A 57,671-nucleotide genomic window follows, 5' to 3' on the forward strand; every position below is an offset into this window, starting at 1 on the left:
ATTCGCTTTTTTAGGATCTTTTAAAATCGTAAAACCAAGTCCAAATCCTCTTCCTGGCCAATTCTCTAATTCTATATCTCCCGTTTGAACTCTCCTCATTTCTGAAGACAATTCTGAAGACAGCAATTGTTTCCCTACTCGTAACTCTTCTAAAAACTGAAGAAAGTCACTTGCACTTCCAACCATACCTGAACCACCTGATGGGAATGCATCTTTATCGAATACACGATCTGGTTCAAATCGAATTCCTGCTGTTCCTTCAAATACTTGTGCAATTTCTATCTTACCCATTCTTCTCGTACCGAGTCTGTCATTCACGTAGGGTGTTACTAATCTTTTCTCATCTACTACATGAAAAGCAGTATCCTTCATGTTTAATGGTTTCGTTACTAATGATTGAACCGCTTTTTCCAATGGAGAGTTACTAACCTTGCTTATAATAGCACCGAGTACATCGGTAGCAATGGAATACCCCCAATTCGTTCCTGGTGTGTATAGCAAAGACACCGTGCTGAGGCGCTTTAAATTCTCTTCTAAGGAAAGGCCCGATCGATCCATCCCATCCGAAACACCAGCCCTATGATAAGCTCCTCCCTGTTCTTCTAAAAATCCATATGTTAAACCTGTTGTATGTGTTAACAAATGGCGAATCGTAATGAATGCTTCCTGTCCATTAGCTAATCTAGGTCTGAATTCTGGCAACCATTTTTTAATATCATCTTCTAAACTCATTTTCCCTTGAGAAACTAGGGCTAAAGCTGCCGCTGAAACAATTGGTTTTGTTACAGACGAAAGTCTAAATAATGCGTTTTCTTCTATCAATTTTCTTTTCTCACAATCTGAAAAACCAGCAGAACGTCGATAAATCAGCTCTCCATTTTCCGCTACTAACACAACTGTTCCTACAATTCTATCTTCCGTAATGGCACGCTCAATTACTTTGTCTAACCGTTTTTGTCTATCAAATGTATCCATTCCTACATGTAACATTTTCATATTTCTTCATCCCTTCTATTGTAAAATTGATAAAACGAAACTCTAATATATAGATTCAACGAATAGAAACATGCGATTTCATTTTTTGTAGAGCTATGTTCCTAGCTACAATGCAGACAAGAGCAAGTGCTGCAAAAAGAATCCCACTCCATAAAACTCCTTTAATTCCAGTTTGGATAATAAACCATCCCCCTACTGATGATCCTATAGTCACTCCAAAATTAATAAAAGAAATATACAGAGCTGTAGCAAAATCAGGTGCTTCTAACGCTTCAGATGTCACCCAAATTTGTGCTACAACGAGTCCACTTGTATGAGCTGCTCCCCATAATACAATGAGTATCGTCATTGTCATAAAAGAGTATCCAAAGATATATAAAAGAACATACATACTTACGAGGATGAGTGGATGAAAAAAAACGGTACGAACCTTATTTTTACCCATAAAGATTCCATAGACTATATTTCCAAACAAGCCACCTATTCCAAAAAGAATCAACATGATACTGAGTAATGTTCCATTTATTCCTGTTACTTCACCGAGAAATTTAGCACAGTAACTATACACAGAAAACATAGCTGCAAATATAAATGTAGCAGCGCCAATATTTAACCACAGGTTCCTTTTTTGTAGAATACGAAGCTGGGACATATATGATAATTTCTGCTGCTTTTGTGGATTTGGCAATATGATAGCTACTCCAAGTGCAGATAGAGCGTTGACAACTGCACAGAATACAAAAGAAGCCTCGTAAGAAATTTGCCCAGCTATCAATGTTGTCAAAGGAATTCCTAACACCATTCCCATACTTGTTCCGATCAATGCTTTTGTCGTGGCCTGAGCTGATTTCCCTTTAGGATACAATGAAGTGGCTGTAACAACAGCTAGTGAAAAGTAAACTGGATGAAAAAAAAGCAGGTACGATACGAGAAGATAATAGTAATTCGAATGTTGGTAGGTATGCTGACAACAAACTGCTTATCGAAAAAATAACGAGACATAAAACCAATACATATTTACGATTAAACTTTGAAAAGAAAAGGACCATCCAAGGACCAGAAAATGCAATAATTAAACCAAAAAGCCCGACTAACATTCCTGCTTTCGCTGCACTAATGTCAAAGCGCTCCATTATCATAGGTAGAATTCCTACAACCCCAAATTCAATGCAGTATACCCCAAATAACCCTAATGCTATAAAAAGAATTGGCAACTGTTTTTTCATAATATTCCCCCTTATAAAGCAATTCGCTTACTATAATTTAGTATAAGTGGTAAACTACATTTATTACATCGCTCAATAACGGAGTTTTTACTAAATTGCAAAGGAATTTAAAGTCTTTTTGTGGTATAACTTTGAATTCATAACTGGAGGGTTAATATGGATAAAGTTGATCAACATATTTTATTTCATTTGCAAAATGATGCACGTTTATCAATGACTTCGCTTGGTAAACTTATAGGATTATCACAACCTGCGGTAACGGAGAGAGTTAAACGGATGGAAGAACACGGCGTTATAAAGCAGTATCGAACTATTGTTTCTAATGACAAGATTGGTAAATCAACCGTAGCTTTTATGCTATTTCGTACTACTCAATGCAATAATTTCGTTGGATACTGTGAGGATGCCCCGCAGGTTGTAGAATGTCACCGGATAAGCGGGGAATACAATTACTTAATAAAAGTAATTGTTGCATCCACAAAAGAATTAGAGCAATTCGAAAACCAAAGTATGAAGTACGGTAGTTCAACAACTTTAATTTCCCTTTCTTCACCAGTTGAATACAAACCTTTAGTTCCGTCTGACACATTAATTAAAGAGTAATTTAAAGAACATGAGTGTAGACAAACAAAACCCGAATAATGGACTCTTTTCAGAGTGTTCACTATTCGGGTTATCCATTTATCCCGCTATTTGCGGACAGTAAGACTCCCACCTCAAAATTCAGTGACAGCAAAGAAGTTTGGTGGGAGATCAACTGCCCGTAAAAGCCCGATTGGTGAGGGCTAATAATCAGTGGGGGATGAAGAAAACCTCCACTGATTAAAGTTTCACTTTATAGTATTAAAAACGCTTCATTTATTATCGATTTGAATTTCATTCGAATGCGTGCATCTATTGGTTTAAATGATTTTTAATTGCTCTTATAACCAATTCATGGTCTTCTTCTGGGGGTAATCCTGAGACTGTTACGATTCCGATAGCCCCTACGTTTTTTATTTGAATGGGAAATGCTCCGCCAAATGCGGCATATTCCGAAGCATCTAAACGGTATTGTTCATGATATGGGATTCCACTTATTTCACTTTGTATCTGCATATAATACGAGCTATGATTATGCAGAGAAACGACCCGTTTTTTACGCTCAATCCATTTTGTATTTTCCTCAGTTGTCCCTGTCATCTTGAAATGAAATAATTGCACACCATTTTTTGTTATATCAACTGCAATCACTTTTCCCTCTCGCTTTGCTGTTTCAACGATGAATAAACCTAATTGAAAGGCATCTTCATTTGTAAAAGAGGAAAATTGAAGTGTTTCCTCCTCTATTAAAATTTTTTCTCTTATTTCACTCATACTTGAAGTACTCATATCTTTAACCTCCATAATCGTGTTATGACAAATTGGAATTTTTTGTAATTATCAGGTTCTATAGTACCAACTTCCAATCATTCTGAATCTAAATAAACTGCTGTAATATAGTTAGTAACTAGTACCGTAAAGCTTATTTTCTTATTACAGATGCTATTACGAATCATATTCAACACAATAAAAAGTACGTACTTTAAAGTGCTATAAGTACTTTCCTACTTCCCCCCTCTTACATAGGCTATTATGAAGTATATTTAACACATTAAAATTGTATGTACTTTAAAGTGCTATAGGTACTAAAAAGCAATTTTTACTTAGAGTAAGAAATTTGCGTTTTGCTGGGGGGACCTCATTGCTATCAAGCTAAGAAAAGAAAACCCCAGAAATCCAAAGATTTCTGGGGCTTTATTATATGTCTATCTCTTTTTGCTTTTTGATTTGTTTATGTCTATAAAGGAATTTACGACCTGTTAGAGAAATCAGTAATAAGATCAGTATTAGTACTAAAAATTGCATATATGATAAATTAAAATATTTAACACCTGTAACAATTAAAAGTGTAGAAATCGTACCTTTTACAATGAAAAAAATAATAATCCATAATCCGCCTTTTTTCCAGTTCATTATATTTTACCCCTTCCTACGTTTAAATTCATAAAAAAATCAGTGATAGTTCTTGAGAGTGACACCTTAATGAAAATCTATTACATGAATAAAATAGTAGAATTTTTTACAAAATCACGACCAATTAAATGTGCCGATTTCATAATAAGTGAAAATGATATTCATCGTCAATTTTATTCAACTTTTTTAATTCAAATCGTCTCCATAATGGGACGATTTGAATAACCATTCTTTTCATCTCAATCACTTTCCACTTTGTTTCTTCTGGGTAATGAACTCTTGTCTTCAAATGAAAAAAACGGTCTTCTTTCTATCTAAATGGAAATGAAATAACCTTAGCTCAGCGAATACCCGAACTAAGGTTACTTTAAAATCTCATAGGTATGAGAAGAAAACAGTCTTTGATATATTAGGTGTCGTTTACAATTGTACTATGTCTGATAATCAAGCGGCTTAATTCAAAAAAATGAAATCCGTTAGGGTTTATTTCGTATGCAAATCTTTAAAACACCTACATATAGACTTTCGAAAAAAAGAAACAATCTCGCTTATCATTGACGTTACATGAGCTTAGCTTGATAGCGATGTGCATCTATCCCTATTCTCTATTTCCTTATTTGTAAATAAGCGCGAATCATAAAGTAACTTACTTCATCTGGAAGTTGTTCTTTAATCGATTTTAACCCACCTTCTGCCTGTTGTACTGCTGTTTCAATAAGAGATTCGTATTCAGCCGAAACAAAACTTGGCCAATCTACCTCCATGCCTTCCTCGTAACAACGAATTAAGTGGTTTTCAACCGTTTGACGCGACAATGCTCTTTCTGTTGCAATCGTGCTTAGTTCAATGCCTTGCTTATACATTTCATATGTTTCTAAGTGTGAATTAGCAGAAGCCTTACCAGATTTCTTTCGCTCCGTAACAATTTCTGTTTTAATCGTTTCAGCGTAGTCTGGATTTTGTTCAATAAACTGAATGACTGCTTGTAAAAAGTGAGAACCATACTTTGCAAGCTTATGTTCTCCAATCCCTTTTACTTGTAAGAGTTCTGCATCACTTTGCGGCATTTTTACGCACATATCTTTTAACGTTTGGTCAGAGAAAATAACAAACGGTGGTACGCCTTCTCCTTGTGCAATTTCTTTTCGCACTTCACGTAATACTTCAAATAATGGGTGATCTTGTACAATTTGTCTTGTTTCCACTCTTTCTTTTCGTAACACATTTTCGTTTCCGAGTAATACGTCTTTCCCCTTTGTTGTTACTTTTAAAGTTGGATACGTCCCGTGTTCCACTGCAATTAACTCTTCTGAAATTAAAAACTCAATAAACTCACTTACCTCTTTTACGCTACGATTTGATAAAAGACCGTAAGTTGGTAATGTATGAAAATTGAATTCAATCACTTTTTTATTTTTTGATCCGGTTAACACTTGTGCAATCATTTGCTTTCCAAAGCGCTGGTTTGTTCGAATAATACAGGATAAGACCATTTGTGATTCTCGCGTAACATCGACGCTCTCACGTTCATCTGTACAATTCCCGCAGCGACCACAATCGTCTTTCGGCATTTCACCAAAATACTCTAAAATAAATGATTGTAAACATTGTTCCGTATGACAATAATCAGTCATATGCTGCAATTTTTCAAGTTCATTTGAAAAACGTGATTCTCCAGTAGACTGATCAATTAAAAAGCGTTGCACTTGTACATCCTGAGAGGAATATAACAAAATACATTCACTATCCAATCCGTCACGACCAGCACGTCCTGCTTCTTGATAATAACTTTCCATATTTTTCGGAAGTTGATAATGAATCACATAGCGAATGTTTGATTTATCGATCCCCATACCAAATGCCGATGTCGCTACCATCACACTCACTTCGTCACGTAAAAATCGTTCTTGCTGTTCATTGCGATCATGATCATTCATTCCAGCATGATAACGAGCAATGGAAACCCCAGCTCTATATAAATCTTCATACAACTGATCAACAACTTTTCTTGTCGCTGCATAAATAATTCCCGATTCCTTTTTATTTTGACGAATATAATCTGCTAAATATGCATTTCGATCCTGTCCTTTGATCACTGAAAATGATAAATTTTCTCGTCCAAAGGTTGTCATAATTGTATTTTTTTGATCAATCTCTAAAGTATTACAAATATCTTCACGCACTTGTGGCGTTGCTGTTGCAGTTAACGCGAGTACAAGCGGTTTTTCCGGAAGATAATCCAATATGCGATGTATATGTAAATAACTTGGCCGGAAGTCATGTCCCCACTGCGAAATACAGTGCGCTTCATCAATTGCAATCATCGGTATGTTCATATCAATTAATTGATCTACAAACTCCATTGAATCAAGACGCTCTGGCGCAACATATAACAGCTTATAATGTCCTTGCTTCGCTAATTGAATGCGTTGATTTGCTTCTGTTATTGAAATAGAACTATTAATATATGTAGCTGAGATTCCGTTTTGTACTAACGTATCTACTTGGTCCTTCATAAGTGAAATGAGCGGCGATATAACCAATGTCGTCCCCTCAAATACTAATGCTGGAATTTGGTAACAAATCGATTTACCACCGCCTGTTGGCATAATACAAACGGTATCTTTTCCATCCAATACATTTTTAATTGTCTCATCTTGCCCTCTGCGGAATGACGAGTAGCCAAAATAGGACGCTAAAAGTTCTTGTGCTTTTGTAAACAAAAAAGATTCACCTGCTTTTCTTAGTCTTTCATCTACTATTATTATATCATTACTTATAATTCATTGTCCCCTCTACTTCTCTCCATTTCTTCGCATGCTTACGTATAATCATTAACAGCTCCTGTAAAGCTGGAGAAAACCATTTATTTTTATGATACGCCAGTTGTGTTGCAAACTTTGTTTCATTTGAAATAACAGCGTGTAATCTCTTATCTTTCCATTCTTGTTGGATCGTAATAATCGGTAATAAAGAAATCCCTAATCCACACATAACGCATTGTTTTATCGCCTCAATGCTCCAAAATTCAAATGTACTTTCATGCTGGATTCCTTGCCTTTGTAAATAGTGCTCAAAAAATGATCGATAACTACAACCACGTTCCGTATACAAAAAGGTTTCCTCTTGAGAAAATAGGACGTCTTGCGAATCGGTCTGTATCGCAGTGTAATCTTTTGGAAAAACAAACGCCATTTTCTCTATGACAAGTTGCTCAATATGTAAATCCTCTTCATGACGCTCAGCATCTAAGAGAAAAGCAATATCTATATTCCCGCTCTTTAAATCATTTCGCAATTCCCAACACGTTGAAGCTTTTAATGTGATTTTTACTTTTGGATACTTCTTTTTATATTCATGAAGAATAGAAGGCAGTCGATAAATTGTTAATGATTCCGGGGCGCCAATTACAATTTTCCCAGTAATTTCATTATCCAAGCTTGGTATTTGTTTCGCTTTCTCAGACAAAGTAATCATTTCATTTGCATAAGGCAGTAAATGCTTCCCTACATCTGTTAACACCATTTTTTTCCCTAATCGATTGAATAAAGGCTGGCCCATTTCTTGTTCAATTGCTTGAATATGTCCCGTTATAGTAGATTGTGCGTATCCTAAATAGTCGGCTGCCCGTGTATATCCTCCCAACTCAACGATTGTTTTAAATGTTTTTAAATGCCGAATCTCCACTTCAACCTCTCCATTCTAACATCGAAATTCCCGATTAATAACTTCATATATATCTATTTTACTGATAGATAAACTCAAATTACAATAGAAGAAATAGAATTCTTCAAAAGGAGATGTATACATTATATGAGAAAGAAAAAATTAGGACCAGTACTGCTCAGCGGTTTAATGATTGGCCCCATTTTAGGATCAGGAATCATTTTACTCCCTCCGCTTATTTACAAAACAACTGGAGATTACGCTATTATTGCTTGGTTACTTATTATGGGAGTCGGCTTTCTATTTGCCTCCTTATTTGGTAAATTAAGCATTCATTTTCCTAGTGAATCTGGAGTTGCACATGCGGTAGATCAAGCTTTTGGACCTTCTATGAAACAATTAACTTCTATTTTCTTTATTATAGCAGGCTGCCTAGGTCCTACAGCTGTTCTCATGACAGCCAGTCAATATATCGCTGCTTTATTTCCAAACTTTCATGTTCCGTTAGAAGGAATTGGTTTTCTTTTACTGAGCGTTTGCGTATTCATTTTATTATTAGATATATCATCGATTGGAAAAATATCATTTGTATTTTCAACAGCTGCGACCGTTCTTTTACTAAGCGGAGGAATAAGTTCGATCCCTCATTTCCGATTAGAAAATCTATTTCAAACAGCTTTTTCTTTTGGAGATTTTGGATATAGTATTTTACTACTTTTTTGGGCTTTAGTAGGTTGGGAGGTTATCGGAAATTACAGTATGGAGGTCAAAAATCGTAAAAAAACCATCCCGCAAGCAATTGCGATAAGCACACTTACTGTAACCATTGTTTGTCTTGTCGTAGCAGGCGCCACACAGTGGATTGAAATTCCTAATTCACATCAAGAAAACTTACGGATAACAGCCATATTAGCTACTTTATTTGGAAAGTTTTCCGCTTCTCTCATCGCTTTTATTACTACTGTTCTTTGCATGAGTACATATTTATTAGTTGTTGGCGGAGTCTCACGTCTGATCGTTTCTGAAACGAAATATATAAAGAAAGTATCTAAACTTTCCTATCGTACGAAATCAAATGTACCAATCTTTTCTTTACTTTTATTAATCAGCATACATACGATTGTATTTATCTGTCTTTATATTGATTTCATTACAGTAGAACAAATCGTAGCTATTGCAAATGCTTTTTTTATCTGTAATGCAATTTGTGGCATTTTAGCAGCATATAAATTATTACCAGGTCTATTTAACAAAATTCTTTCTTTCAGTTTAATTGTCTGTTTCCTTATCATTCTATCGTTCTCTTCCATTTGGATTTTAATAAGTATTGGAATACTAGTTGTTTTCTATGAATTACAGTACTTCAAAAATAGACACAGTACTTATGAAAAGAAAGTTCCAATCAGATAATGAAGAGAAAAGTTTCTCAATCAAACGATTTCACACACATATTACACATTCATTTCCATCCTATATCCGTATTAAATTAAGGGAGGTTTATTATGAAGCACAACAAAAATCTAATTGTTTTTCGCTCTTCAAATAAACAGCTCAAGGATTCTAATCGTGATGCTTGGAAATATGAATCTCTTTATAAATATCGGCCCGTATTTTCTTATAGGAAGCTGTTCACATCTCTTTTCACTCTCTTTTTCAAAAGTACAAAACGTTAATATCGTTCATTGTTCACTATACATTTGAGATAATGAATAAAGATTTATCATCCAATATATAAATCTTTTCTAACAGATACACTATGGTTATGAAAAACAAACAGAGACCTTCGCGCATTTTCTCCTTCTGTTTTCACATGGAATGGGGCTAAAAAAGGCACTGACCGCTTCTATCCATGGCCGGATCCTCTCATCCATCTGAAAAGAATGGTTTGATGTTCGTTTTTTAATTTGAATTTATATATATTTAATAGGGGCTTGTATTGTTTCGCTGTAAATTTCTTCCATGCAAAGTTTCTCAACATGTAACCCATAGACTTCATACATAACAATTGATAACATGTAAGTAATCTGTTGAACTACACCCCCTTATTACGACCTGCTTTATACTTGCAGGTCTTTTTTCATTCTACTATTAAATAAGCTTGTAATACAAAGTATCATAATTCAGAAGTTTGATAGAAATAAAGTAACTTTCCATTACAGTTTCAATTTTTTCTCAATACACAAAAGGCATTTCATTTGTTACGATAAAAGTACTCCAGATGAGTTATTACTCATCAACATTATCTAGTTAAAGAGACCTACCGCGGGAAGTAGGTCTTTTTGACTTTATATTAACCTTTTTAAAACTTTTTGTACGTAGTAGTGCTCCATTCATTTGGACACATTTACCAGGTTTCTTTCCAAGAAATTCATGTTACGATTATATTGTCGAGCCCGACATTCTCGGCAATATACCCTTACGAATCCCTGCTACTTCCCTTGCAGGGATTCTTTTATTTTTTCATCCCTTTACATTTAACATATATCGATATATTTTATTAATATCTTTTTATTTGTAGGAGGAAGCACATTGATTAACGCAATAGGTCTCGCTTTTATTCTTTCTAATAAGCCTGAAAAGAAGAAAAAAGTGTATCTTAATGATAGATTCGCACTAATAGATATTATTGACTCTAAAGATGTATATGATTCTGAAGGTAACCCATTAATAGAGCTAACATGTAAATATAGTATTTATTTAGATGAAAAATACTATTGTAAGTCCCTTGATGACTACACAGGACAAGTATTTCCTTTCCTCAGCGCAAAAATCGGAAAAGGTCTCGTTCGAAATTTAAATTACTATTTTTCACGCATTGATATATATGATAAAAAGCCACCCGTTAAAGAGATTAGAAACCTCATGGAGCAAATGATAAATTATAAAGTGAAACTTTAATCAATGGGTTTTTTCTTCACCCCCCACTGATTATCAGCCCTCACCAATCGGGCTTTAACGGGCAGCCCCGCCCCCTAACTTCTTTGCATTCGCTGAACTTTGAGGTGGGGGGTCTTACTGCCTATTAATGCGGGGTAAATAACATTTTTCGTATTCTAAATTCAATAGAACCCACTCAATAATGATGATTGCTGAATGAATGCGTTCCATCGTATTTCCTAAGAACACTTTATTCAGCAAATCATCTAAATTAGAAGGCCGATTAGATAGTTTTTTCATATGTACCAAAACAGAGCTAGAAGGAGGTATTGGTTTATTGTTTATAGCCCATATCCCTTCTAGCATTACCCAAGTTGATGTGTTCAATATATATGAAGCCTTTAATACATCATTTACTTTCATCGCAGCATGAATCTTAATACGTGTACTATGTAACCAATGAGCAATGCCTTTTACTTGTTTATCAGAAATACAATAATCGTTATATTTTTGCCCGGCTATCTGCATGAGTTGCTTCAGGATTCCTTTATTATCAAACAAAATTTTTCCATCTAAAAAAGAGTATAATTCCATTGGATTGTTATCAAAATTTAATTGAATTTGGTTAAAGTCTGCACATTTATATTCAACTAAAATATCTCCTCTCATCTCAGAATAGAATTTTTGTTATATCCATCTTCTAAAAGAAGATATAAATCTAAATCTGAGTCAGGATTAGCATCTCCTCTTGCAACAGAACCTATAAGCATTAGCCCAATAATTTCATCTGTAGCCATACACTCATTTAAGATTGCTCGAACTAACTTTTTATGGTGTTCATAATTAATAAATGAAAGGTTTTCTATCATTTTGCCCTCCTTGTTTAATAAGACGTTCGAGATATAAAAAAAACTGCTATATGATATTCCTCTTCAAGTTCTATTACATATTATATCAGTTACCTACATTGCTGTACGATGAACCTCCACTAAAAACGTTAATTGCGTATATCCCTATAAAAAAAGCGGACATCGAACGATGAATCGCTCTTCATAGTTCGATGTCCGCTGATTCTTCCAGTAGGATGAAATATTTAATAATAAATCGGCATTCATAACGTTACTCTTTACTTTGTAATAGGGTATTAAAATATTGACGATTATATATCACTGCTGAATGATTAGGCATATATTTTGCTGCTAATTCATTATAATGAGACGCTTTTTCATAATCCCCTAAATGACTATAGCACAAACCTATTTGAAAATATGGAATCCAATTGTAACTTGCTGGATTATAAAGGATGGCCTCGTTCGGATACGGAATTTTTGTAGCTGCTACATACCAACGAATTGCTTCCTTATATTTTTTTTGTTCCATCATGACATGCCCGATACCAACACAAATTTCCCCTCTTGGCTTACCGTATTGAGAAGCCCTTGTAAAAGCTTCCAATGCTTTCTCCCATTGTTGAAGTTGTGTATAACAATAACCTAAATTTCCGCATACATAAATTTTTCCTTCTCCCGATTCCTTTTTGCTATCTAATACTTTTTTATAAAATTGTATTGCCTCATCATACTTTTGCTGAAACATACATTCATTCGCATAATTAAACCAATCTGTAAGTGTAGCTTCTTCTGTCTCAACTATAGATTGAAGGATGTTATAATTCTGATTCATTCGTGGTGTTTCTTTACAATGGTTAATAATGATATCCGTGTGCAACACGTTCCCTTCAACTCGTATATATTCATGCACCTTGTTAGTCCATTGGAAGTTTCTTGAGCGTTTCACAAGTCTATGACGAGTTGTAATATATAGCGGTTCCGCATCTAATCCAGTATTCAAATGATACGGCATGGAAACTGCATCAACATCAAGATCCAGTTCTTGTTTTAAATTTAACAATTTCTGCTGATCTTTTTCCAATAACACATCATCCGCATCCAACCATAAAATATAATCTTTTTTCGCTTTAGAAAATGAAAAATTTCTGGCCGCCGCAAAATTATCATTCCACTTGAAATCATAAACACAGGTTGTGTATTCCCGAACAATGTCTTTCGTCTTATCCTTGGACCCAGTATCAACAATAACGATTTCATCGACTATATGTTTTATTGAATCTAAACATCTTGCAATAACCTGCTCTTCATCTTTTACAATCATACATAAACTAATTGTTATTTCAGTCAAGATAACCCCTCCCTTTGATTTACTATATTCAGGATCCAAAGAGAACTTATCTTTACAAATGCATTTTATTTAGATATCAAATACCGTTTGACTAAATTATAGATTTTATTTTCTGATTATTGTAATATCTAATAGAGAAGTGTACTTAAAATATCACAATAAAGGATTGATTATATGAAAATCTCAAGAAACCCAAAAGAAATTCATTCACCAGTAGCACCCTACGTACACCAGATTGAAGTAACTGGCCCTAATAAATGGTTAACATTATCTGGACAATTAGGTATGAAATTTGATGGAACCGTACCTGAAGATCCCGCAGAGCAAATGCAATTAGCACTAGACAACATTCGAAAAAACCTCGAATCTGCTAACATGGATGTTCAAGATTTGACAAAGTTAGTTTTTTATTTAGTCGAAGAAATTTCCCCTGATAAAAGAAAGGCAATAATAAGTGATTTTCTTAACGATCATCTTCCATGTACGACAATGATTTATGTTGTCGCATTAGCTGCACCTGTTTTTAAAATAGAAATTGATGCTTGGGCATGTAAAGAAATAGAATAACTAAGCTTTTTAGATTACAAACGATATCAGTAAGGACATCTCTAACGGAACTGGTCTTTCTCCTGTTTGACTATGTCACTCTAGAGAGGGATCGGTTTTAATCCCTTACCATTACATTTCCTACAAACTACAAATTTATCAGTTTCCTTTTTTACAAAATTCAAATTTAATTACTACCCACTAATATAACTAAACAAATTCAGAATAACAATTAAATCTCATCACCTTTTTCAACCGCACACTTTAACCTCTGCAGCATATAACCGATTCCCTTGCACCCTTCTAATGGATACGAAATAATTTCTTCCGGATATAATTTTGTCACTACTTTTTTATGTTTCTTTCCTGCAAGCAGAACAATTTCATCAAATTCTACTAATTCCTTTTTAATCATTTGCTTTTTTAGTTGTTCTATACAAATAATCTCGTCGCTTTTCGAATCAAACGCAAGATCATAGTTTTCTTTCACGATATCAGTTGGAAGTAAAAATCCATGCTTTGCCGATAAAATAACCCATTTCTCAAAAAATTCCGATGCATATGCCTGACATGCCTTGCCAAATGGACTCATGTATACATCTTTCGCCTCTGTCGGCCCCTTATCGGGATACTTATCCCAAATTTTCTTTTTCCCGCATGGAATAATGCATAATCTATTCATCGTTACCTTTGTACCTCTTTTCTCTTTCAACTCTATCTATTTTTTATAATTACTTTCAAGTTATAAAATAGTCATTCATTATATATAAATGCAATGTGATTTTCTAACAGATGCATTATGGTTATGAAAAACAAACAGAGACTTCCACTCATTTTCTCCTTCTGTTTTCACATGGAATGGGGCTAAAAAAAGCACTGACCGCTTCTATCCATGGCCGGTTCCTCTCACCCATCTGAAAAGAATGGTTTGATGTTCGTTTTTTAATTTGTATTTATATAAAATCATAGCATGTTCCATTCGCATATATAAAACAGTGTTTTTAATTCTCGCTTTAAGCAAAAAAAGAACAAGCAGACCCGTGATCTGCTTGTTCTTTTCATTTCACCCAAACCTACTCTTATAGAGCTTGGAACGTTTCTGTTAATACAGGAACGATTTGTTTTTTACGAGATACAACACCTTTTAAAGTAGCTGTATTGTTTTCTAATGTTACATTGTACGCTTTTTCAACAGCATTCACTGCTTTACCGATCGCAAGACCGACAGAGTCGTTCGTTAAAATATCAGTTACAACGAATAAGAATAGGTCTAATCCTTTTTCTTCTACTACTGCAGCGATTACTTTTTCTAGTTCTGCTTGGTGTACAAGAACGTCGTTTGTATCAACAGCGTTTACTTGTGCGATTTCAACTTTTGCATCGCCCATTTGGAATTCTTTTGCGTCAAGGGAGATTAATTGCTCCATTGTTTTACCGCTTAAATCTGCGCCAGCTTTTAACATTTCTAGACCATAGCTATCTGCGTCAACACCAGCAATTTCTGCTAATTCACGAGCAGCAGCCACGTCTTGTTCTGTGCAAGTTGGAGATTTAAATAGTAAAGAATCTGAAATGATTGCAGATAACATTAAACCTGCAACCTCTTTACGAATCGCAACGCCATTTTCTTTGTACATTTTGTTTAAGATTGTAGCTGTACAACCAACTGGCTCACAACGATAGTATAAAGGATCGCTTGTCTCAAAGTTAGCAATACGGTGATGATCGATAACTTCTAAAACACGAACAGATTCGATATCGTTAGCACTTTGTTGACGTTCGTTATGGTCAACTAAGATTACGTTGTCCACTTCATTTGCTACTGTCTCAACAAAACGCGGTCCTTCTACTTTGAAATGATCTAACGCAAATTGAGTTTCACCGCTGATTTCACCTAAACGTACAGGCTCAGCATTCATTCCTAATTCTTTTTTCAGCTCTGCATAAGCAATTGCAGAACAAATTGCATCTGTATCTGGGTTTTTATGCCCGAAAACTAGTACTTTTTCCATGTTTTCCACCTCTTCATGAAAAGGATATCTTAAAGAAGCAAATATGACAATATTTTAAACGCATTTTTTTAGAAATAAAACCAAGTTTCTTTTATTTTTATATGAAAACACTACAATTTTTCTATATAAGATGAAAAAAGAAGCAAAAGTGTAATACAATTATAAAAAGATATGTATTCAAAGGAGGCTTTCTAAGATGCCCATTTTAAAACTTGAAAATAACGTAGAGTTATACTATGAAGATCAAGGAAAAGGTAAACCTATTCTCTTTATTCATGGTGTTTGGATGAGCAGCCGTTTTTTTCATAAGCAAATCCCTTATTTCAGTGAAAACTATCGTGCGATTTCGATTGATTTACGCGGACACGGACGTTCTTCACATGTTGAATCTGGTCATACAATTACAAATTATGCTCATGATCTACATATCTTTATAGAAGCTTTAGGTTTAAAAGATGTTACATTAGTAGGTTGGTCAATGGGAGCATTTGTTGTGTGGGAATATATAAAACAATTTGGAGAACACAATATACAAGGTTCCGTAATTATTGACGAACTGGCATCAGATTTTAAATGGTCAGATTTTCCTATTGGCGCTTTTGATTTTCCAACGCTCATTCATTTCATGAAAGAGATTCAAACAAATCAAACTAAATTTCTAACAGACTTTATCCCTCTTATGTTTAAAGAATCTCTTACTACAGAGGATTTAACTTGGATGCTTGAAGAAGTTACAAAAGTTCCAGCCTCCATTGCGAGTGCTATATTGTTTGATCAATCTGTTGTTGATTACCGTGAAGAACTAAAAAACATAACAAAACCAACATTACTTTGCTTCGGTAGAGAAGAAAAATTAATTCCAATTGCTGCGGGAGAACATTTACACGAGCATATTCATAATTCCAGGCTTATTATTTTCGAGGACAGCTGTCATTGCCCATTTTTAGAAGAAGCAGAGCGGTTTAATACTATACTAGACTCTTTTATGCAATCTCTTTCCTAGTTTTTTACCTTAGTATAAAAAGAAAGGCCATTCACTCTATACAACGAATGGCCTTTCTTCAACTTATTTACTGTTGATCTAGAAATAAGTGCGAAGAAGGAAAATCAAGATATGAAGGTTGATACGCCGAAGCAGCCATACCATTATTCACAAGATTTACATCTATAACTTGATAAAAAGCATTCCCTGTATCAGCGATTTCCCAAACAGCTAAAATAAGATGGTATCCATTTCGATCAGTAGGTACGTTAGCCTCATGAATAACTGTTGTCCCTGGTCTGATTCCTCCATCATTCTTTACATAAAAAGGTACTAAATCTAAATCAGAACGACTCAATGGTTTATTAGGATCCCAATCTTTTTTTGTAATATAGTATTTCCATTCTTTTGTGCTATGTGGCGCCGTTAATTTCCACTGAAATGTGTTTGTCCCGCCATTTAATGTTACTTTATTCCATCTATCAGCTGTTTGCACATCTAACTCCGGGAAATGCCCTGCCCCTGCGATTTGTCCGTCAGATGGACCAAGATGTGGAAAAAGTCCAGGTGCTTCTACACTTTGTGGCTCATATTGAACTGGGCCACAATTTATATTTACCTCTTGTTTACATAAATAAGAGCGACTCGCTGGCGATTCTACATAGCCATGTGCAGAAGCTTTGTCTACAAAACTAAATGTAGACAAACTAATCATACATGCGCCACATAATAGAGAAAATCGGATCGAATTTTTTAACTTCCTTCTTTGTTTATTCATATTTCTCCTCCTACCCATATCATAAAATAATGACACTCCAACTTGCATAGTCATCTTCTCAACATTATAAAAGAAAAAAATCAATTTATGTATCCGTTTTCATTTTCTCAACTTTGAAATATACTTTCTCAAATGAAAAAGCAAGCAAAGATATATTCGCCTTCGCTTGCTTTTTTCACACTTATACAGTTTCTTTGTAATTATTTACATTCTCTTTTCTATGGAACGCTTTAATGGTGTGGCTACGAAGTATATAGACAACTATTTGTTTTTGTTTCGTTTTTTAGAATTGCACAAGCAATTGGACAAGAATCTGCGAAGAAAAACAATGGTATTGGAAGCTTGTAAGCAAGTGAATTGTATGACAACAGCAACATTACAGGCATAAAAAACCAGTTGATTGAGAGCAACTGGTTCAATAAAGGGTTTTATATTGGATATTCATTCAACCAAATTAATGCTTGTTCATAATCATCAAAAAATTTTATAGATTCTTTTGTATTGGATTGTTGTAAATAATTCATTATCTCCCCTTCTTCAAGGAGAAACGCAATTGCCTTACTGTGATTCAAAATGGTTTCATTGAAGAACTTATCTTTCCATGCTTTTTGAACAGAAAAATGATCTGGCGTGTATCCTTTTCTATCCATCAACAATTTGTATTTCCGACCCTCGGAAATGAATTGCTGACAAACCTGCTCGAAGCCATTAAACCATTAAACCATTCATAAACATCATCTGTTTTAATCTTGCCAATTAGATGGGTAACAATCAAATCTCCTGAAACTGTTGTGCTGATATTCTGTTTACTCAACTTGGAATCATCTCCCTTAGTTACAATTATGCGTAAAAATCTCATAAAATCAATAAGGATAAAATTCTTAAGCAATAAAGCAACATTATTTAGGAAAAGAGCCTTCAAAAAGAACAATGTAATTCCAAATAATATTTTTACTGCCCCATCCGCAACTGCAACGTACATAAACGAAATGTCTGGCTTCATCATTCCAAACAATCCAATTATTGTTAGTGGAATAAATAGGTAAATCATACTCTTTCCGTGCACAACTGTACATACTAAAAAGAGCTACCGAGATTACTCTCAACAGCTCTTCTTCACTACTCATCCGAGTTATTTAAATTCGCTAATGCGAAAATACCTTCTTCATCATCTAATTCAAGCTGTAATCTTGCTGCAAACGGATTGACATTGTATTCCTGATCAAGCCATAAACGAAGTGCTTCAATTAAATTTGCCTGGATTAAAATTTGCTGGCGACCATTTACTTCTACTTCAGCAGAAAAACCGTAGTCATCATCATACATCAGTTCAACTAATACTGCTTCTGGACCAACTTGTCTTTTTTCTGCGATATAAACACAAAGTGCATTTATAAGCTCTTGTTCAGAAATTTTTATCGTCTCCATGCTGTTTCTTCCGCCTGTGTCTTACGTTTGTTTTTAAAATATTTAAATGCTCGAACCGCTAACATTGCGATACCAGCCACTAATAACATATTTACCATAAACGCTAATACAGAACCAAGTGCACCCATGTTTGCGAATAAGCTGCCCATCAGTAAACCACCAAGACCACCAAGTAATAAACCTTTCATAAAGCTTCCTTTATTACTCTTTGGCGCTGTGTTTGATGCTTTTGTTTTTGTATCAGGATTTGTTTTCTGTGCATTCACATTAGAATCTTTTTTATTTAAATCTACTTTTGAATTTTGTCCTGAACTTGGTGTAAATGATTTTTTACCAGATTTGTAACTTTTCGCTGCCGCATGGTCTACGAAAACAAAGCTGCTAGCCCCAAAAACAACCATTAATGCAGTCATTACTGTAACGATTTTCTTCAACATAGTATATCCATTCTCCTTTTACTATAGATATATGTGAAATCTACCTTTCTTTAAAATAAGAATAATAGATTTATTTTAAAGTTAAACAAAAGGTTCTTATGAACTTATTATATGACCTTTCCTTATAATAAGCAAGTATTATTTACTTAACTTTATTAACAAATTAAAAAAAGGAAAAATAAAGAAAAACAGAATTGACTTTACAAGCAACAAAACATATTATAAGTTCATAAGAACTTTTATAATTTTGGAGGTGAAAAGATGGAAACATTTCATCTCACACGAAACGAAATGTCAACGCTCCTTCTTTCTCTTAGAGGATGGAATACAAAAAAACCTCTCGTTATTTTACAAGAAGCTTGGGCGAAATCCCATAAAAAGGATATTGAGTGTGGACAAAGTGTTACGGCCTTTATTACAACCGCTCTTTCACCTATTTTTGAAAAGCTGATTAAAATTGAGGATACAGATATCGGTTTTTCTTTAAATGAGATCGTCGCGCTTGGTAATCAAATTGAAAATACCAGTTTTTCTGTAACAGCTATGCAAAACTGGGTAAAACGAGATATAAAAGAAATGATTGGTTCTCCGCAAAAAGGAAAAAAATATTCTATTGAACAAGCAGCTTTACTATTCATTGTAGAAGATTTAAAAACTGCGCTAGATTTTGAATCGATACGTAAGTTATTAAGACTCATTGTAAATGACCCAGCCGATCGAAGTGATGATTTAATCAATCCTGTTCACTTATACGTCGCTTATTCCTCTTTATTCGAAGAGTTAAATCAAGGTGGCTATTTGCAATTAAATGCGACTGATACGATTCGAACAATTGAAAATACGATAAAAGAAAAAGCAGATAGAATCGCAAGTAAATTTGATCAAATTAATAATGAACAACGAGAAGCCATTCGCAATGCAATTATTATTGCGACGCTTTCTGTACATACCGCATATGTACAAATGTTAGCAAAGCGCTATGTATCGGCAACATTATTCTTACAACATCTCGACATAAAATAGGAGCATACACGCTCCTATTTTTTATTATACGAAATTATAATTAGCAATCACAAACCACTATATACAACCAAAAGTTTGAACGAATAATCCCTCTCCTTCTAACTACTTTACTTCCAGCTACCTCCACACGAGCTTAAGGTGTGTGATAAAGCACGGAAATGATACATACGATATCTCTAAGTAAAATGGTAAAAAATACACCAAAGAATTCTACATACTATCCTCTTCCCAAGTAAATATTAATGGCAGTTTGATAAAAAGGAGGAGACATTCCATGAAAAGTAAAAAATACTTATTCGCCCTAATGGCTACAGTTTTATCGACAGGATTATTATTTGGTTGCAATAATGCTAAGGATGAACAAGAACCCGATCCAACTGAAGAACCTTCTGAACAAAAACAGCAAGATGAAAGAAAAAATGAAAATAACACTAATAATAATCAATAATTGATTATCGTAATATAAAGGCTACAGATAATTTTTTTGATACACTAAACATAGAATTATCAATATACACTATCTTCTAATATGAGGATGACATAGGTTAGAGAAATGTATTTGAATTTATCCATAATTGCCATTGCTAGTAACAGATCCTATCAATTTTTAGAATCTTTTTTCCATTTCTCTACGAAATCATAAAAAAATAGGAGCAATTTTGCCCCTATTTTTTTATGATTTCCCCATCTTTTTCCAAGAAATAAATATGTTCTTTTAACGGCAGGCTAGCTATTTCTCTAATATAATTTGAGCTGTGCATAATATCATATAGACCATCGTCTTTTTTTACATAGATACCACCTATATAAGAGCTATAATTTTTCTTTTCAGTGATAACGCCTACTATTGAATCATCTTCACTACCTAGTTTAGAGTTAAGCTTCTTACCTTCCACCCACTTTAAACTACCAAATGATGAAAGATATAAATAAGCTAACTCCGCTATTTCTGTCTCTTTATTCATTGAGAGCGTTTTTATCTCATTGCAAATGGTCTTGTCATTTAAAACTAAGAAATCTGTTACAAGTCGTTCTTCTTCCTGCTTATGAAAGAACACTTTTAATTCAGAAGTAACAAATGGAATTTTTTCTTCTTGCATCATGTGAAAAATCTTTTGTAATAACAAATCTTTCCCCACTACAAACGGATGGCCAAATCCACTGTGATAAAGGGAGTTTTTCACCTTTACAAGATGCTCTATATACGGTATCCCCGCTTCTTCAATGACAAGCTTTTGATTTACTATACGCATAGTAGAAATGAACTTTTCAATTGGGACTCTTTCTAATTTCAATGATGAATAATGCAAATCCCGATTCCAAAAATCTAATTGATCCATGCCTAATGATGAAAATAATAGTTCCTCTATAATCGGAAAAATACTTTCTTCTGACAAGGTTTTAGTTACATCTCCAAGTAAATCAGGTGTCCGTTCTAATATATTACGTATTTCTCTATCTTCTTGGATAATCCTTATCGTCCAATCACCATGATCTTGACCGGATATTTGTTGAAAACAATGTGAATATGGACCGTGACCAATATCATGGAGAAGGGCTACTACAGAAACAATTTTTCTTTCATAATTCGAAAAATACACATCTCCTATTGTAGTAAGATGATCTATCACCTTGTTTACAAGCGCATATACCCCGATAGAATGCTCTATTCTTGTATGTGTAGCGTTTGGATGTATATAGTATGTATGCCCTTGTTGTTTAATTTGAGAAAGCCTTTGAAATGCTTTTGTTTCTATTAATTCAATGATGTCTCTATCATAAATAGAAATCATTCCATAAATGGAATCTTTAATCTGCACTATTTCTCACTCCCCTAAAATTTATTCCCTAATCATTATAACGAATTTTCTGTTTGTTTAATATTTTAATAAAAAAAGGGTTACTTCCCCTCCCCTAACTTCTTTACTCTAACTGAACTTTTGGGTGGAGTTTTACCAGCCCGTTAATGCGTGATTACAATTTTCTCTCGTCTTATCTTGTTGAAGGTAAGAACAATCACGTTAAAAATAAAACCTTAATATAGCTATAAACGCAAAGATTATTGTATAATTTGCATATAGGAAAGTATTTACATTTTATTTCTAAATAGTAAGCAACATTTCTCCTCTTACTATTTAGAAAAATTTATTAACTAGAAGGTGCAACATGTTAGGTAGTTTGATTCAGTCCGCATTATCATTTTTAGAAGGCCTTGGTTATTGGGGCATTATGCTTGGACTCATGATTGAGATCATTCCAAGTGAAATCGTTCTTGCTTATGCAGGTTATTTAGTGTTCTCAGGAAACATCTCCTTTATAGGCGCTGTTTTCTTTGGTACTGTCGGTGGTGTTATTGCGCAAGTCTTCATTTATTGGATTGGGCGTTACGGCGGTAGACCTTTCCTAGAGCGTTATGGTAAATATATTTTCATCCATAAAAAACAAATTGATTCCGCAGAAGAATGGTTTAACCGTTATGGAGCTGGTGTCATTTTCACAGCACGTTTCATTCCACTTGTTCGTCACGCCATTTCAGTCCCTGCCGGAATTACTAAGATGCCCTTGATGCGTTTTATTACCCTTACAACACTTGCGGTTATCCCTTGGTCTGTCATCTTTATCTATTTAGGTAAAACGCTTGGAGCAAATTGGGAAAATATCGATGAGGTAGCAGGACCATATGTAACATCATTTGCGGTTGGTGGTGTCATACTGATTGTTTTATATTTCGCTTTAAAAATATGGCAAAAGAAACGAAAGCCTTCAAGATAGTAACTCAAAAACACACCGTCAATTAAATTGATGGTGTGTTTTTATCTCTATACTTTTATAAGTGAGTCTGACTATTAAAAAATAACAATCAAAAAATAATCACTTAACTTCATTTCTTATACTCATAATACGCTAACCGCCGTCCATCAAAATCCACATTATGTGTGTACTGGAATCCAGCCTTTTCTAAAACGTTTTTTGATTTATCGTTTGCACTTCTAATTCTTGCGATTAATTTTTCGACTTTCAAAGTCTGAAAAGCATATTGGATTGATGCATGAACTGCTTCTGTAGCATATCCATGTCCCCAAAACTTCGAATCCAGAAGGTACATAATTTCTACCTCTTTTGTTCCATCGATATACCTTAAACCACAATGCCCTATTAGTTCCCCTGTTGTTTTATGAAATAAGAACCACACACCAAAACCATTTTCAGTCCAATGTTCTATAACTTTTCCAACGTACTGCCTAGCCTCTTCCCTTAACATTCCTCTAGATATAGCAAGCCATTTTCCAACTTCATCATGTTTCACAATTTGATGGAATGCATCAATATTTTCTAAGGTAGGTTGTCTCATAAAAAGTCTTTCTGTATGAATTGATTTTTCATCGACGTGGATAAGCATATTCTCTTCCCCTTTGTAATATGTTTACTTCGGTACATTATATCATGAATTTTCTTTTATTTTACGTTTTAAATCGTAAAATAACGATATATATTCACAAAGAAACAGACTCCCGTTCAACCAAAGTCTGTTTTCTTATTTCATTTTATTTTTTTACATCCGCCCATTTCAAACTAGTCGCAGGTCCGAATTGGTGCACATATACATCTTTTACGTATGATTTTTGTAAATAAGATAATCCGCGCTGGAACACTGGCGCAATTACCGCATCATCAAGTAGCATTTTTTCTGCATCTTGCATCGCTTTCCAGCGGCCTGTTTCATCATTCCCAAGTTCCACTTTTATCTTTTTAATCAATGCATCGTATGCTGGATTTGCATAGCCAGTATTATTAACGCCATTTTCTGAAATAAAGACTTCTAAGTAAGTCAGCGGGTCTGGATAATCAGGCAACCAACGTGATAATGACATTTCATATTCTTTCTTTTTCTCTAACGCTAGTTTCTGAGAGTGTGGTTGTAATTTCACATTCACCGTTAATCCTGGTAAGTTTTTTTCTAATTGTTCTTTAATATACTCTCCTACTTTTTTAAAGTTTTCTAAATCATAATTTAACATTTCTAACGTAACTTCATTCGTTCCCGTTTCTTGCTTCGCTTTTTCCCAATATTCCTTTGCTTGTTTTACATTCGTTTTATTAAACTCTGTCGTTGTTTCCCTAAAATCTTTTTTATCTGGTCCTTTCAAGAAGCCATTTGGAACATAGTAGTTAGCAGGCACTGATCCATCATTTAAAAATGAAGTCGCGAGTCCTTTTTTATCAAAAGCCATACTAAGTGCCATGCGCGCATTTTTATTTTTAAGAATGGGTACATTTTCATTCAAACGGAAGAAATACATGACCGGATCTGTATATTGCTTTAGCTCTTTATCGTTTTTATATTTATCAACAAATTCTGTTGAAATAACAGCACGATCAATTTTATCTGTTTCATATAAATTTACTACTGTCGAAATGTCTTTAACAATTTGATAGTTTACTTCATCTAAATTCACTTCTTTTTTATCCCAATATTGATTATTTTTCTTCATTGTAAAACTCGCTTCATGCTTCCATTCTGACAATGTAAATGGTCCATTATATAGCGTCTTATTTGCTTCTAAACCGTATTTATCTCCTTGTTCTTTCGCATACTTCTCATGAATTGGATAAAAGGACGGTAAGCAAAGTAATTTTGTAAAGTACGGGACTGGCTGTTCTAACTCCACAGTAAAGGTTTTATCATCCTTCGCTTTTACTCCTAATTCATCCAGCCCCATTTGCTTCTTATTTATCTTCTCTGCATTTTTCACGTCATACATGATATATGCGTACTCAGAGCCCGTTTCTGGGTTAACAAGTTGCTTCCAAGCATATACAAAATCATGTGCTGTTACAGAATCACCGTTAGACCACTTCGCATCACGTAAATGAAATGTATATGTTTTCCCATCGTTACTAATTTCATGCTTTTGCGCCATTCCAGGAATGATCTCGTCGTTTTTTGAAAGTCTAAATAAGCCCTCCATTACATTATTTAATACGTTAAACGAAACAGCGTCTGTTACTTTTAAGGAATTCAATGATGGAATTTCTCCTGTTTCTGTTAACTGTAATACTTTCTTCTCTTCTTTTGGTTTTGTAGTCGTTTTTTCTTTTCCACACCCCGCTAAAAATGAAGACAGTAGTAACGTACTCACTAATGAAAAACGAACAACCTTTTTCATTCAAAATCCCTCCCTTATATGATTCTCTTTATTAAGGTAAATAGCGGCGTGCTCCCGCATATTCTTCAATGTATCCTGGCGTGTTCACAGGAATTATTTCAACCGTCTTCGCTGCGTTTGGAGAGTGAATCATATTCCCATCGCCAACATACATACCTACGTGATGAACATTTCCTTTCCCTTCTTTGTAGGCAAAGAAAATTAAGTCCCCTTTTTGTAGGTTTTCTTTCTCAACAGCAATCCCTGCTTTTGATTGTGGACCGGAGTCACGCGGAATTGTAATACCATGTGATTTGTAAATCGTATGTGTAAATCCTGAACAATCAAATCCGAAACCACTTGTTCCAGCCCATATATACGGTAATCCTAAAAATAACTTTCCAGTATTCACTAATTCATCACCTGTTGGAACAGGAATGTCATTTTGCGATTTGTAAACCGTTCCATCATTTTTCCGTAACCATGCCTTTTTTCCATTCGGTAAAAGTACTCGATATGAAATATGATCTTCACTTAAAAGTGGTAATCTTGTATTATAGCTAACTTCTAATGCCTTATACGTATCAGAAGGATTCACATATAAAATAGCCGTTGGTTTTGTAATGAGTACAAATGGTTGTTCCTTTTTCTCTGCAAATTCTTGATTATAAGTTAGCTGTTTTACTGGAATCCATCCTAGATAACCAGCCTCATTTCTCGGCGTAGGCTGACCATGAACAACTATTTTCGCCCACTCACCTTGCCGATCAAGGATTGTTACTTCCTGCCCTAATAAAGCTTGTGTTTCTAATTTATTTGTACTCGTTAACCAAAGTTTTTCATCAAGCGTCATTGATTTCGTCCATTTCCATAAATCAACAGGGTTCGTTGCGCTTGGCTCATCAATCGGCCGGAGTAAATTCGGCCCAGTCCATAATGTTGCTGCCGCCACATCGACATATGCTTGATTCTTTTTTACCTCTTCAGCATTTGCAGCTGAAAAAGATGAAAATACTAACAAACTACTAAAAAGCACCGTAATGAACTTTTTCATAAACACATCCTCCCTTTCATAATCCTAATGCAACATAATTTCAACAATAACATTACTCCTAGAATGTTACTTTATATCCACTGCATGATGCAGGTTTACCCTTGGTCCGTTATATGTGATTCCGATCGGCTCTTCCATTAACCATAACGGAGCATCCAGATCGAAGTAGTGAATGTTTGGATGAGCAGCTGCTACATGTGCAATTGCTGCTACAGAAAGCGATGATTCCATCATGCTCCCAACCATACATTTTACACCGGCAGCACCAGCAATATCGGCAATCTTCCACGCTTCTCGTATCCCGCCGCCTTTCATTAATTTAATATTTAATAAATCAGCGTACTGCCCTTGAACAAGCTTTAAAGCGTCTTGCGCTGAGAAAACACTTTCGTCAGCCATAATCGGTGTTTGCACATGATTTTTTACATATTTCATCCCTTCCCAATCTGTCGCATGAACGGGTTGTTCTACAAATTCTATATAAAAATTTCTATTTTCCATTTCTCGAATAATTGATACAGCTTCTTTCGAACTCCAACCTTGATTTGCATCTAATCGTAAAGTAACACTCTTTGGTACAATATTTCTAATTGCCTCAATGCGTTTTAGATCCAAACCTGATGATTTGCCAACTTTAATTTTTAATGTGTTAAATCCTTTTTCCACATAACTTTTTGCTTCTTTCGCCATTACTAATGGTTCATCAACACTTACGGTAATGTCTGTTTGAATCTCTTTCTTTCCACCTAATAACGCGTATAGTGGGATATTATGAATTTGACAATACGCATCATATAAAGCAATATCTACCGCTGCCTTTGCACTCGTATTGCCTACACAGCTTATTTGAATTTGTAACAACAATGTTTGAAATTGTTGCAAATCTTTCCCGATTAATACAGAGCGAATGGGCCCTAAGATAGCTTCTTCCATTCCACTCGCAAAATCTCCGGTAATAACCGGCGTCGCAGTCCCAGCCCCTTTTCCTACAATCCCTTCATCTGTGTGAATCAAAACATCAACACTTTCAATTTCAGTTACAGTGCGCAACGCTGTTTTAAATGGTGTATGAAGCTTATTGAACTACCCCCACCTATCTCTACACGAGCTTGAGGTGGGAGATGCTCCTGCTTCTGCCAAGGCAAAAACAGTTCCTCTCGTTCAACAAAAAGGATACAACGATATAGAGTTCCGTAGTGTCCTTATGTAAGACAACCTATTCTATCTTCTAGCACAAGGAAAACAAAACAGGTACAGCTACTTTTTCTTATATCGAGGATCGAACACTTTGTCATGCATCCAGTTCCTAGACTTGTTATCTGCTCTGGTAATAAGCGTAAAAATCTGGGACAAAGTGTTCTTTTTATCATACAAATAGCTTTGCTAGCTTTTTCTTTTCATTTTCAAACAAGTGTAACCGTTCGATTTGTAACGATTCTTTCGGCTGATTTACATCGTATAACTGATAAAAATGGTGCGTGCGAATATCAAGTTGGTTGTTTAATTGATGCCAGTGACTCCAGTGATGCGCTTCTTTCTTTCGAATATAAGGTTGCAGCACCTGGGGCACTTTTTCTTTATATCCTAATCCCCGGCGACCAATCGTAAAAGCTGCGGATTGATGAATAGAGATCCCGAACTTCCGCATATATTTCATCTTCCCTGAGATCGAGGTGTAGGCAGGATTCACTTGAAAGACAGCCAAGCCTCTTTTTTCTGCACGACTAAGGATTACACTTGTCATCTTCTCGTACGCAAACATACTCTTCATTCGATTTGCTCGCTTATTTCCGTATCGATCCCCTGTTTTTGACTTCGTCGTATCTAACTTCTCTATTACAATCGGCTTATTATACCACTCCGCTAGGTCCACTAAGCGAATGGCTTCCGCCTCGATTATCTTTGTGATTTGTCCAGTAGATTTACCTAGAATAGAAAAACAGAAGGAACCACTTCCTTTATAATTTCCATCCTTCGTTACATTTCCTTCGTTACATTGGCCCAAGCAAAATGTTCTAGATTGCAATCTACACCAATGACTCCATCCGATTTACTATAATTTGTATGAGAGTTTTCCGATACATCGACTAAGCATTTTACAATGTAATACGCACCATAATCTTCTACAGACCATGCAATCGGTTTTCCATGTTTTTTCTTATTTTTACACTGTAATTGAGATGTGGTTACTTCTTCTATGACTTCTTGTCCATACGGGAACGTTACAAATGGAAACTGAAGTGTTTTCCCAGAACTTGTCGCCATCCATAATTCCTTTGTTTCAGGCACATACTGAAACACAAAATTTCCATATTTAGCATCTTTACGGCCAGAGAGTATAAGCTGTCTATTTCGAGCACGAGAAAATAATGTTTTCCATTTGTCATGGTTCCGTACAAACTCGCGGGTGGTAAATTGAGACCGAAACAGTTTTTTGCTTCCAAATACTGCGCTTGGAATATTCGTTTGATAGGATGAAAGTTTTTGTGTTAAACGGAATTGTCTGTGGGTTAGATGGCCGATTTTCGCCTGAATCCTTTTGATTTGGATATCTACATACTGGTGTTCAAATAGATATTCACTCAGCCAAATTAGGGTTTCTTTTTTATGAGATAAGGAGATAAGAGTGTTGTGCTTCGCGAAGCGGGTGTTTTTCGGAAATGTTAGTTTTCCCTTCAAGCAACTTTGTTTGATTTTACGAAGAGTTGTTAGTTTTGTTCGTTCTTGTTTTAACTTTTTCTTGAGTTTCTTAAGCTTCTCTTGCGTTTGCTTCTCATATAGTTTTTGTAACTCCATTAAACCTGTAAACAACGCCCTTGCTTCTTGCATCGCACTGTTTGCATAGTAATCATTCAATTGATAGTTCCGCTTTAGAACGAGATGAAGACTGTCTGTACGAATCTTACGGTTCCAACGTTTTTCCCGGACGATTGTTTGAAATGCAAAGCGTTTCGCTCGATTAAATGTTTCGATTGTCTGTGTCAGTGCATCTATCATTTCATGCGGTAAACTGGTCTTATATATTCGTTTCGAAAAATATGCTTTCTTCACCTGTTCTCACCCCATTTTGTTTGATACGATTATTATACACTGAAACAAACGTACGTTCTACAGAAAGAAACATTTTCTTTAAAAAAGATAAAAACTGATTCATCCCCCACCTTCACTTCGTTTAGAGGAAGGAGTCTTCTCAGTTAAAATGATAAAACGACGTTTTACCGTTAAATCTATGATTTTCATTTCATTCATCCTTTCCTGTCCATAAAAAAATCCAGCCACAAGAACGAATCTTATGACTGGATTTTGTCTATGAATGTGTAGACAAAGCAGCAATTTGGTTATATTTTTTTTGTGCATCTTTTAATGCGACAAGCAATGCTTTTTGAGACGATCCGAAATAACGATTTTTAATTTCTTCTATTAACTGTGGATCATTCATATTTCTATGCAGAAATAGATGTTTTACAAATTGAGCAGTTAATGAAATGGTTGCTGAACAATCCGCATCCACAATTTTCCCTGTATCTTTTTCTACAACAAACGCAACAAAGTAGCTTTTAAATTTTTCGGTAATTGGATTATTTTGAGGTGATTTTGCGTCCCCTACGATATAAATCGTATTAGAAGCGTACACGTAAATCTTCCTTTCTTATATGAGAATAACGGTTTTCTTACTAGTCGAATGAGCTGAAGACTCATCATTAATCAAGAAATGTATCCGCTTACTGAATATTATAATAAATTAACAGAATTTTAACAATATTTATTTTACTAATACTTCCTATAATATATTTCAACATTTAAGCTTAAAACTACACTTCTAATTCGAGATAGCGTTCATTTTCCGACTATTTTTTATTTAGGTATGACAAATATCGTTTCATTCGGCTTAGAGAATTGATACTCTTTCCTCGCAAACTGTAAAATTTCTTCTTCATTATTTGTCAAATTTACAACTTCACTCTTTAAATGTCGTGAATCTTTTTCTAGAGAAAGTAATTGCTTTTGCTGATTTTGGATTGTATCTCGCTTTTCTACAATTATTTCTTGTTGTTTATCGAGAATATATTGAATATAAAAAGTGGTTAAAAAAATAAAAATAAAAGCTAAAATAAACCGACGCAACTTTTTCTTATTCATAACTCGATATTCATTAGACTGTGTTTGCTGTTGTGGTGTATTAGGAACATTTACTTTTTTGAGTTTCCTCATTTTTCAAATCCCCCTACCCCATTTTATTTCACTATCGCAAGCATACTTCCTTACTAACCTAAATTCTCTGCTCATAAAATAAGCTCCTCTATAAAAAAATCTCATAAATTAACCAATTAGAGATAGCTTTCGACGACATCTCTATATTTCAGATGAAAATTTTGTTTTTCGTGCCGGGAAATAGTGATTTGAGTCTGAAATAAAATATTCCGCAAACACATTCGTTTTTTCACTGAATAATTTATTAGGAATTCCTTTTTTAAGGAGGTAAACCAATGCAATACCGTACATTAGGAAAAACCAGTTTAACTGTTTCTGAAATTGGATTTGGTGCTTGGGCAATTGGCGGTGATGAATGGGGACCTGTACATGACAACCATTCTATCGCTGCAATAAAAAAGGCAATAGAATGCGGCGTGAATTTTATCGATACCGCTGATGTGTATGGTTTAGGTCATAGTGAAAAATTAGTGGCACAAGCTATAAAAGAACATCGAGATGATATCGTTCTGTCTACAAAGGGAGGTTTAATTGGTCATCATTACGAACCTAATGGAGAACCTGTCTACAATACAGCAGAAAAGGTAATCGCAGTATTTGAAACTAGTTTACTTCGCCTGCAAACAGATTACATTGATGTTTACTTTTGTCATATTTGGTGGGACAAAAAAGAAGAAACTGAAGCATTCCTTCGTGCATTTGAAATTTTAAAACGGGATGGAAAAGTAAGAGCAGTTGGTGTTTCTACACATGATTTAAATTATATTAAAAACTTTAATATATATGATGAAATTGACGTTGTACAACTTGACTACAGCATACTGAACCGGGCACCTGAACATGATATATTCCCTTACTTACAAGAGAAAAACTTAGGAGCTGTCATTCGTGGACCATTAAAAATGGGGATACTAACTGGAAAGTTTACAAAGGAAACAACATTTCCTGATGGTGATTTACGACAAGATTGGCCAAAAGAAACATGGTTTCAAGATGATTTACGAAAAGTTGAACGATTGAGAGCACTTACAAATCCGAAACGAACTTTAGGACAATTGGCTCTTCATTATGTACTCTCAAACCCTGCTGTGTCCGTTGCGATTCCTGGAGCAAAAACAGACATACAAGCGCAAGAAAATGCAGCTGCTTCTGTACGCCCTCTTCTATTAGAAGAAGAGTTAGCATATATACGAGAGCTCTAAACAAAAAGATTGGTAGCAATACTACCAATCTTTTTGTTATTTTATTACCCCATCTTTTTCATACTCATTGTCATGAACTAAAAGTATTACTAAGAGTTTCAGTTCCGAAGCTCAATATCGTACTCCATTCTTTTTGCTGTTGTTTCTGCAATTTCTAGACCTAATACATTTTTCACTATATGAAATGACATATTAATTCCAGCAGAAATCCCCGCAGATGTTATAATATGCCCTTCATCAACAAACTTTACATTCTCTAATACTTCTACATTTGGAAATTCATTTTGAAATCTTTCAAATCGTCAATTGCTAGATTTGGAATGGTGATAGGGGCATTTTTCTTCAGGAATTTTTCATTCCAGTTTTTTTCTTCTTTTTCGTTAATAAATCCATAAGATTCACTTGAAATTCGACGCGTTTGATTGTAATGGTTTGTTCTTCGATTTCCATACTTGATTTTTTTAATGGAATACAATAAAAATACTTTTTTCGCCATGGATATTTTGCCTTTTTATCTGTTTTTCGCAACTTACGAATGCTTTCACGATTTGCTTCATATTTATCCGCAATAGCCTGCACGGTCTGATAATGAAGATTATACGTTTGTTTTCGAACGGCTTGTATTTCCGTTTTGCTTAGCCATTTTTCCCACGTGAAATAATAGCTTGTTGCTTCGCGAACAATATCGTTCCAAACAGACGCTGTTTCTCGTTGCATAGAACGAAGCGAGTCGTACAATTCTTTTTTGTATGGAATTTGAAACGAATGAGTGACAAACATTTTATATTCTCCTTTCTTATCGAATTTTTCCTCGCGTCTATTATAATAGCAACATAAACACAGGGAGTTTTCTATTCGCTTTCATCCGACGGCTAAAGCTCGTGGGCTTTCCTGCTCACAAATTCTGTAATTTCTACAATTAAATTCATTGTTATCCCCTTCTTACATAGAATCGAATTATTTTCTAACAATCTATAAAACTATAAAATAATTCGATTCAACATGAAAAATTCCTTTTTCACCCATTCTTTTAATTTACATAATAATATTATTTTCATTTTCAATTCGTTATCATATTAAAAACATTTTTATAATAAAAAACAACTCATTATAAAAATGGGTTGTTTAGATTTTTTTTAAAATCTATTTCTATATAAAATAGATTTTTGTTTTTATATATTAATCAAAAATCCATACACTACAGCGGAATCATTATATTTTTAAATTTAAAATACCTTTCCAAAAATAAAAAACGACTGTATTGTTTTTAATATAAAAATAATTGTTAGTATATATCTCTGTTTAGGTTGTGTTTTTCAAATAAAATACAAAAATGATTTTTATGTTTTATTTGAAAATTCATTATTTTTACAAACACATTAACTCCTACATTAACCTATAACAATTTTGCCTTCTTCCCTTTCCGGTCTCTTTCAATACATAAGATTTCACTACGAGTTCAGCTAATGAATCCGTTAATGTTTTATATGATAAATTAGATAGTGCTAGCAGATCATTTGTATATAAAATTCTATGTTTTTCTAATAGTAATAATACTAATCGTTCAGATGGCTTTAATGTTTCGTCACTTTCTAGTATAAAATCTACATCTTTCATATATATATTTACATTCTCCTTACTTTAAAAATTAAAATTATCCAATGTTAATACGAAAATATTATATAATAAATTCTATGTTATTTCAAAATAATATAGAATTTATACTAGAGAAGTATGTAGCGTTCCTTTACATTTCTACTTTTTTCACTCCAAAAAAGCCTCCAAATTTGGAGGCTTCCTTCTATTTCACAATTGGTAATGTTACTTCACTTCGTTTTACTGTAAGATTCGTCCCTGCTTTTGGACGAATTGTATAGTCATAGTCACTTGAAATGAGTACGACTCCTATTTGATGACCGGCTTGGAATACATAATCATCCGGCTGCATGTCCCATGTAAATGTATAATCTTTCCCTGGTATAATTGACGTTGACTGTTCTTTTCCATTCAAGTTTTGTGGGTCCATCCATCCTCTCGTCACAATTTCTGGTTTCGCACCGCCATAATCAACAAGTAATGCCGTTAAATTTGAAACTGGACGATTGATACTTCCTTTAAATGAAATTTTTGGTGTCCCGCTAATTCTCATTTCTCTCTCAAGCTTAGGCATTACATATACTAACCGATTTGGTGATTCTAATTCTGGATTGGCTATCAATTGATGCGATTTTATTTGTGCATCATCTAGCAATGAAGATACTTGTTGCACCGCACCCACTTGAAGCGGTAAATCTACTGCTTTATTACGTAACAACATACGTATTTTAGATGGAGCTGCTGCAGGGTCTGGCCAATTTTTTAATTTTTGCCACGCTTTATTTTCTCTTTGTACATCTACCATCGGTTCATTCATAATTCCATTTTCAATTCCGTATAACCAATAGTCAAACCATTTATTTTGTGTTTGCTGCCAGTTATTATCAGAAGTTCCACCATGTTCTCCTTGATGTAACCACATTTTACGAGGAACATGATTCTCTCCAAGCGCTTCCCACCACTGTGAAAACTGCTTTGTCTTTACGTTCCAATCATTCAAACCATGTACAACAAATACACTTGCCTTTACGTTTTTAGCGTCCTTCACGTAGTTACGCTTGTCCCAAAAATCGTTATAATCTCCTGTTTTTCGGTCTTGTCCATCCGTTAGCTCTTTTATGACTTTTTGACAAACTTCAGGATTCCACCTCGTTAACACCGCTTCGGCCATATTATCTGTATCTTCACCTTGGTAACCACCTGGTGCAACGACTGCTCCATTTGCACGGTAATAATCATACCAGCTACTAATTGCCGCAATTGGAATAATTGTCTTTAATCCTTCTACTCCAGTTGTTGCAACAGCATTCGGTAATGTTCCATTATAAGAAACACCTGTCATCCCGACATTTCCTGTAGACCAATCCGCGTTTGCCTCTTCTTCATATTGTGCGAATGCTTTTGCTCTTCCATTTACCCAATCAATAACAGCTTTTGTGCTAAGAATTTCTTGTTCATCCCCCGTTGTTGGGCATCCATCTGAGTTTCCAGTTCCGATGCTTTCCCCTAAAATAACAGCATATCCACGAGGAACATAGTAATTTCCATATGGACCAAGGTCAGTTGATCCTGCATAAGGTTTACCTCCAGTAGGATGTAATTCTTCATCTACATTATGAACTGGTACGTTCATTATTCCTGAACGGTAAGGACTCATTTCATAAATAACAGGAACTTTCACACCCGGTTCTGTTTTCGGTCGCATTACCTTTACTGATACACGATCCTTTCTTCCATTTCGGTCACTATCAATCTCAGTTTCTACAAATATATTTTCTACAATCGCCTCATCAAGTGAATAAATTGGCTTTGTCATTCCATCTTCCAACTCAATTTTTGTCGATTGAGCTAACGTTTCTGGCACTTTACCATTTAATGGTATATAGGAAAATTCCATCGAACGTTCTTCGTTCTTTTCTGCATGTACAGTAATGTTAGAGATACTTGATGTAAATGTTATTGAAAACATCGCTGACAGCGCAATTACAAACTGTTTTTTCTTCAAGCTTCTTCCTCCTTTATATTTTTTGTTACTCCTTTTACTATACAACTAAAAGACGGAAAATTCAGTTTTCGATTGGGCGAAAACTTGAGAAATTTGTAAGATAAATGTTCATGTGACATCTATTTGACAGAATGCAATTAATAAAAATAAAAAGAACCTACTTTCAATTTGAAGAGGTCCGAGTAAAAAGAGTAAAAGCTTTCACAAATTAGTCGTTTCTAACATGTGAAAGCTTTTTATTGTTAGCATGTAGATCTTGATAATGCTTTTCCATATACATATAAAATTGTATTTCTTCTTTTATAATAGAGACACCATACTCAAAACCATGTCGTTCTAAAATACTTTTTACAATGGCTAGTCCTAATCCAGTTCCTGATATTTCTTTATTACGTGAAGCTTCTGCTACATAAAATGGTTCCCAAATTTTTTCGATATCTGTACTGATTTCAGGATCAACCCCATTTTCAATACGAAAATATACATAATCATTTCTTTCTTCCAGTACAATCTTGATCTGCTGATTTGTTGTATATTTGACTGCATTTGAAACGAAATTATTAAATACCATTTTCATTTTATCAGCATCCGCATAAATACTAGTATCTCGTGCACGACAATCCATTTGTAGTTGGATCCCCTTAGCTTGGATTTCAATTTTATGTTTATCAATGATACCTTTAATCATGGTCCCTATCTGTACTTCTTCTTTTTGTAACAGGTCTCTTTCTAATTTCGAAAAGCGCAACAACTCTTCTATTAAATTTGCAAGTTGATCGGTTTGTTTAATAATTATATCTACATATGTCCCATCATCGAGACCATCTTTTATTCCCATCGAGTAAGCCTTCACTAACGCAATCGGTGTTTTTAATTCATGGGTAATATCTCCCATGAATTGCTTTAAATGTTCATTTCTATTCGTTAAATCTTGATGAGCTTCATATAATTTATCGCTCATCATATTGATACTAGTAGCCAAATCCCCTATTTCATCATTCGTTTTTACGTTTGTTCTCTTAAAATTAAGATGAGAAATATCTTCTGCAACATCGCTTAATTCTTTTAACGGTGTTGTAATCGTTTTTGATAATATCCAAACAAGTACAATAACAAGAAATATTGAAAAGCCAAATATATATATATTAAATGTATTAAGTGTCTCAATGAGTTCGTTTGAGTGAGCGATAGATACTCCCACTAACATTAACATGTCATTTTTCGAAATATAACTCGTAAAAAAGCTAGCCTTCAACTTCTCTTGATCATATAGTTTATTTATTTTTTTAGATTTCTCCACTTTCGTTATTTCTGTTTTTGTAATCCATAGCTTGTTCAATGTCACTCTCTTTTTTATAAGCTGAGAACGTAATGATTCATTAATTTCATCTTCTGTATTGTTTATAGGGGTATACACAATTGTTACATTATTCTCATTCTCAATTTGATTGATCGTATCTGTTAATTGTTCAACAGGCGCAGACTGAATTTGATCTGTAATGGCATGTAACTTTTCTCGCGTTTTGTATATATTATATTTCGGTAAAAAATAGTTCATTAACAATAATGAAATGGTAAATATAAGAATGATCGTTAACGATATACTAACAAAAAGTTTTTTACCAAGCTTATTCACGTTCATCCTCCAAACTGTAACCTAAACCGCGATGCGTTTTAATAACGTCCTCACCAATTTTTTTTCGTAATCGCCTAACATGTGTATCCACTGTCCGCTCATCTCCAAAATAATCAAAACCCCATACGATATCTAGTAACTTTTTACGTGTTAATATTGTACCTTTATGATTCAAAAAACATTTCATTAATTCGAACTCTGTTTTTGTAATTTCTAATTCTTTATCATGTTTATATACTTTATTTTTCGTCAAATCGATTTTAAGATCTTGAACTTGTATAACGTTATCTTGACCCAGTAGTTTTTTTGCGCGAGCAATTAAAATCCCTGGATGAAACGGCTTTTTCACATATTCATCTGCCCCGCTTTGCAAGGCATTAAGTTCATCCTCATTTTCACTTTTAGCAGTAAGCATTAACACTTTCACGCTCGAATTCTTTTTTATTTCCTGACACACAGTGATTCCATTCTGTTTTGGCATCATCCAGTCTAAAATAGCTAAATCAATTTTTTCTTCATAAAATATTTCAAGCGCTTCTTCTCCATCTTTTGCTAGAAGAACTTGAAATCCTTCTTTCTCGAAATACGCTTTTAAAATTTTCAGCATATCTTGCTCATCATCTGCAATTAATACTTTCATGTGTTTCTTCCTCCATTAACTATCTATTGAATGAATTGTAAACATTATCATACAATATTTTTGTTACATCAATGTGACAAAAATATTTATAGGATTTGAGGGAATAGTAAATATGAGGTGTTGTTCCATGTTTAGAAAAATAGGATGCATTTTTCTGTTTTCATTTTTATTATCAACAAATGTTTTCGCAGAAACAACGAAACAAATTGAAGTTTTTGATTGTCAAAAGGAAATGGTTATCCAAAAACAATCTCCAAACATAGAAATTCAAAAAGAAGTAATACAATATGCAAAATCCATTACTGGCGCATTTAAAAATTTAAATGTTGTCCCTAAAACTGGGCATATGGTGAAAATCCCTTTATCTAAACCTGTAGTCATTACAAATCAATGGATACACACAACGATAGATGAAGTCCTTGTACTCCTTCCACTTAACGAAAAGCCCTATATCATGATTTATGATGATGAAGATAATCCACACTTTTATTATGTACAAGGTCACCCTGAACATTTATTGAAGTATTTAAAAGTAACATCATCGTTACGTAAAGAGAAAAAGATTCCATAAGAATGTGCCTTATGGAATCTTTTTTTATAACCTTAAATAATGAGTCGATCCTTGATACGCGGTACTTTTCATATTCTTAATCATTTTAATAATGACCCTTGAAGATTGATTCGCCGCAACTTTTGCAAAGTTTTCATATGATATAGTTGCTTCATCATCCGCAGTATCAGAAATACATCGAATGACAAGAAATGGTACATCATTTATATACGCAACATGACCAATCGCCGCCCCTTCCATCTCTACACAATGCGGCTTATATTCAGCAATTAATTTTTCTTTCAGCTGCGCATCTTCAACAAAGCATTCTCCACTAACAATTCTGCCTTCATAAACGTTTCCTTCCAATCCAATTGCATTACATGAATTGAATGCAAGTTTTCTTAATTCCTGATCCGCAATGAACGATTCCTGAAATGGAAACAATCTTTTCATTTGTCCTTTATCTACATCATGATGTGTAACATTCGTGGAAATGACGAGATCTCCAACTTTCATACCTCCATGCAATCCACCTGCGACTCCAGTATTAATTATACAGTCTACTTCGAATTTATTTATTAATATTTGTGCGCATGAAGCTGCATTCACCTTTCCAACCCCACATCGCGTAAGAATAATTTCTTTATCCATGAAAATCCCTCGATAAAAAGGCATTTTAGCAAACGTAAATTCTTCGTGAATATCTAATTTTTCCAAAAGTAGGTCTATTTCGATTTGCATAGCTCCAATAATCCCGATTTTTTTCATTTGTCATTATACCTCTTCTCGATTACATATGAATTTTAAAATTAACGAACACTTTTCCGAACCCTCTCGGCTATAACAGATACTAAAAATTTTGGAAGGATCAACTGGCGTTTTATTCTTTTAGGTTGTGTCACTAACCGATATAACCATTCTGTTCCAGTATCCCTCATAATTTTTGGAGCTCGTTTTACTGTGCCGGATACAATATCAATCATACCTCCAATGCCAATAGATACAGGTACGTTTAATTTTTCAAGATTTTCATAGATGAATATTTCTTGCTTAGGAGACCCTAATCCTACTAATAGTAAGTGTGGTTCAAATTGTTGAATGCGAAGTTTGACTGCTTCTATCTGCTCATTTTTGATAAAACCATGTTCTCCTTCGAAAGTAGCATGTGGAAAACGCGCTTTTAAATTTTTTAACGCTTTCTCATTACTTTCTGGTGCAGCACCAAAAAGAAATACACGGTATCCATTTTGATTACATTCCTCTATTAAGTCATGCATTACATCTGCACCTGTAACACGATCTTTCAATGTTCCTTTTAAAATTTTAGAACCAAGTATTACACCTATTCCATCTGCTGTTATTAAATCCGCAGATAGCAAAATCTTTTTAAAACGGACGGATTCAGCCGAAGTTTCTTTAGCAGACATTACAATTTCAGGATTCGCTGTAACGATAAACTTTGGTTTATTTTCCTTTTCAGATAACCAACTTTTTAATATATCTATTACACGCTTATATTCTAAGCTACAAAATGGTATGTCTTTTATGTACTGCTGTTCCATGTCTTACATACACTTCCCCTATGTGTTCTTTTCACCCTCTTTTATAAGCTGCAAATATTCAGCAATATCTTTATTTATTTGGAGTAATGCTTTCTTCCAAAACGCATGATCAGCAAGATCAATATGAAAGTATTGTTTCACTAACTCCTCAACTGGGTGCTTTCCAGTCTCACATAAAAATGCTTTATATTTTGAATGAAACTCACCACCATCTTGTTTTGCAATTTCTAATAATCCTAAACTCAGTAAATAACCAACTGTATATGGATAATTGTAAAAAGGAACATTCGCTGTATAAAATTGACCATATTTCATCCAAACAAACGGTTGATATTCTGTTAAACCATTTCCATAAGCTTCTTTTTGTGAGACTATAGACAATTTCTCTAATTCATCCGCACTTAAAGGTCCCTTTTGACTTTCTTCATAAAATGTTTCCTCAAATTGAAATGAAGCTCGAATGGCCATTACATAATTAAAGCTATTTCTGATTTTCCAGCTAAGCAATGACTTTCTTAGTTCTTTGCGTTCAGCTGTTTTCACTAAGTAGTCTACAAGTACCATTTCAAAGAAAATGGATGCTGATTCAGCCATGCTCATTGGAAGACAATCATCCAAAAATGCGGTAGACTGCCTATTACTCATTACATAAAAATGCCATGCATGTCCTAATTCATGCGCTAATATTCTTACACTATCAATCGTTCCATCATACCGTAATGAAATGCGGGATTCTCTTTCACTAAAAAACGGAGCGCAAAATCCACTAGGAGGCTTATTATCTCTTGGTTCAGCATCAATCCATCCATTCATAATAGCCTGCTGTGCAAATTGTGCTAGTTCTTCATCAATATCCTTTAAGGCATCGTAAATATTTTCAACCGCAATTGAAAAAGGAATTTCAATTTGTTCCGTTTCTTCTGCGGTCATCAGTTCATGCCATGTAAATGTTTTTTTACTATTTTTATGAAAATCTAAAACACGCGATAACTTTTCAAGATTTCCTTCAATAGCGTTCCACATTTCCAATAACGCATTTTTAGAAATGCCGTTTGCTTGCAGGGATTGTGACAATACCTCTTTCTCTTGCATTCGGTTACTTTTTAGATTACGCAATCTCCCTATTTGATTCAGCACACTAGCAAATATCGCTTTCTCCTTTTCCAATGCCTCTGTAAGAGAAGTGAATACGGCTAATCTTTTAGAATCACTTTCCGCATTCATCGCAAGATAGTTTGCTTTTCCAAATGAAAGTACTTCATTATTATGATGTATTTCTAATCTATTTCGTAATTGGATGTACATGTCTTCCCAAGCTTTTAATTCATTCTCTATAAAGCTAATGCTTTGATTTTCAGAGAAGTTACTTTTTTCGTGATTTGATTCTTGTAATAATGAACGAACTTCCATTTTCAAATCATTTACTTTCCTCTGTGGAACAACTGTCGATTCCTCTACGTGTTCAGTAAAACGACAATACAAGTAGTACTCCGCCTTTTCGATCCGTTGTATCATTTGTGAAAGGGTTTCTGAGTCACTATTTTCTTTATATGTTTCTATTAATTGTTTAATAATTTCTATTTCTGTAGAGAACATAGGATCTTTTATGTCAGTATATAACCTTTCCAAATCCCATCGCGTTGGATGTTCTATGACTGGATTCATTTTATAACCCCCTATTTTTACAGATTATTACAATGAACTATTCATAGCTAATTATATATGAATCTTTTGAATTTAGATACATTGAAACATTCCGACTTTTATCCAAATATTTTATTTCTGTTTTTTTTGATATATAAATACGTTAAACATATCAACGCAACTACAATCGGAATGGCGATGACATCACCTATAAATGGATATACCATTACACAACATGTAAATGCTAATGCAGAAGAGATCTTTCCTACTCTATTTTTGATTAGCTTGATTCCCGCTGCCGTACCCACTATATATGTCACAATTCCTAATGAATTAGGGATTAGTACTAATTGATCTATGCTAACATGAAAAAAGAAACTTATGAAAAGTCCTATTATTGCAATGAAACCTACTATTATTAAAGCATTCGTTGGTGTATGGCTTTTTTTACTCAAACCCCTCAAGTAATTAGGGGCAAATCCCTCTTTCCCTAAAGAATAACCAAGCCGGCTCATACTTGCTATAAATGCATTCGTTGTCCCTAAACAAATGATAAAAGCTACTAATCCAACTAACCATGCGAATTGGTCACCTAATGTGTTTTTTATAACGATCACAAGAGCAGTACTATTATCAAACCCTATCGAATATGATTTTGTACCGATTACTGAAGCAGCAATTCCTATATATAAAAACCCAATAATGACAATAGCTATTCCTGTAGAAAAAATGATATTTCTTTTTCTTGGAGATTTAAATTCTGGTGCTAAACTTGAAATTGCTTCCCATCCAAAGAAAGACCAAAATATGAATAATGAAGCCTGTAAAATTGATTGTATTTCAGCTTCTGAAACGTTCAAACTCATATTCTTCATTTCAATCGTAGGTAATGAGCAAACAATTGTTAGGAGTAAGATCAGAAAAGTTGATACACCTATACATACTTGAAACACTCCGCTTATTTGCAATCCAAAGAAATTAAACCAAATAGCTATGCTTAAAATAAGAAAAGCAATCGCATATGCAAAGTAAACAGGAAAATCGAAGACTTTAGCAATATACATCCCGCCCGTTAGAGACACGATAATTTGCCCAACACTTCCAGCAATAAAAAAACACCATCCTATTATAGCTCCTACATTTCTTCCGAAAGCTTTTTCAGAAAACGTTGCAATTCCACCTGCACTCGGATACTCAATAGATAAAAATGCAAAAGTAAACGCAAGTGGGATACTAAGCAAAATCATTAAAAACCAAGAAACAATAGCACTTGGCCCCGCTATACTAGCTGTCATACCTGGTAAAATAAGAATTCCCGATCCTAAAACGGCCCCTACATATAAAGCTGTGCCTTTTCGAATGGAAATCGTTTCTTTAAAATCATTAGACATTCCATGCACCTCCATTTATATTTAAATTATAGAAAACTTTCAATCTATTTTATATTCAAAAATGAACATAAACATTTTCTAAACTTTATATTATGAAGGTATTTTAGTTATTTATTTTCAGTTTTGTAAAGGAGTATACATTATGGATGAAATCGATAAAAAGATCATTTTACTTTTACAAGAAGATGCCAGAATGACAATTAAAGAAATGACGGAACATTTACACCTTAGTCGTCCTAGTGTTACAGAAAGACTCAAACGATTATATGATGCAGGGATAATTGAAAAATATACCGCACGCATTTCTCCTGATGCAGTTGGCAAAGGAATTCAAGCGTTTTTAAGAATAGAGAACTTAAAAATCCCTTGCAAAAAATTCGAAGAGAACATATACAACGAACATAGAATACTTGAATGCCACCGAGTAACAGGAGAAAGTAGCTATTATTTAAAAGTGGCTGTGCAATCAATGAAAGAATTAGAATCATTAATCGATATTGTCATCCCGTTTGGTACGGTAAAAACCTCTATGATACTCTCCTCACCAATCCCTTATAGACCCATTATTGTGGAGTAAATATATAAATCTAAATTTTAAAAATGACATAAAACCATTCTTTTTAGTTGGGAGAGAGTATCCGGCCATGCATAGAAGCGATCAGCCCTTCTTCTTGCCCCATGCCAAGTTAAAACAAAGAGAGAAAATGAGTGTAGTACACTTTTTGTTCTTCATAGCAGCGGGTTATGTGTCGAAAAATCAAAATGGATTTATATATAAGAAAGGAGTGGCCATTAGGACCACTCCTTTCTACTTTACATTTTTATCAAACCATAACTTTACTCATCTATTTCCAAATCTCATTCACCCATTCAGGATGATCAATAAATGGATTACGATTATGTTGATACTTTGAGTAGATTATTTCATTACGCTTTCGCTCAAAGTCATCAACAGGATCTTGTTCATTCCATTTTAGTAAGACAGATAGTTTTCCCATATATGGATCTTTATTGTTATTCACTCGCTCATTAAGTTCTAAATCTACTTCACCGTTATCCCCTTCATAACGAACAGCCATGTAAAATAACATTCTAGCAATATCACCTTTTACACTATCACGAGGTTCCCAAGAATCATTATCGTATTTACACTCTGTCGCTTCTGAATGATTCACGCCACCGTTATCAAAATCCAAATTTCCACGTGAACTATTGACAGATACATCCGTCGCTCTTAAATGGTGTAGATCCGTTCCTGGTCCTGCTGCTGTCCCAAAATTACCGTGAGATTTTGCCCAAACATGCTCTCGGTTCCAGTTATCTACACCTGAACCATTTGTAAGTTTCCCTTGCGAACGCCCTGTATATAAAAGGATCACATTATTTTTATTATTTGGATCTTCATCCGTATCTCTTAATGCATCCCAAACCGCACTGTATGATATTTTTGTATGATCATCAATAATAGTATGAAGTTCCTTTTTTAATTCTGAACCCGTTTTCCCCTTCGTACTATTATAATACGTATCATCATAATTAGTTGCAGTAACCTCTTGTGTTAAAACTGCCCCTGCTTTCGTAGTCGCTGAAACTGCTTCAGCATATGTAGTATTTGTAAATGACAAGGACGAAGAACCTAAAATAAAGAATGAAGAAATAGCAACCATACCTAGTTTTGTTTTTTGAAATGACATATATACAAATCCCCTTTGAAATTAGATACTAGCAAATGAACAAGATCTCATTTTAAACACATGAACTATTATTACACTATATATATTTTCTTTCTCTCTTTTAGAAGATCCTATTCAACTGAAATAAATTTCCACGCTTTTGGTGTATCCGTTTTCTTCCCTAACACAATCCAGCTCTTTTCGTTACCATTTCCTTGATAATTTACTGGGTATCCATCTGTATATAGGTAATACTCAGATGGGTTATTCGGATTTGGGTACACTTTAAACTGAGCAGTATTTGTTTTTTGTTCTGCAAGATGTACCCAATTTGTCATATTAGAGTAATTGAGAAATACGTAATTATCATAGTTAGACTGCGTCATTTTCAGCAGTGCACTTTCTCCCTGGTGAAGAATTCCATTATTCTCTTTATCAAATACAAACTGAACTGGTGTCCCATGAACTTTATTATCATCTACGTGATTAGATAATAGTGCATAGTCATTCCTCGCATACGTTTCAAAAGTCAAACCTCTATTTGAAAACTCACTCGGCACAACGAAATATTTTTTATGTTCTTGTATTGCTTCTCCCTTAAAATCTTTTACTACAGTTTTTTCAATATCTTCAGCAGCAGTTTTGCCAACATATGTTTTAAACCATAAATGGATAAACCCTGCCGTATTCCTTTGAGCTGTTTCTAAACTTCTCTGAACAGCTGGCATAACTTCTTGTTGCCAAAGAACATTGTTTCCTTTATTATAATGAGATTTAATCTGATCACTAGTAATATTCGTGATTTCTACTTTTGCGAGTCTTGCAGTTTCATGAATCCATTGTTTTGGATCATTAGAATTCACTAAACCATATACGCCTTTTCCGTCCTTCACTTCAAATTGTGTTTGAATTGTCGTCACATAATTTTCAAAGGCACTATGAAACTTTAAGGCACTCATATCGACAGCTGTAAAATTAGCAGCATGCATTGGCTGAGTCGCATCTGTGAAGTAGTGCGTCGCAACACCTAAATAATAAAAAGCTTGTTTTCGGTCATCCTTCTTAAAGTATTCACCTGCTAATTTAAAATATTTATCTCCTTGCGAGAGGGCTGTTGGTTCTTCTTCCCCTTTATAGTTCTTTCTCGTATCAGGATCGTAGAAATGAGATTTCCATCCTCCCCTAATTAGCCCGTCAATACCGATTGTACCTGTACCTCCATCGTTAAACTCATCCAGGTAATCAGCATCATAAAGACCTCTTTCAAATAACTCCTTATATTCAGGAGTATTTAAAAATTGTAATTCATTTGCTTGCACCGTCTTATCTTGATTACGACTCATAATTTGAACCGCATTTCGCGCAATCCATAAGTGTGTACTTTCATTAGGATGGTGCGGATGCTCCGCAGACCATCTCTTCACACGTTTGTGCTCTTGGTTCTCTTGTTTCACTACTTCTCCTATTCCACAAGCAGACGCTTCTGTTGGAATTGTTATAGTAATGGAAGATATTGCTGTTATAAAAGCTAGTGTACATAATTTCTTTTTCCTGTTCATATCGTTCTCCTACATTTCATTTTCATCGATAACTGAAACGCTTTTACTCTTTATAAAAGGATTGTTCTCTATTGGAGTGTATTAAGATATCCTCCTTAAAAACTTAATTCAATAATAACCTAATATACCTTAATTTATTTATGCAATTATACATATTTAATTGCATATAAAAAATCATAGTTGAGTTTTCACGCCAACATTTTGACCACTATCACTGGAATCCTTGATATTTAGGAGTGAACATATCCGAAATCTGAAAATGTGTAGAACCCAATACACGAATATGCCGAAAATAGTTTGTATACAAAAATTCTTATTTTCTTTTAAACAATTAAATTTTAAATGTACTTTTGTTAAAATTAATTAATTGGACATAGCCTTCACTTTTTCAAAAAAATCTTTTAAATGTACAAATTCCTCTTCATTTCCGCGTGCTGAAAAAACATCTTGATCTTGATGGGAAATAACAATAACAGGAATCATTTTAAAAAGCGTAAAAGCTTGTTTTTTCTCTTTTATTTCATTAATTGCGTGGTAAGGTATCTGTAATGAAATAGGAAACTTGCCAAATACTTCACTATAAAATAAAAGCTGGCGTTCTGTGCAAGCTAGAATACCTCTCATAGGTGTAGAATTCCCATTTGGTACTCCTACTAAGCCAGATATACCGCTTTGCATCTCATAATAAGCCGAAATCATATGTTGTATATTTTCATTTGAAGATATTTTCTCTTGAAATTCTTGCATTGCATGTTCTTTCAAACTCATGTAGATATCTCCTTATATTAAAATTTACTTTGTTTTTTTATCAAAATGGAAAAAATTAAATATTAATAAGAAAGCTTGCATTACTAAAAATGGGATTGTTATAACTAAAAAAACAAAATCAATGACTAATCACTCTTCATACAAATAACTTGGGTATACTGTTACAAATTGTAAATCCCATTGACGCATATAATATAAAAATATCATAACATAAAAATAAATAGATTAATAACTCGCTTTTTCATCTATACTTATCACTATGCTCATTTAAAAACTGACTCAGTTTTTTCTGTAAGGGATAACAAACTTAAGTATTTGGAGTACAGAAAAGGATAGATATGGTACTCTAACTTTATCTATCCTTTTTTATTACATTTTTTCACTTTTGAGGCACATCATAATATTAGCTTGATGGGCATGGAATTCCACCAACAAAATTACAGTTTTAAAAATCGTTTTTCCCTAACACTATTTTTTCTCCGATGCTTTATGCTGCACTCGATAAGAAAGAGAATGAACCCGCTGTGAATATTTAAAACCTGTCTCAGCTTTTTGAGAAACCCATTTTGAAACGGGTCTTAGTAAACTATTTATACTAACAATCAAAATCGTTCCTGTTATAGCTATTAGTAAATAACCGCTGCCAGCTAACGTCCCTACAGCCGCAGAACACCATAAGGTTGCGGCTGTATCTAGACCTCGTACTGTTAATCCATCTTTCATAATAACGCCAGCACCTAAAAAACCAATCCCGCTTACAATTTGAGAAGCAATTCTTGTCGGTGTATTGTCGTGCGGAGTAAGCACACTTAATAGCACAAAAAGTGCAGCACCTACAGAGACAAGTATATTTGTACGTAATCCAGCTATACAGTTGTGCCATTGTCTCTCTAATCCTATTATTGCTCCCACAAGTATTGCTACTAATAATCTGAGTACAATGTCTAGTTCCATATGTCTATCTCCCTAATTTCCATTCTTAATGATCAGGATGCTCTAAATCGACTTGTTGTAATGGAATCACCTTTGTTTTTTTCATAACTTTATAGCTTAACCAAAATGCTAAAAATAGTGGTAATCCAATATAAGTAGCAAGTACTTCATACCAATCCACATGTGATCCTGTAAATGCGGAATAATTCTGTCCTAAAAGAATAATGGTACATGTTATAAACGCTAAAATAGGACCGATCGGATACCATTTCGCTTGATATGGGAGTTTGTTAAGATCCTTCCCTTGATGTAGATAAGCTCGCCGAAAACGATAGTGGCTTACAGCAATTCCTAACCAGACAATAAATCCACAAAGTCCCGAAGCATTCAAAAGCCATATAAATGCTTGACCTTCCCCAAATAAAGAAGCTGTAAATGCTATGGTTGCTACAGTCGTTGTCATAAGTAATGCATAAATAGGAATACCTTGTTTATTCATTTTTTTAAAGCATTTTGGGGCTTTCCCTTCTTTTGCCATTACCCATAACATTCGGGTTGCAACATACATTCCAGAATTACCTGCTGATAGAACGGATGTTAAAATAACTGCATTCATAACAGAAGCTGCAAACGCGAATCCAACTTTCTCAAATACTAGTGTAAAGGGACTCATTGTAATATTACCAATGTCATTGTTGGCTAAATTCGGATCTGTGTAGGGAACTATGACTCCAATTACACAGATGGTAAGTATGTAAAATAAGAGAATTCTCCAAAAGATTTGCCGCACAGCTTTTGGAATGTGCTTTTTAGGATCTTTACTTTCTCCAGCTACAATTCCGACCATTTCTGTACCTTGAAAAGAAAACCCTGCAATCATAAATACACTAAATATAGAAAGAAAACCTCCATGAAAAGGTGCGTCTCCCATTGTTAGATTATGAAACCCAGTAGAGTCTCCTTTAAAAACCCCAAATATCGTTGCGATTCCTAACGTAATAAACACAATAATGGTAATAACTTTTATAAGTGAAAGCCAAAACTCCATTTCTCCATAATGTTTCACTGAAAGGATATTCACTCCAAACATAAATAGGATGAATAACACACTCCAAAGAATAGACGAGCTATATGGAAACCAATATTTCATAAGAATGGCTCCTGCTGAAATTTCAACTGCAATGGTAATCGTCCAACTAAACCAGTAATTCCATCCAATCGCAAAACCGAATGCCGGATCTACAAATTTAGAAGCATACGTACTAAAAGAACCCGATGTAGGCATATACGCTGCCATTTCTCCTAAGCTGGTCATCAACAGATACACAATACAGCCAATTAACAAATAAGCTAAAACTGCTCCGCCAGGTCCTGCTGTATGAATAGTATTTCCGCTTGCAATAAATAATCCCGTACCGATGCTTCCCCCTATAGAAATCATTGTTAAATGTCTCATCCCAAGTTCCCTTCTTAACTCAGAAGGCTGGGAATGAGAAGAAAAAGAAAAAAGCGAATTTGTAGTTTTTATGGGTGTCCCTTTCAAATGCCTCATCCTTTTTTGAATTATTTTCCAGTAAAAAGGTATAAAAAAAGACACCGAAGTTTACCCAGTGTTTTTGAAAATCACCATAGTATCTCCTCTCAAAACGCTTACGAGGTTAGCTGTCGGATTCGGGCCTAGAGAGTAGCCCTACCTACATGTAAGAAGGATTCACCCCAAGTGCAATCGCACAAAAGTTGGTTCCCCCGCTCCATATGGACTCAGCGAATAGTGATATGAATTTATGTACAATATATTACTCCTATGCCCTGCTGTTTGTAAATAAGATAATTAATTATTTTTACAATTTATATTTTTCGAAGAGTACAAAACATCCCGTATAAACAGACACATATACCACACAATGATTGGAGGTTCCTGTATTCACTGAAAAATCATCGCTATAATTAAGTTCCTTTACATGTATCATATGTTTTAAATCAAACGCAGTTCACTTATGAAAAGATCATAATATATTATATCTATATAAAAAAGGGTTGATCATCATGATCAACCCTTTACTCTACCTCATTTAAGAAGAACAATGTTAAAACGCCTGGCCCTGTATGTGCTCCGATTGCTGATCCGATTGTGTTTACAATAAACACTTCACAGCCAAATCTTTCAGTAATTAATGCTTGTAATGCATTCGCAGTTTCTAAATCGTCACCATGTGTGATTCCGATTGTTTGACCTGTAAGATTATTCCCCCGCTCTTCCATAATGTCAAGCATTCGGCTTAAAACTTTCTTTTTACCTCTTATCTTTTCAAGTGGTACAAGCTTACCTTCTTCTACATTTAAAATTGGTTTAATATTTAATAAGCCACCAATAAATCCAGCTACCTTACTTAACCGCCCGCCTCTTACAAGATACTGCAAATCAGCTACCGTAAAGATATGTTCCATACGTTTTGTTAGAAAAGCAATCCGGTTCAAAATTTCTTCTTTCGATGCACCCTTTTTAGCCATTTTGGCAGCTTCTAATACGACAATCCCTTGACCAAGTGAAGCACATTTTGTATCGATGATTTCTAAATCGAGATCTGGATTTTCTTCTTTTACCTCTTCCTTAATAACAACCGAAGATTGATATGTACCTGAAAGTTCAGATGAAAATGCTAAATAAATACAAGGTGTCCCTAGCTTCGCATATGTAGTAAATTTCTCTTGGAACGTTTCTAATGAAGGCAGTGATGTTTTGTAAACTTCGCCTTCTCTCATTTTCTGTAATAATTGAACCGATTCTAATGTAACACCATCTAAATATTCTGTTTCAGCTTCATCATATACACGAAGTGGTATTAAATCTATATCGTAAGCTTGCAGCAATTCTATTGGTAAATCCGCCGCACTATCGGTAATAATTTTAACACTCATTTTTTAAACCTCTATTCTATTATAAGTATACTAAAATAAGAACAATTACCTTTAAATTATATACGTAAACCACTATTGAAGAAAGAAAAAGTATTATTAAACTATTCTATATTCTATGCACGGAATATTGAAAGATGAACTTCATTGTCAAAATGACATGTAAACTACCTATATCAAGTTAAATACCATACTGCTAGTTCGTTACAAATAATAGTATTTCCTATACAATATAAATAGCAGAATTTTCAAAGGAGTGTATTTTTATGGAAATCAAATTTGCTTCATCAGAGGATTTAGAATGGATTAATCATCAATATAAAATAGTTGGATTTGTATCCAGTGACTTAAAAAAAGATAAAGTGGCAATTGTGACACACAACGAAGAATATGCGGGAGTTGGACGTCTCGTTCAGATTGATGAGAGTACGATAGAAATGGGCGGTATTTACATACTCCCTAAATATAGAGGGTATAAATTAGCTGGAGAGCTCGTTTCTTTCTTAGTAAACGAAGCAAAACAATCTAATGTACCTAATACTTATTGCATTCCTTTTGAAGAGCTGGCATCTTTTTATAAAAAATATGGTTTTAAAGAAGTGAACCTTGATCAAGAGACTGTTCCTTCTACTATTCTGACTAAATATAAATGGTGCTTGCAAGAATACGATAAGAATGTTTTATTGTTTAAGTTATAAAACTTTAGTGAGAGCCCTCACTAATCGGACTTTGACGGGCATTTTCTCTCTAAGTTAACTTCTGTATTTTCGATAAATTTCGCCGTAGGAGTATTGTTACCCATTCATACAGGATTCATTTAAAACCTTCACTTTTCACGAACAGAATGAACGCAATTACTTGTTAGTACGACCGAAGAATGAAACTGTACCAGGTTGTGTCCAAATAATATAAACAATGCCTAGTAAGAGTATTTAAAAAGGATCATTCACTTTACGAAAGGAAACAATTTCATCTTTCCACGAAAAAACGTTATAATAAACTGTAGCCTCTACGATTACGTTATAAAGGAGAATGAAGCAATGGCTAAAATTAAAGTATATCAAGTAAAAGAAGAAAGTATGGAAGCAGTAAAAAACATCATTGATGTCGAAGAACAAAATCCCACGACTGCTGACATACAAAACCTATACACATGTGTATTAAATACTGAGGATATGGCATTGCCTGAATCATATATAGAAGAAGATATTTTAATCGATTCTATTGAAGTAATGGTAAACGTTTCTCAAAATAAATTAAGAGACCTAGGTACATACGATGTAATTGAAGTCCAAAACAAAGGTAAAAAAACACAAATTTTATTATTAACAGACGATGAATACGAAGTAATTGAAGGCTAATTGAGTTTTGACTGAACAACATCGCTTATAAGCGCCCCAGGTAAGCTTAAGGAATAAAAATGAAAAAATAACAAAACCCACAGAGAAAATACATTTCCTCTGTGGGTTTTCGTCTTGTAAAAAAGGATTTTGAAACGTCTCCTAAAAAATTATACTATGCTAATTTCACTATATCAATATTAGCTCCTTCAAAAGTTAATGTATGAGCTGAGCCATTAACTAACGATAATACACCAGGAGCTGCCCCTGTATTAAATACGGCTTGTGAACTGTGTGATACTCTAACTGCATCTGGGAAAACTGTACTTAAACCAATTAAATTAAACTCACTTTGTGTTCCTCCAAGTAAAGCTCCATCCAAATTGAATTGCACGATTGCAGTTCCTTGATTAGCAAGACCTAAATTTGTTGCAACTTCATAAGCAGCATAATATGTTTGATTCGGCTCTAATACAATAAAAGGTGATGGTGGTGTATGAGTAATTGCTGTTCCATTAATAGTATTATTAGTAGATAAAAGAGCATCAGCTCCAGCTGCTACCGTTTGAATTGCAGGATTCGTTATACGAGCATTATTAGCTGTTACAAGTGGTCCTGTTACTCCTGTTACTCCTGTTACCCCCGTTGCTCCTGTTGCTCCTGTTGCTCCTGTTGCTCCTGTTGCTCCTGTTGCTCCTGTTGCTCCTGTTGCTCCTGTTGCTCCTGTTGCTCCTGTTGCTCCTGTTGGACCTGTTGGACCTGTTGGGCCTGGATCTCCTGTTGCTCCCGTTGCCCCTGTTGCTCCTGTTGCTCCTGTTGCTCCTGTTGCTCCTGTTGCCCCTGTTGCCCCTGTTGCTCCTGTTGCTCCCGTTGGGCCTAAAAATTCAGGGAATGCGCATGGGAAACAGTCATTAGGAAAAAAAGGATTACAATTATTGAACTTACCCATTCTTTTACTCACTCCTTCAGAAATAATTCTGTACATGAACTAGCCATTTAAATCATATATTTTATACTTTAACAGTTTATGAAATAAGGTCGAAATGTGTTTGTGCAAAGGCTGATTTTAATTAACAGGCCTACATTAAAATGAATTCGTTTTTTATGTTTTACCATGGATGTTGTGGGATTTTCGCATCAATCATAAATCCTAATTCTGCACTTGCAGAGCTTATAATATGATTTACTACTTCTTTCATTACAACCTTGATGTAAGCTCCTGTTCTTTCCAAAGATTCAGCCGACACTTTTCATTTTACTGTCACCTACAAAATAAACTTTCATATATTATTTTGTAGCCGTGTCTTTTAATAGATACGTTCGCAATTTTCCACTCCTTTTGTCACTTTCATGATGCCATTTTATGATTCATTATGAAAAAGAGCACTACTCGAAGATGCTCTTTTTCATTTTTTATGCCCATAGCGATTCTATTTAGATGCGTCATACATCAATATTACGAACTTCCATAAAAACTTATCTTTAAGTAGAAGATTACATTTATCTATGCATAAACCAAAAAGAGAAAAGGAGTGCAGGTCTCCTTTTCTCTTTTTGGCTTCATAGCCACAACTTATATTCAACAGGGGTATATATAAATGCAATTTGATTTTCTAACAGATACATGATGGTTATGAAGAACAGACAGAGACCTTCACTCATTTTCTCCTTCTGTTTTCACATGGAATGGGGCTAAAAAAGGCACTGACCGCTTCTATCCATGGCCGGATTCTCTCATCCATCTGAAAAGAATGGTTTGATGTTCGTTTTTTAATTTGGATTTATATATAATGACACCATGTATCAACCTGATAATACTAGATAATCCAAATACCACATCAAACAATCCGAGTTTATGATTACTTGCAACTCTATATGTCCCTCTCATTCTTATACCTATATTTGTTTATGTTCTTTTACCACTGATGTTCCTTTTTGATTAAAACTCGTATGATATTCTACAACACTTATTTCACAACCAGGACCAATTGTAATATTGTTTCCCCTTACGACTTCCGCTATTGTATGTTCTAAATAAATGTCATCTCCTTCGATAGTTGATGTTTGAAGATTACCAGTATGGCTGATAAAAGGATTAAATCTAGCTTTTTTTCGTATACTAATCTTTTTCCCGCCAATTTCTCGAACTTTACTTCCCTCAAAACGAAGTGTAATTTGAATATGTTCCGCGTTTAATAAACCTTCACTTTCAAGTCCGCCAACTAATAATAATTCTTCTACTTCAATGTCCTCCTTAACATTTAAAGCACCTTTAACATCTACTACATTACCAGATAATCTCCCTTTCGTTTCAAGCATGCCTCTAACTTTCGTTTTGTCAACGTGAGCATTACCTTGTACTTGAGCATTACCGTATACTTTCACATATTCTGCTTGTAAACTCCCTTGTACTTCGCTATCTCCATATACTACATAATTTTTCGCCTTCACATTACCATGAACATCACTCGTTCCGTATGTTTTAAACTCATTACAACTAAGCTGATTAGAAATTGTTCCTTCGCCGCGAATTTTCACTTTACTATAATCTCCACCTGCCGAACTACCCGATCCGTTCACAGTGAGGCTATGCTGCTTTTCCATACGTATTCCTCTCTTCCTAGAAAATTAAACTTGCTGAATTTCTTTCACTTTCGCGTTTTTGTCAACATGAAGAATCCCTGTACATTCAATACGTCCAATCTCACAATTCGGACCTACGGTGATATTGTTACCTCTTACTATATTAATGTGCACATGATCAATATCAATGTTGTCACCTTCTAACAATTCCGCTTCTAAATGTGATCCAAACACTGTTTTAAACAACCTACTAAAGGCTGTTAATCTTTGTCTTATTTTAATAGTTTGACCGCCTACCTCTTTTGCTCTACATGTACCATGAATATCTATGTCAATTTCATCTGCACTTAGTAAACCACCGATTGTGAACTGCCCTTCTGATGAAAAAATATCCACTTCGCAATTACCATCAATCGTCGCTTGACCACGGATTTTGAGCTCTTCTCCAGTCAACGTACCACCAATTGTTCCTTTTCCAGCAATTTTTAAATTGCTAGCTTTTACATCTTTTGTAATGGTTGCTTTTCCATCAATTCTCATATTTTCAGCACTTACGATACCGTCAACTTTACCGAATCCGCTAATTCTTGTGTTTTCGCTTTTTAAATTGCCATTTACATTGCCAGAACCATTACATTCAAAATCGTTACATTCAACATTTCCGTTTACAGTTCCTTTTCCATTTAATTGTACTTTATGAAACTCTCCACCATTAGAAGAACCGTAACCATTTATAATTAAATTTTCTGATCGCATGATTTCTCCTCCACTATAACAATTTTGTTTTTAATGCTTCTGTATAATTCATAACTGCTACACGTACAACGATCTTTGTTCCCTTTTCAAAAAGTAAGTCTTCCACATTTGACACTAAGAAACATGTAGAAATTCCTAACTTCCGAATTACAACTACGTCACAATTTTTATACTTTATATTTTCATAATTATCCTGCAAAACTTGTAAAATCATCTTTCCTTCTTCTAAACTAATCTCTCCTGATTGGAGAAGTTCTTCTAAAATATACACGTAAAGAATATCTGTAAATTGAAAATCAGCTAGTTTATTCGTTTGTTCGATAAAAAATTGTATAACTGCTTCTGAAGCAATCTCTTTTCGTATTACATCATCTTTCGTTAAACAAATTTCTGTAACACTCGGTGAAAACATATTTGCTAATTCATCAAGAGACAAATCCTCTTTCATCGTTTGAATTTTATCAATTCGTTCTAATATCTTTTCTTTTGGAAAAAATGTTTCTTGCCCTGTAAAAGTTGATTTTCTTACAAACCAATCTTCAGGTATTAAATTCTTTCTTTTCCATCTATATAGCTGTCCGTATGAAATACTAGTCAGTTCCAATAAATCCTTTTTTGAAATTAAATCCGTACTCACCTGTATAACACTCCTTCCTAATAACAATGTAACATAACACTGTTACGTTGTAAACAGACGTTAGTAAAAATATGTTAAATAAAAGTCCTTCCACATAAAAAAAGTCCTTTTACGTTTGCAAAAGAACCTTTTTCAATGCTTATATATTAAGGTTTAAACCATATATTATAAAAATCAATCCACCCTTGTGAATTAATCATTATATTTTGTACTTTTTCATTTGTACTTATATGCTGTTTATTACGATATAAAGGAATAATATGAATCTGACGTAACAAAGTGTTCTCCACATCGCGTAACAGTGTAATCCGTTTTTCCTTATTTGGTTCGGTAAAGAACGCCATGAATTGTTCATGAAAATCCAGAAGGCTATGCTGATGAATAAAACTATTTTTTGATAGAAACATATATAGAAAACTTAGTTCTATGCGCTCACTGATTGTAGCACTATCATGGATAATGTCTGCTTGTTCAATTATGTCCATCTGTAATAATTCCTGAACATCAAGAAAATGTATTTCAATCGCAACCCCATACTTTGCACACTCTTTTTGAATCCATTCTGAATCTTCCAGATGATCTTGTCCTTTAAATGTATATAAATATAATGTTTCACCACTATACTTACTTTTTTGTAAAAGATGATTAATGTCCTCTGTTATTCTGCAAACGACACTATTTCCTAACAATAGTTCAGTTGCTATCTCCTCACGTTCCCCCTCTAACTCGTGTATCATTTTGCTACTATGAATTATTTTATATAACGCTTTCCGAAACGTGATATCTTGTAACGGACCTTGTTTTTTTACATTTAACGTAACGTATGTTACATTGGATTCCAATTTGGAAATTTCTTTATGAGGTCTCCCCATTCCTTGATGTTCTGCCTTCATCGAAACATCATATGCTTCAATACTTTCCTGTACATTCCATAATTCAATCCGATCAAGAAAAGGACGTTCTCGAAAATACGAATTATGTGCTTCTAATACAACTATCGATTCATTATTTTCACATAACCTAAATGGCCCCGTCCCACTTACATTATCTTCTGTTATAATAGAACACTGTTCTGTACTTAAAATATGTATGAATAACTTATTTTCTGTATGTAAGTAAATCTCCACAACATGTTCATTTACAATACAAATTCTTTCAATATGTTGCAGCATCCAAAAATACGGATTATCCTCCATATTCATAAATCTACCGAATGTGTACGCAACATCGTGAGCTGTAAAGCGTTTACCATTATGAAACTGCACACCTTTACGTAAATAAAACGTCCAAACTTTTTGATTGTCATTATATTCCCAATGAAACGCAAGTCTCGGCTCTATTACGTTTGTACTCTCGTTAACATATACAAGCGTATCGTATACATGTTTCACGATATGACATTCCGAACGCATTGTAGCATATACAGGATCCAAAACAATGTTTGGATTCATTTCAACTTGTAAACGAAGTACATCTTGTCTCCCTTGCGTCGTCATTTCAATCTGATAACCAAATATTGAGTTGATCCAAGTTTGGAATTGTGTTTGCAAAGATGGAAAATACAACATATATTGGGCAACAAACTCTCTCCCTCCTTTTATATTTCCTTGCTTCGTTATCTCTTTCCCCTTTTCTAAAATTAAGGCAGCAGGAACTTTTTGAAACGATAACTTTGACCGATTCCCTCTCCCGCGTCCTG

At 34.3% G+C, this 57,671-nt stretch carries 53 protein-coding genes, 6 pseudogenes and 1 riboswitch (2 of these 60 cut by a window edge); of the genes and pseudogenes, 13 read left to right on the top strand and 46 right to left on the bottom strand.

Going from position 1 to position 57,671, the window contains the following annotated elements; genetic code table 11:
• Positions 1–996: the 5' portion of a serine hydrolase domain-containing protein gene (locus tag ACX5JI_RS20870; RefSeq protein WP_459502941.1), read on the bottom strand. 162 nt of this gene lie to the left of the window's left edge; only the first 996 of its 1,158 coding nucleotides appear in the window; its start codon is at positions 994–996; the stop codon falls past the left edge of the window.
• Positions 997–1,051: 55 nt separating this feature from the next.
• Positions 1,052–2,222 (bottom strand): annotated as a pseudogene (locus tag ACX5JI_RS20875) (MFS transporter).
• Between the two features lie 156 nt (positions 2,223–2,378).
• Between ACX5JI_RS20875 and ACX5JI_RS20880 the strand changes: the two are divergent.
• Entirely contained in the window at positions 2,379–2,825 is a 447-nt protein-coding gene (locus ACX5JI_RS20880; RefSeq protein WP_459502942.1) for an Lrp/AsnC family transcriptional regulator, read from the top strand.
• Positions 2,826–3,116: 291 nt separating this feature from the next.
• Here ACX5JI_RS20880 and ACX5JI_RS20885 read toward each other — a convergent pair whose 3' ends face one another.
• From ACX5JI_RS20885 to ACX5JI_RS20900, 4 genes are all read right to left on the bottom strand, one after another.
• Positions 3,117–3,593, bottom strand: coding sequence for a heme-degrading domain-containing protein (locus ACX5JI_RS20885; protein ID WP_459502943.1), 477 nt, complete (start codon positions 3,591–3,593; stop codon positions 3,117–3,119).
• A gap of 408 nt (positions 3,594–4,001) precedes the next feature.
• Positions 4,002–4,217: a hypothetical protein gene (locus tag ACX5JI_RS20890; protein WP_459502944.1), complete on the bottom strand. Its 216-nt coding sequence runs from the start codon at positions 4,215–4,217 to the stop codon at positions 4,002–4,004.
• 605 nt (positions 4,218–4,822) lie between these two features.
• The gene (recQ, locus tag ACX5JI_RS20895; RefSeq protein ID WP_459502945.1) at positions 4,823–6,940 is read right to left on the bottom strand and encodes a DNA helicase RecQ; all 2,118 of its coding nucleotides are present in this window, start codon (positions 6,938–6,940) and stop codon (positions 4,823–4,825) included.
• A gap of 49 nt (positions 6,941–6,989) precedes the next feature.
• Positions 6,990–7,904, bottom strand: a complete 915-nt coding sequence (locus ACX5JI_RS20900) for a LysR family transcriptional regulator (protein ID WP_459502946.1) — start codon at positions 7,902–7,904, stop codon at positions 6,990–6,992.
• 126 nt (positions 7,905–8,030) lie between these two features.
• Between ACX5JI_RS20900 and ACX5JI_RS20905 the strand changes: the two genes are divergently transcribed.
• Together ACX5JI_RS20905 and ACX5JI_RS20910 are read left to right on the top strand one after the other, a co-directional pair.
• Positions 8,031–9,293, top strand: a complete 1,263-nt coding sequence (locus ACX5JI_RS20905) for an APC family permease (RefSeq protein ID WP_459502947.1) — start codon at positions 8,031–8,033, stop codon at positions 9,291–9,293.
• 1,119 nt (positions 9,294–10,412) lie between these two features.
• A complete protein-coding gene (locus ACX5JI_RS20910) occupies positions 10,413–10,781 on the top strand; it encodes a cytoplasmic protein (protein ID WP_459502948.1) in 369 nt (122 codons plus the stop codon).
• Positions 10,782–10,895: 114 nt separating this feature from the next.
• Here the strand turns inward: ACX5JI_RS20910 and ACX5JI_RS20915 are convergent.
• Both ACX5JI_RS20915 and ACX5JI_RS20920 read right to left on the bottom strand, forming a co-directional pair.
• Positions 10,896–11,629 (bottom strand): annotated as a pseudogene (locus tag ACX5JI_RS20915) (nucleotidyltransferase domain-containing protein).
• 250 nt (positions 11,630–11,879) lie between these two features.
• Positions 11,880–12,932 (bottom strand): glycosyltransferase, encoded by a 1,053-nt coding sequence (locus ACX5JI_RS20920; RefSeq protein ID WP_459503009.1) that lies wholly within the window; start codon positions 12,930–12,932, stop codon positions 11,880–11,882.
• Positions 12,933–13,133: 201 nt separating this feature from the next.
• On the opposite strand from ACX5JI_RS20920, the gene ACX5JI_RS20925 reads away from it, so the two are divergent.
• Complete coding sequence (locus ACX5JI_RS20925) at positions 13,134–13,526, top strand: RidA family protein (RefSeq protein WP_459502949.1); 393 nt, start codon at positions 13,134–13,136, stop codon at positions 13,524–13,526.
• Positions 13,527–13,737: 211 nt separating this feature from the next.
• Here ACX5JI_RS20925 and ACX5JI_RS20930 read toward each other — a convergent pair whose 3' ends face one another.
• Both ACX5JI_RS20930 and ppaC read right to left on the bottom strand, forming a co-directional pair.
• A complete protein-coding gene (locus tag ACX5JI_RS20930; protein ID WP_459502950.1) occupies positions 13,738–14,187 on the bottom strand; it encodes a DUF6884 domain-containing protein in 450 nt (149 codons plus the stop codon).
• 397 nt (positions 14,188–14,584) lie between these two features.
• Positions 14,585–15,517: a manganese-dependent inorganic pyrophosphatase gene (gene ppaC, locus ACX5JI_RS20935; RefSeq protein WP_459502951.1), complete on the bottom strand. Its 933-nt coding sequence runs from the start codon at positions 15,515–15,517 to the stop codon at positions 14,585–14,587.
• 196 nt (positions 15,518–15,713) lie between these two features.
• Here ppaC and ACX5JI_RS20940 point away from each other — a divergent pair, with 196 nt between their 5' ends.
• Complete coding sequence (locus ACX5JI_RS20940) at positions 15,714–16,520, top strand: alpha/beta fold hydrolase (RefSeq protein WP_459502952.1); 807 nt, start codon at positions 15,714–15,716, stop codon at positions 16,518–16,520.
• Positions 16,521–16,587: 67 nt separating this feature from the next.
• On the opposite strand, the gene ACX5JI_RS20945 is transcribed toward ACX5JI_RS20940, so the two are convergent.
• The 5 genes and pseudogenes from ACX5JI_RS20945 to ACX5JI_RS20965 form a co-directional block, all read right to left on the bottom strand.
• A complete protein-coding gene (locus ACX5JI_RS20945; protein WP_459503010.1) occupies positions 16,588–17,214 on the bottom strand; it encodes a lytic polysaccharide monooxygenase in 627 nt (208 codons plus the stop codon).
• A gap of 491 nt (positions 17,215–17,705) precedes the next feature.
• Positions 17,706–18,259 (bottom strand): annotated as a pseudogene (locus ACX5JI_RS20950) (SpoIIAA family protein).
• Positions 18,254–18,328, bottom strand: a pseudogene (locus ACX5JI_RS20955) (hypothetical protein); the annotation flags it as partial. The pseudogenes ACX5JI_RS20950 and ACX5JI_RS20955, both read right to left, overlap by 6 nt.
• Before the next feature lie 68 nt (positions 18,329–18,396).
• Positions 18,397–18,705, bottom strand: coding sequence for a YxcD family protein (locus ACX5JI_RS20960; protein WP_459502953.1), 309 nt, complete (start codon positions 18,703–18,705; stop codon positions 18,397–18,399).
• Entirely contained in the window at positions 18,693–19,142 is a 450-nt protein-coding gene (locus ACX5JI_RS20965; protein WP_459502954.1) for a hypothetical protein, read from the bottom strand. Before ACX5JI_RS20965 ends, ACX5JI_RS20960 begins: the two co-directional genes overlap by 13 nt.
• A gap of 261 nt (positions 19,143–19,403) precedes the next feature.
• Here ACX5JI_RS20965 and ACX5JI_RS20970 point away from each other — a divergent pair, with 261 nt between their 5' ends.
• Both ACX5JI_RS20970 and ACX5JI_RS20975 read left to right on the top strand, forming a co-directional pair.
• A complete protein-coding gene (locus ACX5JI_RS20970) occupies positions 19,404–20,165 on the top strand; it encodes a DUF1836 domain-containing protein (protein WP_459502955.1) in 762 nt (253 codons plus the stop codon).
• Between the two features lie 274 nt (positions 20,166–20,439).
• Positions 20,440–20,613 (top strand): hypothetical protein, encoded by a 174-nt coding sequence (locus ACX5JI_RS20975; RefSeq protein ID WP_459502956.1) that lies wholly within the window; start codon positions 20,440–20,442, stop codon positions 20,611–20,613.
• A 217-nt stretch (positions 20,614–20,830) separates the two neighbouring features.
• On the opposite strand, the gene ACX5JI_RS20980 is transcribed toward ACX5JI_RS20975, so the two are convergent.
• Positions 20,831–21,985: an HD domain-containing protein gene (locus ACX5JI_RS20980; protein WP_459502957.1), complete on the bottom strand. Its 1,155-nt coding sequence runs from the start codon at positions 21,983–21,985 to the stop codon at positions 20,831–20,833.
• 346 nt (positions 21,986–22,331) lie between these two features.
• Between ACX5JI_RS20980 and uptA the strand changes: the two genes are divergently transcribed.
• The gene (gene uptA, locus ACX5JI_RS20985) at positions 22,332–22,937 is read left to right on the top strand and encodes an undecaprenyl phosphate transporter UptA (RefSeq protein WP_459502958.1); all 606 of its coding nucleotides are present in this window, start codon (positions 22,332–22,334) and stop codon (positions 22,935–22,937) included.
• Positions 22,938–23,046: 109 nt separating this feature from the next.
• Here the strand turns inward: uptA and ACX5JI_RS20990 are convergent, their stop codons facing one another.
• The 8 genes and pseudogenes from ACX5JI_RS20990 to ACX5JI_RS21025 all read right to left on the bottom strand — a co-directional run bounded on the left by ACX5JI_RS20990 (position 23,047) and on the right by ACX5JI_RS21025 (position 30,578).
• Positions 23,047–23,565 carry a GNAT family N-acetyltransferase gene (locus ACX5JI_RS20990; RefSeq protein ID WP_459502959.1) on the bottom strand — a complete coding sequence of 173 codons (519 nt, stop codon included), beginning with the start codon at positions 23,563–23,565 and terminating at the stop codon, positions 23,047–23,049.
• A gap of 145 nt (positions 23,566–23,710) precedes the next feature.
• Positions 23,711–25,333 carry a peptide ABC transporter substrate-binding protein gene (locus ACX5JI_RS20995; RefSeq protein ID WP_459502960.1) on the bottom strand — a complete coding sequence of 541 codons (1,623 nt, stop codon included), beginning with the start codon at positions 25,331–25,333 and terminating at the stop codon, positions 23,711–23,713.
• Between the two features lie 31 nt (positions 25,334–25,364).
• Positions 25,365–26,366, bottom strand: coding sequence for a C40 family peptidase (locus ACX5JI_RS21000; RefSeq protein ID WP_459502961.1), 1,002 nt, complete (start codon positions 26,364–26,366; stop codon positions 25,365–25,367).
• A gap of 66 nt (positions 26,367–26,432) precedes the next feature.
• A pseudogene (locus tag ACX5JI_RS21005) lies at positions 26,433–27,443 on the bottom strand (dipeptide epimerase); the annotation flags it as partial.
• A 289-nt stretch (positions 27,444–27,732) separates the two neighbouring features.
• Positions 27,733–28,371: an IS200/IS605 family accessory protein TnpB-related protein gene (locus tag ACX5JI_RS21010; RefSeq protein ID WP_459502962.1), complete on the bottom strand. Its 639-nt coding sequence runs from the start codon at positions 28,369–28,371 to the stop codon at positions 27,733–27,735.
• Positions 28,344–29,417 (bottom strand): IS200/IS605 family accessory protein TnpB-related protein, encoded by a 1,074-nt coding sequence (locus tag ACX5JI_RS21015; protein WP_459502963.1) that lies wholly within the window; start codon positions 29,415–29,417, stop codon positions 28,344–28,346. Before ACX5JI_RS21015 ends, ACX5JI_RS21010 begins: the two co-directional genes overlap by 28 nt.
• Before the next feature lie 256 nt (positions 29,418–29,673).
• Positions 29,674–30,000 (bottom strand): DUF3870 domain-containing protein, encoded by a 327-nt coding sequence (locus ACX5JI_RS21020; RefSeq protein ID WP_459502964.1) that lies wholly within the window; start codon positions 29,998–30,000, stop codon positions 29,674–29,676.
• A 221-nt stretch (positions 30,001–30,221) separates the two neighbouring features.
• Positions 30,222–30,578 carry an FtsB family cell division protein gene (locus tag ACX5JI_RS21025; protein ID WP_459502965.1) on the bottom strand — a complete coding sequence of 119 codons (357 nt, stop codon included), beginning with the start codon at positions 30,576–30,578 and terminating at the stop codon, positions 30,222–30,224.
• A 275-nt stretch (positions 30,579–30,853) separates the two neighbouring features.
• Here ACX5JI_RS21025 and ACX5JI_RS21030 point away from each other — a divergent pair, with 275 nt between their 5' ends.
• Positions 30,854–31,780, top strand: a complete 927-nt coding sequence (locus tag ACX5JI_RS21030) for an aldo/keto reductase (RefSeq protein ID WP_459502966.1) — start codon at positions 30,854–30,856, stop codon at positions 31,778–31,780.
• A 98-nt stretch (positions 31,781–31,878) separates the two neighbouring features.
• Here ACX5JI_RS21030 and ACX5JI_RS21035 read toward each other — a convergent pair.
• The 6 genes and pseudogenes from ACX5JI_RS21035 to ACX5JI_RS21060 form a co-directional block, all read right to left on the bottom strand.
• Positions 31,879–32,076 (bottom strand): annotated as a pseudogene (locus ACX5JI_RS21035) (DJ-1/PfpI family protein); the annotation flags it as partial.
• 46 nt (positions 32,077–32,122) lie between these two features.
• Positions 32,123–32,560 (bottom strand): hypothetical protein, encoded by a 438-nt coding sequence (locus ACX5JI_RS21040; protein ID WP_459502967.1) that lies wholly within the window; start codon positions 32,558–32,560, stop codon positions 32,123–32,125.
• A 606-nt stretch (positions 32,561–33,166) separates the two neighbouring features.
• A complete protein-coding gene (locus ACX5JI_RS21045) occupies positions 33,167–33,397 on the bottom strand; it encodes a hypothetical protein (RefSeq protein WP_459502968.1) in 231 nt (76 codons plus the stop codon).
• Positions 33,398–33,581: 184 nt separating this feature from the next.
• Positions 33,582–35,381, bottom strand: coding sequence for a Xaa-Pro dipeptidyl-peptidase (locus ACX5JI_RS21050; protein ID WP_459502969.1), 1,800 nt, complete (start codon positions 35,379–35,381; stop codon positions 33,582–33,584).
• Between the two features lie 208 nt (positions 35,382–35,589).
• Positions 35,590–37,017, bottom strand: a complete 1,428-nt coding sequence (locus tag ACX5JI_RS21055; RefSeq protein ID WP_459502970.1) for a sensor histidine kinase — start codon at positions 37,015–37,017, stop codon at positions 35,590–35,592.
• A complete protein-coding gene (locus tag ACX5JI_RS21060) occupies positions 37,010–37,657 on the bottom strand; it encodes a response regulator transcription factor (protein WP_459502971.1) in 648 nt (215 codons plus the stop codon). The genes ACX5JI_RS21055 and ACX5JI_RS21060 overlap by 8 nt, the downstream gene beginning before the upstream one ends.
• Positions 37,658–37,784: 127 nt before the next feature.
• On the opposite strand from ACX5JI_RS21060, the gene ACX5JI_RS21065 reads away from it, so the two are divergent.
• Positions 37,785–38,228: a hypothetical protein gene (locus tag ACX5JI_RS21065; protein ID WP_459502972.1), complete on the top strand. Its 444-nt coding sequence runs from the start codon at positions 37,785–37,787 to the stop codon at positions 38,226–38,228.
• A 24-nt stretch (positions 38,229–38,252) separates the two neighbouring features.
• Here ACX5JI_RS21065 and ACX5JI_RS21070 read toward each other — a convergent pair whose 3' ends face one another.
• The 4 genes from ACX5JI_RS21070 to ACX5JI_RS21085 form a co-directional block, all read right to left on the bottom strand.
• Positions 38,253–38,978 (bottom strand): 5'-methylthioadenosine/adenosylhomocysteine nucleosidase, encoded by a 726-nt coding sequence (locus ACX5JI_RS21070; protein ID WP_459502973.1) that lies wholly within the window; start codon positions 38,976–38,978, stop codon positions 38,253–38,255.
• A gap of 41 nt (positions 38,979–39,019) precedes the next feature.
• On the bottom strand, positions 39,020–39,772 hold the full coding sequence (locus ACX5JI_RS21075) for a WecB/TagA/CpsF family glycosyltransferase (RefSeq protein WP_459502974.1): 753 nt from the start codon (positions 39,770–39,772) through the stop codon (positions 39,020–39,022).
• Positions 39,773–39,790: 18 nt separating this feature from the next.
• The gene (locus tag ACX5JI_RS21080; RefSeq protein ID WP_459502975.1) at positions 39,791–41,437 is read right to left on the bottom strand and encodes a M3 family metallopeptidase; all 1,647 of its coding nucleotides are present in this window, start codon (positions 41,435–41,437) and stop codon (positions 39,791–39,793) included.
• A gap of 98 nt (positions 41,438–41,535) precedes the next feature.
• Positions 41,536–42,807, bottom strand: a complete 1,272-nt coding sequence (locus ACX5JI_RS21085) for an APC family permease (RefSeq protein ID WP_459502976.1) — start codon at positions 42,805–42,807, stop codon at positions 41,536–41,538.
• 142 nt (positions 42,808–42,949) lie between these two features.
• Here ACX5JI_RS21085 and ACX5JI_RS21090 point away from each other — a divergent pair, with 142 nt between their 5' ends.
• Positions 42,950–43,384 (top strand): Lrp/AsnC family transcriptional regulator, encoded by a 435-nt coding sequence (locus ACX5JI_RS21090; RefSeq protein WP_459502977.1) that lies wholly within the window; start codon positions 42,950–42,952, stop codon positions 43,382–43,384.
• Between the two features lie 268 nt (positions 43,385–43,652).
• Here the strand turns inward: ACX5JI_RS21090 and ACX5JI_RS21095 are convergent, their stop codons facing one another.
• The 6 genes from ACX5JI_RS21095 to ACX5JI_RS21120 all read right to left on the bottom strand — a co-directional run bounded on the left by ACX5JI_RS21095 (position 43,653) and on the right by ACX5JI_RS21120 (position 50,659).
• The gene (locus ACX5JI_RS21095; RefSeq protein WP_459502978.1) at positions 43,653–44,501 is read right to left on the bottom strand and encodes an endonuclease I family protein; all 849 of its coding nucleotides are present in this window, start codon (positions 44,499–44,501) and stop codon (positions 43,653–43,655) included.
• 110 nt (positions 44,502–44,611) lie between these two features.
• Entirely contained in the window at positions 44,612–46,039 is a 1,428-nt protein-coding gene (locus ACX5JI_RS21100) for a zinc dependent phospholipase C family protein (protein WP_459502979.1), read from the bottom strand.
• 363 nt (positions 46,040–46,402) lie between these two features.
• The gene (locus tag ACX5JI_RS21105) at positions 46,403–46,807 is read right to left on the bottom strand and encodes a GRAM domain-containing protein (RefSeq protein WP_459502980.1); all 405 of its coding nucleotides are present in this window, start codon (positions 46,805–46,807) and stop codon (positions 46,403–46,405) included.
• A gap of 468 nt (positions 46,808–47,275) precedes the next feature.
• Complete coding sequence (locus tag ACX5JI_RS21110) at positions 47,276–47,761, bottom strand: MgtC/SapB family protein (RefSeq protein ID WP_459502981.1); 486 nt, start codon at positions 47,759–47,761, stop codon at positions 47,276–47,278.
• A gap of 25 nt (positions 47,762–47,786) precedes the next feature.
• The gene (locus ACX5JI_RS21115; protein ID WP_459502982.1) at positions 47,787–49,283 is read right to left on the bottom strand and encodes an amino acid permease; all 1,497 of its coding nucleotides are present in this window, start codon (positions 49,281–49,283) and stop codon (positions 47,787–47,789) included.
• 90 nt (positions 49,284–49,373) lie between these two features.
• Positions 49,374–49,517, bottom strand: a riboswitch (cyclic di-AMP (ydaO/yuaA leader).
• Between the two features lie 281 nt (positions 49,518–49,798).
• Complete coding sequence (locus ACX5JI_RS21120; protein ID WP_459502983.1) at positions 49,799–50,659, bottom strand: DegV family protein; 861 nt, start codon at positions 50,657–50,659, stop codon at positions 49,799–49,801.
• Positions 50,660–50,922: 263 nt separating this feature from the next.
• Between ACX5JI_RS21120 and ACX5JI_RS21125 the strand changes: the two genes are divergently transcribed.
• Both ACX5JI_RS21125 and ACX5JI_RS21130 read left to right on the top strand, forming a co-directional pair.
• Positions 50,923–51,354, top strand: a complete 432-nt coding sequence (locus tag ACX5JI_RS21125) for a GNAT family N-acetyltransferase (RefSeq protein ID WP_459502984.1) — start codon at positions 50,923–50,925, stop codon at positions 51,352–51,354.
• A gap of 342 nt (positions 51,355–51,696) precedes the next feature.
• A complete protein-coding gene (locus tag ACX5JI_RS21130; protein ID WP_459502985.1) occupies positions 51,697–52,017 on the top strand; it encodes a hypothetical protein in 321 nt (106 codons plus the stop codon).
• A gap of 154 nt (positions 52,018–52,171) precedes the next feature.
• On the opposite strand, the gene ACX5JI_RS21135 is transcribed toward ACX5JI_RS21130, so the two are convergent.
• The 6 genes from ACX5JI_RS21135 to ACX5JI_RS21160 all read right to left on the bottom strand — a co-directional run.
• Positions 52,172–52,945, bottom strand: coding sequence for a collagen-like protein (locus tag ACX5JI_RS21135; RefSeq protein ID WP_459502986.1), 774 nt, complete (start codon positions 52,943–52,945; stop codon positions 52,172–52,174).
• 160 nt (positions 52,946–53,105) lie between these two features.
• A complete protein-coding gene (locus ACX5JI_RS21140) occupies positions 53,106–53,243 on the bottom strand; it encodes a hypothetical protein (protein ID WP_459502987.1) in 138 nt (45 codons plus the stop codon).
• A gap of 649 nt (positions 53,244–53,892) precedes the next feature.
• Positions 53,893–54,600 carry a polymer-forming cytoskeletal protein gene (locus tag ACX5JI_RS21145; RefSeq protein ID WP_459502988.1) on the bottom strand — a complete coding sequence of 236 codons (708 nt, stop codon included), beginning with the start codon at positions 54,598–54,600 and terminating at the stop codon, positions 53,893–53,895.
• 24 nt (positions 54,601–54,624) lie between these two features.
• Positions 54,625–55,335, bottom strand: coding sequence for a polymer-forming cytoskeletal protein (locus tag ACX5JI_RS21150; protein ID WP_459502989.1), 711 nt, complete (start codon positions 55,333–55,335; stop codon positions 54,625–54,627).
• A 13-nt stretch (positions 55,336–55,348) separates the two neighbouring features.
• The gene (locus tag ACX5JI_RS21155; protein WP_459502990.1) at positions 55,349–55,972 is read right to left on the bottom strand and encodes a YhbD family protein; all 624 of its coding nucleotides are present in this window, start codon (positions 55,970–55,972) and stop codon (positions 55,349–55,351) included.
• A 146-nt stretch (positions 55,973–56,118) separates the two neighbouring features.
• Positions 56,119–57,671 carry the 3' portion of an ABC transporter substrate-binding protein gene (locus tag ACX5JI_RS21160; protein WP_459502991.1) on the bottom strand. Its footprint extends 229 nt past the window's final position, so only the last 1,553 of its 1,782 coding nucleotides appear in the window; the start codon falls outside the window, past its right edge; its stop codon occupies positions 56,119–56,121.

The organism is Bacillus sp. C1, assembly GCF_054570475.1.

Excerpts from the sequence above, each read along its gene's own strand:
- ACX5JI_RS21040 (WP_459502967.1), bottom strand. The coding sequence starts at position 32,560 with ATGTTTGTCACTCATTCGTTTCAAATTCCATACAAAAAAGAATTGTAC.
- ACX5JI_RS21085 (WP_459502976.1), bottom strand. The coding sequence starts at position 42,807 with ATGTCTAATGATTTTAAAGAAACGATTTCCATTCGAAAAGGCACAGCT.
- ACX5JI_RS20905 (WP_459502947.1), top strand. The coding sequence starts at position 8,031 with ATGAGAAAGAAAAAATTAGGACCAGTACTGCTCAGCGGTTTAATGATT.
- ACX5JI_RS21065 (WP_459502972.1), top strand. The coding sequence starts at position 37,785 with ATGTTTAGAAAAATAGGATGCATTTTTCTGTTTTCATTTTTATTATCA.
- ACX5JI_RS21025 (WP_459502965.1), bottom strand. The coding sequence starts at position 30,578 with ATGAGGAAACTCAAAAAAGTAAATGTTCCTAATACACCACAACAGCAA.
- ACX5JI_RS21105 (WP_459502980.1), bottom strand. The coding sequence starts at position 46,807 with ATGAGTTTGAAAGAACATGCAATGCAAGAATTTCAAGAGAAAATATCT.
- ACX5JI_RS20990 (WP_459502959.1), bottom strand. The coding sequence starts at position 23,565 with ATGCTTATCCACGTCGATGAAAAATCAATTCATACAGAAAGACTTTTT.
- ACX5JI_RS21075 (WP_459502974.1), bottom strand. The coding sequence starts at position 39,772 with ATGGAACAGCAGTACATAAAAGACATACCATTTTGTAGCTTAGAATAT.
- ACX5JI_RS21080 (WP_459502975.1), bottom strand. The coding sequence starts at position 41,437 with ATGAATCCAGTCATAGAACATCCAACGCGATGGGATTTGGAAAGGTTA.
- ACX5JI_RS21145 (WP_459502988.1), bottom strand. The coding sequence starts at position 54,600 with ATGGAAAAGCAGCATAGCCTCACTGTGAACGGATCGGGTAGTTCGGCA.
- ACX5JI_RS20880 (WP_459502942.1), top strand. The coding sequence starts at position 2,379 with ATGGATAAAGTTGATCAACATATTTTATTTCATTTGCAAAATGATGCA.
- ACX5JI_RS20930 (WP_459502950.1), bottom strand. The coding sequence starts at position 14,187 with ATGAATAGATTATGCATTATTCCATGCGGGAAAAAGAAAATTTGGGAT.
- ACX5JI_RS21000 (WP_459502961.1), bottom strand. The coding sequence starts at position 26,366 with ATGAAAAAGTTCATTACGGTGCTTTTTAGTAGTTTGTTAGTATTTTCA.
- ACX5JI_RS20970 (WP_459502955.1), top strand. The coding sequence starts at position 19,404 with ATGGAAACATTTCATCTCACACGAAACGAAATGTCAACGCTCCTTCTT.
- ACX5JI_RS20885 (WP_459502943.1), bottom strand. The coding sequence starts at position 3,593 with ATGAGTACTTCAAGTATGAGTGAAATAAGAGAAAAAATTTTAATAGAG.
- ACX5JI_RS21030 (WP_459502966.1), top strand. The coding sequence starts at position 30,854 with ATGCAATACCGTACATTAGGAAAAACCAGTTTAACTGTTTCTGAAATT.
- ACX5JI_RS21090 (WP_459502977.1), top strand. The coding sequence starts at position 42,950 with ATGGATGAAATCGATAAAAAGATCATTTTACTTTTACAAGAAGATGCC.
- ACX5JI_RS21110 (WP_459502981.1), bottom strand. The coding sequence starts at position 47,761 with ATGGAACTAGACATTGTACTCAGATTATTAGTAGCAATACTTGTGGGA.
- ACX5JI_RS20920 (WP_459503009.1), bottom strand. The coding sequence starts at position 12,932 with ATGATTGTAAAAGATGAAGAGCAGGTTATTGCAAGATGTTTAGATTCA.
- ACX5JI_RS20940 (WP_459502952.1), top strand. The coding sequence starts at position 15,714 with ATGCCCATTTTAAAACTTGAAAATAACGTAGAGTTATACTATGAAGAT.
- ACX5JI_RS21045 (WP_459502968.1), bottom strand. The coding sequence starts at position 33,397 with ATGAAAGATGTAGATTTTATACTAGAAAGTGACGAAACATTAAAGCCA.
- ACX5JI_RS21125 (WP_459502984.1), top strand. The coding sequence starts at position 50,923 with ATGGAAATCAAATTTGCTTCATCAGAGGATTTAGAATGGATTAATCAT.
- ACX5JI_RS21070 (WP_459502973.1), bottom strand. The coding sequence starts at position 38,978 with ATGAAAAAAATCGGGATTATTGGAGCTATGCAAATCGAAATAGACCTA.
- ACX5JI_RS21150 (WP_459502989.1), bottom strand. The coding sequence starts at position 55,335 with ATGCGATCAGAAAATTTAATTATAAATGGTTACGGTTCTTCTAATGGT.
- uptA (WP_459502958.1), top strand. The coding sequence starts at position 22,332 with ATGTTAGGTAGTTTGATTCAGTCCGCATTATCATTTTTAGAAGGCCTT.
- ACX5JI_RS21120 (WP_459502983.1), bottom strand. The coding sequence starts at position 50,659 with ATGAGTGTTAAAATTATTACCGATAGTGCGGCGGATTTACCAATAGAA.
- ACX5JI_RS20960 (WP_459502953.1), bottom strand. The coding sequence starts at position 18,705 with ATGGAGACGATAAAAATTTCTGAACAAGAGCTTATAAATGCACTTTGT.
- ACX5JI_RS21060 (WP_459502971.1), bottom strand. The coding sequence starts at position 37,657 with ATGAAAGTATTAATTGCAGATGATGAGCAAGATATGCTGAAAATTTTA.
- ACX5JI_RS20925 (WP_459502949.1), top strand. The coding sequence starts at position 13,134 with ATGAAAATCTCAAGAAACCCAAAAGAAATTCATTCACCAGTAGCACCC.
- ACX5JI_RS21135 (WP_459502986.1), bottom strand. The coding sequence starts at position 52,945 with ATGGGTAAGTTCAATAATTGTAATCCTTTTTTTCCTAATGACTGTTTC.
- ACX5JI_RS20945 (WP_459503010.1), bottom strand. The coding sequence starts at position 17,214 with ATGATTAGTTTGTCTACATTTAGTTTTGTAGACAAAGCTTCTGCACAT.
- ACX5JI_RS20995 (WP_459502960.1), bottom strand. The coding sequence starts at position 25,333 with ATGAAAAAGGTTGTTCGTTTTTCATTAGTGAGTACGTTACTACTGTCT.
- ACX5JI_RS20975 (WP_459502956.1), top strand. The coding sequence starts at position 20,440 with ATGAAAAGTAAAAAATACTTATTCGCCCTAATGGCTACAGTTTTATCG.
- ACX5JI_RS20965 (WP_459502954.1), bottom strand. The coding sequence starts at position 19,142 with ATGTTGAAGAAAATCGTTACAGTAATGACTGCATTAATGGTTGTTTTT.
- ACX5JI_RS20890 (WP_459502944.1), bottom strand. The coding sequence starts at position 4,217 with ATGAACTGGAAAAAAGGCGGATTATGGATTATTATTTTTTTCATTGTA.
- ACX5JI_RS21130 (WP_459502985.1), top strand. The coding sequence starts at position 51,697 with ATGGCTAAAATTAAAGTATATCAAGTAAAAGAAGAAAGTATGGAAGCA.
- ACX5JI_RS21095 (WP_459502978.1), bottom strand. The coding sequence starts at position 44,501 with ATGTCATTTCAAAAAACAAAACTAGGTATGGTTGCTATTTCTTCATTC.
- ACX5JI_RS21100 (WP_459502979.1), bottom strand. The coding sequence starts at position 46,039 with ATGAACAGGAAAAAGAAATTATGTACACTAGCTTTTATAACAGCAATA.
- ppaC (WP_459502951.1), bottom strand. The coding sequence starts at position 15,517 with ATGGAAAAAGTACTAGTTTTCGGGCATAAAAACCCAGATACAGATGCA.